The sequence below is a fragment of the Bacillus sp. NEAU-242-2 genome, from assembly GCF_027853835.1.
Taxonomy (GTDB): domain Bacteria; phylum Bacillota; class Bacilli; order Bacillales; family Bacillaceae; genus Bacillus; species Bacillus velezensis.
On the sequence record NZ_JAPNNY010000004.1, the window covers coordinates 282,817 to 336,259 of the forward strand.

General features: G+C 49.1%; 39 protein-coding genes and 1 pseudogene (1 of these 40 cut by a window edge). 10 read left to right on the top strand and 30 right to left on the bottom strand.

Annotated features, from left to right (window positions below; translation table 11 throughout):
- From xerD to OWN49_RS14845, 10 genes are all read right to left on the bottom strand, one after another.
- Window positions 1-40, bottom strand: partial view of a site-specific tyrosine recombinase XerD gene (xerD, locus tag OWN49_RS14800; RefSeq protein ID WP_012117897.1) — the beginning only. Its footprint begins 851 nt before the window's first position; the window shows 40 of its 891 coding nt (coding positions 1-40); the start codon lies at window positions 38-40; its stop codon lies off the left edge, out of view.
- A 7-nt stretch (window positions 41-47) separates the two neighbouring features.
- On the bottom strand, window positions 48-275 hold the full coding sequence (locus OWN49_RS14805) for a YqzK family protein (RefSeq protein ID WP_003153331.1): 228 nt from the start codon (window positions 273-275) through the stop codon (window positions 48-50).
- Between the two features lie 114 nt (window positions 276-389).
- The gene (gene fur / locus OWN49_RS14810; RefSeq protein ID WP_003153330.1) at window positions 390-839 is read right to left on the bottom strand and encodes a ferric iron uptake transcriptional regulator; all 450 of its coding nucleotides are present in this window, start codon (window positions 837-839) and stop codon (window positions 390-392) included.
- 112 nt (window positions 840-951) lie between these two features.
- The gene (gene spoIIM, locus OWN49_RS14815) at window positions 952-1,596 is read right to left on the bottom strand and encodes a stage II sporulation protein M (RefSeq protein WP_077722547.1); all 645 of its coding nucleotides are present in this window, start codon (window positions 1,594-1,596) and stop codon (window positions 952-954) included.
- Between the two features lie 76 nt (window positions 1,597-1,672).
- Window positions 1,673-1,900: a hypothetical protein gene (locus tag OWN49_RS14820; protein WP_003153326.1), complete on the bottom strand. Its 228-nt coding sequence runs from the start codon at window positions 1,898-1,900 to the stop codon at window positions 1,673-1,675.
- A gap of 57 nt (window positions 1,901-1,957) precedes the next feature.
- Window positions 1,958-2,248 carry a hypothetical protein gene (locus OWN49_RS14825; protein ID WP_003153325.1) on the bottom strand — a complete coding sequence of 97 codons (291 nt, stop codon included), beginning with the start codon at window positions 2,246-2,248 and terminating at the stop codon, window positions 1,958-1,960.
- Window positions 2,249-2,360: 112 nt separating this feature from the next.
- Window positions 2,361-3,674: an NAD-dependent malic enzyme gene (locus OWN49_RS14830; protein WP_176283408.1), complete on the bottom strand. Its 1,314-nt coding sequence runs from the start codon at window positions 3,672-3,674 to the stop codon at window positions 2,361-2,363.
- Between the two features lie 12 nt (window positions 3,675-3,686).
- Entirely contained in the window at window positions 3,687-5,093 is a 1,407-nt protein-coding gene (gene nhaC / locus OWN49_RS14835; protein ID WP_077722549.1) for a Na+/H+ antiporter NhaC, read from the bottom strand.
- Between the two features lie 141 nt (window positions 5,094-5,234).
- The gene (gene aspA, locus OWN49_RS14840) at window positions 5,235-6,662 is read right to left on the bottom strand and encodes an aspartate ammonia-lyase (RefSeq protein ID WP_003153322.1); all 1,428 of its coding nucleotides are present in this window, start codon (window positions 6,660-6,662) and stop codon (window positions 5,235-5,237) included.
- Window positions 6,663-6,699: 37 nt separating this feature from the next.
- Entirely contained in the window at window positions 6,700-7,689 is a 990-nt protein-coding gene (locus OWN49_RS14845) for a type I asparaginase (protein ID WP_003153321.1), read from the bottom strand.
- A 176-nt stretch (window positions 7,690-7,865) separates the two neighbouring features.
- Here OWN49_RS14845 and OWN49_RS14850 point away from each other — a divergent pair, with 176 nt between their 5' ends.
- Window positions 7,866-8,219, top strand: coding sequence for a helix-turn-helix domain-containing protein (locus tag OWN49_RS14850; RefSeq protein WP_003153320.1), 354 nt, complete (start codon window positions 7,866-7,868; stop codon window positions 8,217-8,219).
- A gap of 10 nt (window positions 8,220-8,229) precedes the next feature.
- Here the strand turns inward: OWN49_RS14850 and OWN49_RS14855 are convergent, their stop codons facing one another.
- Window positions 8,230-9,393 carry a TIGR00375 family protein gene (locus OWN49_RS14855; RefSeq protein WP_017418076.1) on the bottom strand — a complete coding sequence of 388 codons (1,164 nt, stop codon included), beginning with the start codon at window positions 9,391-9,393 and terminating at the stop codon, window positions 8,230-8,232.
- Window positions 9,393-9,947 (bottom strand): NUDIX hydrolase, encoded by a 555-nt coding sequence (locus tag OWN49_RS14860; protein WP_003153317.1) that lies wholly within the window; start codon window positions 9,945-9,947, stop codon window positions 9,393-9,395. The genes OWN49_RS14855 and OWN49_RS14860 overlap by 1 nt, the downstream gene beginning before the upstream one ends.
- Before the next feature lie 78 nt (window positions 9,948-10,025).
- Here OWN49_RS14860 and mciZ point away from each other — a divergent pair, with 78 nt between their 5' ends.
- Both mciZ and OWN49_RS14870 read left to right on the top strand, forming a co-directional pair.
- Complete coding sequence (gene mciZ / locus OWN49_RS14865; protein ID WP_003153315.1) at window positions 10,026-10,148, top strand: Z-ring formation inhibitor MciZ; 123 nt, start codon at window positions 10,026-10,028, stop codon at window positions 10,146-10,148.
- 62 nt (window positions 10,149-10,210) lie between these two features.
- The gene (locus OWN49_RS14870; RefSeq protein WP_077722550.1) at window positions 10,211-11,131 is read left to right on the top strand and encodes an aldo/keto reductase; all 921 of its coding nucleotides are present in this window, start codon (window positions 10,211-10,213) and stop codon (window positions 11,129-11,131) included.
- Between the two features lie 32 nt (window positions 11,132-11,163).
- Here OWN49_RS14870 and OWN49_RS14875 read toward each other — a convergent pair whose 3' ends face one another.
- Complete coding sequence (locus tag OWN49_RS14875; RefSeq protein WP_070082061.1) at window positions 11,164-11,388, bottom strand: YqkE family protein; 225 nt, start codon at window positions 11,386-11,388, stop codon at window positions 11,164-11,166.
- A gap of 122 nt (window positions 11,389-11,510) precedes the next feature.
- On the opposite strand from OWN49_RS14875, the gene OWN49_RS14880 reads away from it, so the two are divergent.
- Window positions 11,511-12,425, top strand: a complete 915-nt coding sequence (locus OWN49_RS14880) for an alpha/beta hydrolase (RefSeq protein ID WP_025649815.1) — start codon at window positions 11,511-11,513, stop codon at window positions 12,423-12,425.
- 39 nt (window positions 12,426-12,464) lie between these two features.
- On the opposite strand, the gene OWN49_RS14885 is transcribed toward OWN49_RS14880, so the two are convergent.
- From OWN49_RS14885 to OWN49_RS14905, 5 genes are all read right to left on the bottom strand, one after another.
- Window positions 12,465-12,704 carry a DUF2552 family protein gene (locus OWN49_RS14885; RefSeq protein WP_003153307.1) on the bottom strand — a complete coding sequence of 80 codons (240 nt, stop codon included), beginning with the start codon at window positions 12,702-12,704 and terminating at the stop codon, window positions 12,465-12,467.
- Window positions 12,679-13,041 carry an iron-sulfur cluster biosynthesis family protein gene (locus OWN49_RS14890; RefSeq protein WP_014305346.1) on the bottom strand — a complete coding sequence of 121 codons (363 nt, stop codon included), beginning with the start codon at window positions 13,039-13,041 and terminating at the stop codon, window positions 12,679-12,681. Before OWN49_RS14890 ends, OWN49_RS14885 begins: the two co-directional genes overlap by 26 nt.
- A gap of 72 nt (window positions 13,042-13,113) precedes the next feature.
- Complete coding sequence (locus OWN49_RS14895) at window positions 13,114-14,082, bottom strand: GNAT family N-acetyltransferase (RefSeq protein WP_077722551.1); 969 nt, start codon at window positions 14,080-14,082, stop codon at window positions 13,114-13,116.
- Window positions 14,079-14,423 carry an antibiotic biosynthesis monooxygenase family protein gene (locus OWN49_RS14900; protein ID WP_003153298.1) on the bottom strand — a complete coding sequence of 115 codons (345 nt, stop codon included), beginning with the start codon at window positions 14,421-14,423 and terminating at the stop codon, window positions 14,079-14,081. The genes OWN49_RS14895 and OWN49_RS14900 overlap by 4 nt, the downstream gene beginning before the upstream one ends.
- A gap of 12 nt (window positions 14,424-14,435) precedes the next feature.
- Window positions 14,436-14,906 carry a GNAT family N-acetyltransferase gene (locus OWN49_RS14905; protein ID WP_003153297.1) on the bottom strand — a complete coding sequence of 157 codons (471 nt, stop codon included), beginning with the start codon at window positions 14,904-14,906 and terminating at the stop codon, window positions 14,436-14,438.
- 215 nt (window positions 14,907-15,121) lie between these two features.
- Between OWN49_RS14905 and OWN49_RS14910 the strand changes: the two genes are divergently transcribed.
- The 5 genes and pseudogenes from OWN49_RS14910 (at window position 15,122) to OWN49_RS14930 (ending at window position 18,415) form a co-directional block, all read left to right on the top strand.
- Window positions 15,122-16,348, top strand: a complete 1,227-nt coding sequence (locus OWN49_RS14910; protein WP_077722552.1) for a DNA polymerase IV — start codon at window positions 15,122-15,124, stop codon at window positions 16,346-16,348.
- A gap of 14 nt (window positions 16,349-16,362) precedes the next feature.
- Window positions 16,363-16,707 carry a YolD-like family protein gene (locus OWN49_RS14915; protein WP_071391657.1) on the top strand — a complete coding sequence of 115 codons (345 nt, stop codon included), beginning with the start codon at window positions 16,363-16,365 and terminating at the stop codon, window positions 16,705-16,707.
- Between the two features lie 99 nt (window positions 16,708-16,806).
- Window positions 16,807-17,013 carry a YqzH family protein gene (locus OWN49_RS14920; protein WP_003153294.1) on the top strand — a complete coding sequence of 69 codons (207 nt, stop codon included), beginning with the start codon at window positions 16,807-16,809 and terminating at the stop codon, window positions 17,011-17,013.
- Between the two features lie 73 nt (window positions 17,014-17,086).
- Window positions 17,087-18,156, top strand: a pseudogene (locus tag OWN49_RS14925) (AI-2E family transporter).
- Between the two features lie 91 nt (window positions 18,157-18,247).
- Window positions 18,248-18,415 carry a DUF4083 family protein gene (locus OWN49_RS14930; RefSeq protein ID WP_024085556.1) on the top strand — a complete coding sequence of 56 codons (168 nt, stop codon included), beginning with the start codon at window positions 18,248-18,250 and terminating at the stop codon, window positions 18,413-18,415.
- Window position 18,416: 1 nt separating this feature from the next.
- On the opposite strand, the gene OWN49_RS14935 is transcribed toward OWN49_RS14930, so the two are convergent.
- The 5 genes from OWN49_RS14935 to OWN49_RS14955 all read right to left on the bottom strand — a co-directional run bounded on the left by OWN49_RS14935 (window position 18,417) and on the right by OWN49_RS14955 (window position 22,973).
- On the bottom strand, window positions 18,417-18,806 hold the full coding sequence (locus OWN49_RS14935; protein ID WP_025852786.1) for a VOC family protein: 390 nt from the start codon (window positions 18,804-18,806) through the stop codon (window positions 18,417-18,419).
- Between the two features lie 24 nt (window positions 18,807-18,830).
- A complete protein-coding gene (gene coaA / locus OWN49_RS14940; protein WP_003153290.1) occupies window positions 18,831-19,790 on the bottom strand; it encodes a type I pantothenate kinase in 960 nt (319 codons plus the stop codon).
- A gap of 75 nt (window positions 19,791-19,865) precedes the next feature.
- The gene (gene dsdA, locus OWN49_RS14945; RefSeq protein ID WP_176283409.1) at window positions 19,866-21,215 is read right to left on the bottom strand and encodes a D-serine ammonia-lyase; all 1,350 of its coding nucleotides are present in this window, start codon (window positions 21,213-21,215) and stop codon (window positions 19,866-19,868) included.
- A gap of 16 nt (window positions 21,216-21,231) precedes the next feature.
- Entirely contained in the window at window positions 21,232-22,008 is a 777-nt protein-coding gene (locus OWN49_RS14950; RefSeq protein WP_017418085.1) for an SDR family NAD(P)-dependent oxidoreductase, read from the bottom strand.
- Window positions 22,009-22,013: 5 nt separating this feature from the next.
- Window positions 22,014-22,973 (bottom strand): MBL fold metallo-hydrolase, encoded by a 960-nt coding sequence (locus OWN49_RS14955; RefSeq protein WP_077722556.1) that lies wholly within the window; start codon window positions 22,971-22,973, stop codon window positions 22,014-22,016.
- A 395-nt stretch (window positions 22,974-23,368) separates the two neighbouring features.
- Between OWN49_RS14955 and proC the strand changes: the two genes are divergently transcribed.
- Window positions 23,369-24,211, top strand: a complete 843-nt coding sequence (proC, locus tag OWN49_RS14960; RefSeq protein ID WP_003153282.1) for a pyrroline-5-carboxylate reductase — start codon at window positions 23,369-23,371, stop codon at window positions 24,209-24,211.
- Window positions 24,212-24,244: 33 nt separating this feature from the next.
- Here the strand turns inward: proC and OWN49_RS14965 are convergent, their stop codons facing one another.
- From OWN49_RS14965 to OWN49_RS14995, 7 genes are all read right to left on the bottom strand, one after another.
- Entirely contained in the window at window positions 24,245-24,991 is a 747-nt protein-coding gene (locus OWN49_RS14965; protein ID WP_077722557.1) for a polyketide synthase, read from the bottom strand.
- 49 nt (window positions 24,992-25,040) lie between these two features.
- Entirely contained in the window at window positions 25,041-26,288 is a 1,248-nt protein-coding gene (locus OWN49_RS14970) for a hydroxymethylglutaryl-CoA synthase family protein (RefSeq protein WP_077722558.1), read from the bottom strand.
- A gap of 56 nt (window positions 26,289-26,344) precedes the next feature.
- Window positions 26,345-27,499 carry a cytochrome P450 gene (locus OWN49_RS14975; RefSeq protein WP_077722559.1) on the bottom strand — a complete coding sequence of 385 codons (1,155 nt, stop codon included), beginning with the start codon at window positions 27,497-27,499 and terminating at the stop codon, window positions 26,345-26,347.
- A gap of 81 nt (window positions 27,500-27,580) precedes the next feature.
- Window positions 27,581-33,796, bottom strand: coding sequence for a beta-ketoacyl synthase N-terminal-like domain-containing protein (locus tag OWN49_RS14980; RefSeq protein WP_077722560.1), 6,216 nt, complete (start codon window positions 33,794-33,796; stop codon window positions 27,581-27,583).
- On the bottom strand, window positions 33,793-39,948 hold the full coding sequence (locus OWN49_RS14985; RefSeq protein ID WP_077722561.1) for a type I polyketide synthase: 6,156 nt from the start codon (window positions 39,946-39,948) through the stop codon (window positions 33,793-33,795). The genes OWN49_RS14980 and OWN49_RS14985 overlap by 4 nt, the downstream gene beginning before the upstream one ends.
- A 22-nt stretch (window positions 39,949-39,970) precedes the next feature.
- Window positions 39,971-47,689: an SDR family NAD(P)-dependent oxidoreductase gene (locus OWN49_RS14990; protein WP_176283410.1), complete on the bottom strand. Its 7,719-nt coding sequence runs from the start codon at window positions 47,687-47,689 to the stop codon at window positions 39,971-39,973.
- Window positions 47,690-47,693: 4 nt separating this feature from the next.
- Window positions 47,694-53,443: beta-ketoacyl synthase N-terminal-like domain-containing protein (locus OWN49_RS14995; RefSeq protein WP_232213475.1), on the bottom strand; the 5,750-nt coding region annotated here is incomplete at its 5' end.

Genomic DNA, 53,443 nt, shown 5'->3' on the forward strand with positions numbered 1-53,443 from the left:
CCCTCACATAATGGATGAAATCCTTAATTTGATCCTTCACTCTTGATCTACTCCCCGTTTTGGTAAAAAAAGATCAATCGGCCGAACCAGCCGTCTTTCTCCTCATGTTCCGTTTTGGCCACTTTGACGGCGGAGCCTTCCGGTTTATCGTACCGATGATAGTTTTCATACTCTGAATTCACCCATATCATAGCATAATAGAACAGCGCGGTAAAACCTGTGAACAGAATAAACACTTTGATCGTATCCGCGGCTGTTTTCAGGAATCTGCCCATCTTTCGATCGACCCTTTCTTTGGCGGCTGTTAGTACACCTTATGCCAATTTCAAAGGCTTTTATACATAAAAACAGCAAAAAACCCTTTCCTGGCAGAAAAGGTTCATAGGCTTTTACTCTGTTTCATCCCCGCGGCAGCGGTGGCAGATTCCGTGAAAAGTCAATCTATGATCTTTAATTTTAAATTTCCAATCACGTTCAATCACTTCTTCAACGTCTTCAAGCAGATCTTCTTCAATTTCATCGACGGCTCCGCACTCCATGCACACCAAATGGTGATGAAAGTGAGCCGCGCCTTCTTTGCGAAGGTCGTAGCGGGATACGCCGTCCCCGAAGTTAATTTTATCAACGACTTTTAATTCTGTTAATAATTCTAATGTACGATATACTGTAGCGAGACCAATTTCAGGAGATTTCTCTTTTACGAGGAGGTATACATCTTCTGCGCTTAAATGGTCTTCTTCGTTTTCAAGCAGCACTCTTACCGTTGCTTCCCGCTGTGGCGTAAGCTTGTAGCTTGACGAGTGCAGCTGCTTTTTAATTCGATCAATACGGTTTTCCATGTCTTTCCCTCCTACGCCGCATTCCATGACTCATTATAACAAAATACGCGCAGAGTTCCAACTATAATTATTATAAACTGATAAATAAAAGTATTATTTTGTGATAATTATTCTAAAATATGCGTGAAGACAGCTTTTCCATAAACATCGGAGACACGTACGCTTCGAGCAGTGAAGCGATGACCGAGAAGAAAACGATGAGAATCAGTACGAAGGCGTAGCGTCCGAACCATTGGATCGGCGCGTCATGAAGGCTGCGTTTGACAAACAGCTGCCGGATCAGCTTCAGTGAAAAAGCGATGGAGCATGTCCCCATGATAAGATATGCCGGAATGAGAACGATGTTTTGCGGCAGAACCGAAATAAATGACAGGAAAAACCCGTTCATCCCCATTTGATTCACTAAAAAACCGACCGTGAAGCCGACGACGATTCCTTTTAAAAACACCATAATGAAAATAACCGGAAGACCGATCACGGAAATACCGAGAATCCACATCAGCCCCAAATATTTTACATCATGAAAGACGGCCTGCCAAAACATTTCTGAAGCGCCGGCATGTTTTCCGTCAGACAGCTGTCCGAAAAACTTGCTTAAATAGTAATACAAATCTTCTTTCTGCGTGATGGTCATGCTGTTGACGATGATCGCCCCGAAAATGACCCCCATCAAAAACAAGACGAACACAAATATATAAAGTGACAGATGATCCTTTACATGGCGAAAAAACAGTTCTTTGTACGATTGTTTTCTCATACCGCTTTCCTCCCGCTAATCTATTGACTTGATTTAGTAGATTGTATGAAAGAAAAGAGAAAACATGACAGAGAAATCATAGAAAGGCGCGAGATTCGGGCATAAAAAAAGAACCCCCGTCATCACTCCGGTGATCATAGGGGTTCCTTTTTTTATGCTTTATTCTTTCAAGCCTGTCTTTTTTGGTTTTCGTCACTCTTTCATGGGTGCTGAAAGACGGCGCCGTCCCCCTTGACAAGACTGCGTCACGCATCCCGTTTCTTCTGAGATGCTCCCGCATTTTTTTCGTTTTGCTCTTCGCCACGTGCCAATCGCTCCTTTTTTTGCCTCTTTTTATCATAACAAAAAAATCCCGATGTCTTCAAGAATACGGCTCATGTTTCGACCGGTAAGCGCGCAGAGACGTTTTGGCAGATGAATAGCTCCCCATAGCGGCGTATCCGTAAAAAAACCCCATGAAAATCCCCGCATACACGTGTTCATGGTGACCGAAAACGATAGACACAACATTTCCGGCAGCAAGGGCAATCGTGGGAACGAATATGCCCGGAACCCGGCAGAACACTTTGATCAGCTGTGTAACGCATAAGACGACCGGCACGCCGATCACAGCATCCCAAATATTTGTATGGATCAGCGGAAAATAATCCACATTGACACCTCTTTATTCCGTCTTTTGCTATCTGTTAGCCTGCCTAAGAATTCCGCTTCCTATTCATGATAAAAAAACAGCACCGGCACATGTCCGGTACTGTAAGAGTTGTTTATTTTCCTGCCGCGGCCCGTTCTACGGCTGCTGATACGGCCTGATGCACGTCCGCATCCAAAGGCTGAGGCACGAGATCGCCGTGTTTTGTGCAAGAGGCGATGGCTTCTGCGGCCGCCACAAGCATTTCATGGTCGATTTTCTTGCTTTTGGCGTTCAGCGCGCCGCGGAAAATCCCCGGGAAGCCGAGAACATTATTGACCGAGCGGCCGTCGGCTGCATAAGCGGCTCCGGCTTGTAATGCGTCTTCCGGTTCAATCTCCGGCTTCGGATTAGATAAGGCCAGAATGACATGTCCTTTTCTGACATCCTCTTTTTTAATGAGACCCGGAACTCCGGTGGTGCTGATCACAATGTCACACGTGTCCATTAAATCTTTGATGCTTCCAAGCGGCTGACCTCCGTACTGAGCGAGGCGGTTCATTGCGTCTTCTGACTTGTCCGTTCCGCAGACCGCTTTGACTCCGTATGCCATAAACATGCGGCAGATGGCGACGCCTGCCGCGCCGAGACCGATCTGTCCGACCTTCGCTTCTTTTAAATCAAGAGCGGCGCTTTTACAAGCGGAAATGGCGGCGGCGAGCGTGACGACCGCCGTGCCGTGCTGGTCATCGTGCATAACCGGAATATCCAGTTCTTCTTTCAGGCGGTCTTCAATATCAAAGCAGTGAGGCGAACCGATATCTTCAAGCAGTATTCCGCTGAACCCCGGAGAAATGTGTTTTACCGTGCGAATAATTTCTTCCGGATCAGAGGTATCAAGCAAAATCGGAATTCCGCTGATACCCGCCAGCTGGTCAAAAAGCGCGGCTTTCCCTTCCATTACAGGCATTCCGGCGACAGAACCGATATTGCCGAGGCCTAGAATCGCCGTGCCGTCGGTGACAATGGCGACAGAATTGCTGATTGTCGTATAGATGGACGCTTTTTCAGGCTCGTTTTCAATCAGTCGGCACACATCGGCGACGCCCGGTGTATAAACACGGCCAAGCTCAGCCAATGTCCGGATCGGCATTTTGCTTTTCATTTGAATTTTGCCGCCTTCATGAGCAGAGAGCACTTCATCTGAAACTGTATGAAGCCGGATGCCTTCCCCGAGAGCTTCAATGGCTTGAATGATTTCCTGCAGCTGCTCTTCATTTTCGGCCTGCACCGTGATGTTGCGCATTGTGTAGTTCGGGCCGACTTTAACGGTTTCAACTTCCCCGATATCTCCGCCCATCACTCCGATGGCGGTTGCCACTTTTCCGAGATTTCCGGGAACAGTCGGCGTTTCAATCATTAACGTCCGAATCATATGCTTTGTAATCATGAAATGAACCTCCTAACCCAATTTTTGAGATTGCAAGGATTTTTCTTTCGTGTACCAAATGAATTTCCCCGTGTATCCGTACAATATTGCCAGTCCGATAGATACAAAACTGAGCCACATGAACGGCAGATATGAAAATGTGGATACGCCGAGAATGCCGGCCATATAGATGCCGTTATCAGACCACGGCACCATCCCTGAAGTAAGCGTTCCGCCCACCTCTGCGTTCCGGGATAAAACTCTTCTGTCAAGTTTCAGTTTATCATAACTGTTCTCCATGATTTTCGGCGTCAGGATCAATGACACGTACATCGCACAGCCGAAAATGTTTCCTAAAAGGGCGACGATCAATGTCGAAAGCGTCACATTTCCCGGTGTGGTCAGCTTTTTCTCAAAAGTTGAGACAATCACTTTTAATACGCCGAGCTTCTCAAGAATTCCCCCAAAACCGAGACCGAACAGAATAACGACTAACGTATCCAGCATACCGGTAATGCCTCCGCGGTTTAACAGGCCGTTTAAAAATTCGACGTCCGTTTTAATAGAAAAACCATTATAAGCAGTCGCAATGGCATCGGCAAAATTCATTCCCTGAAAGACGGAAGCCCAGATTGCGCCAAGCAAAGCACCGATGACGATAACGGGCATAGACGGCTTTTTCAAAATCAGAAGGACAACGACGACAACAGCCGGAATGAGCATCCATATATGAATATCAAACGTTTTCTGCAATGAAGACTTTAAAAATTCCACTTTGTCGAGATCAATATTTTTTCCGCCGTATATAAATCCCGTTACGGTAAATAGAATGGCCGTAATAATATAGGACGGAATTGACAGATACATCATCGCTCTGACGTGCGACAGCACATCCACCTTAGAAAGCGTGGAGGCAAGCACCGTACTGTCAGACAGCGGTGAAAGCTTGTCTCCGAAGTAAGCGCCGGACAAAACGGCTCCCGCTACGATCGGAAGCGGTATACCCATTCCCTCTCCGATGGCAATCATGGCGATCCCCGCGGTTCCCACGGTTCCCCACGACGTTCCGGTCGCAACGGACATAACGGAACAGATAACCAGTGTAGCCAGAAGGAAAATATGAGGATTAATAAACTCTAAACCATAATAAATTAACGTCGGCACAACGCCGCCGGCAATCCATGTCCCGATGAGCGCACCGACCGAAACAAGAATCAACACCGCTTCAAGACCGTTTGATATCCCGGTGACAATCGAATCCTGCAAGTCTTTATATGAATATCCCAGCCTGACTCCGAGAATAATAGCGAAAAACCAAGATATTAATAGAGCTAGCTGGATCGGCAGGTCTAAAAACACTGTGAACGATAAGACAAGTGCTAAAAACCCGAATAATAAGATAATAATTTCCAATAAATTTGGCAATCTGACCTCTTTCACAAGAAAATCCCCCTAGAAGAAAAAAGCTAAAACGCTTTCATCAAATGATATAACAAATTATACTATACTGCCTCATCCCTTTGTATGGCAACCGCCTATTCACTGAAAAACGTGAAAAGGCGGCTGTTGTTACTTTAAAATTTATTTTTCTAATAGATCTTTTCCGGCAATCCCCGGTTTTGTCATTTCATACGGATTCAAAATGATATCCAATTCTTCTTCTGTCAGTACATCATTTTGAAGGCAAAGATCTCTTACAGATTGCCCCGTCATGATGGCTTCACGGGCAATTCGCGCAGCCGCTTCATACCCGAGGTGCGGATTGACCGCTGTAATGACGCCGACGCTCTTTTCCACGTATTGCTTCAGACGTTTTTCGTTGGCTTCAATTCCCGCCAGACAATGATCGGTAAATGAACGGAACCCGTTATTCATGATGCTGATGGATTGAAGCAGGTTAAATACGAGTACCGGCTCCATTACGTTAAGCTCCAGCTGGCCCGCTTCTGAAGCGAGGCAGATCGTATTGTCATTCCCGATGACCTGGAAGGCGATTTGGTTGATCAGCTCTGCCATTACAGGGTTGACCTTCCCAGGCATAATGGATGATCCCGGCTGACGGGCGGGCAGTGAAATTTCCGCAAGTCCCGCGCGCGGACCTGAAGCCATTAAGCGCAGATCGTTGGCGATTTTAGACATGTTCATCATGCATACTTTCAATGCGGCTGAAACTTCCGTATACGCATCAGTGTTTTGTGTGGCGTCAACCAAATGGCCGGCACCGACAAGCGGCAGTCCGCTGATGTCAGCCAGGTGCTTTACAACCTGTTCTATGTAGCGCGGATCGGCGTTAAGTCCCGTACCTACGGCCGTTGCCCCCATGTTGACTTCATACAGATGCTGGCGGGATTGTTTAATTCGCTTTATGTCACGCTCGAGCACGCGGCTGTATGCTTCAAATTCCTGTCCGAGACGGATCGGCACAGCGTCCTGAAGGTGTGTGCGCCCCATTTTAATGACAGAATCAAATTGTTTCGCTTTATCCTTAAAGACACTCAGCATATGCGCCATCGTATCAAGGAGCTTATCCAAAAGTTTTAAGGTGGAAATATGGATTGCCGTCGGGAACACGTCGTTCGTCGATTGTGACATGTTGACGTGTGTGTTCGGGCTGAGGTGAATGTATTCACCTTTTTTATGGCCCATGATTTCAAGGGCCCTGTTGCCGATTACTTCGTTGGCATTCATGTTCATGGACGTTCCGGCTCCCCCTTGGATCGGATCGACGATGAATTGGTCATGCCATTTCCCCTCGAGAATTTCATCTGCGGCCTGGACAATCGCATTTCCGATTCCTTCATACAGCCGTTTTACATCCATATTGGCAAGCGCCGCCGCTTTTTTGACGATGGCGAGCGCATTAATCATTTCTTCGTGGATGCGGTATCCGGTAATCGGAAAGTTTTCTTTCGCGCGCAGCGTTTGTATTCCGTAATACACATCAGCTTCAATTTGTTTTTCTCCGAGGAAATCTTTTTCCTGACGATATTCTTTTTGCGCGTTTGTCATGCTAAAACCCTACTTTCTCTTTGTGGTAGTCATGTTTTTACAGTACAACGTCGTCTGCGATCGGTGTCTCCATAATGTTTTTGACTTCAGCCAAGTTGTGAGACTGGCCGAGCGCCCACATTAATTTCGGCACGATGGCTTCCGTGTTCATATTTCTGGAGCGGATAATGAGATCTTGATTGACTCTTCGGCCGACTTCATAGACGCTCATGTCCTCTCCTTCTTCAAGACATTGTGTCGTAATGACGACGACAATGCCGCTTTCAATCATTTCATTGACTTTGGCGAGAATGTCTCTTCCTTCAAACGGCACGCCGCCGCTGCCGTAGCTTTCAATGACGATTCCTTTGTACATGCCCTTTAATGCGTCAAACATTTCCGGTTTCAGCCCCGGGTGGAGCTTGAGCAGGCACACGTCCGTGCAAAGTGATGTATTGACCGTAAAGGCATCGTCTTTTGGCATGTGCACTTGTTTGTTGTATTCAATTCCGTTTTCGGTAATAAACGCGATATACGGATAGTTAATGCTCTCAAATGCATCATAGCTTTTCGTTCTTAATTTAATGGCGCGTGTGCCTTGAATGACTCTGCCGTCAAATACGACGTATACGCCGCCCACCCCTTCACATGCGAAGCGGATCGCGTCCGTGATATTTTTTTTGGCATCGGTTTTTTGAAATGTAATCGGGATTTGCGAACCCGTAATGACGATCGGTTTATCAGCATGCTGAAGCATATAAGACAGTGCCGCTGATGTATACGCCATTGTGTCTGTCCCGTGCGTAATGACGAACCCGTCATATGCGTCATATTTTTCTTTGACAGCATTTGCGATTTCGGCCCAGTATTCAGGCTGCATATTTGTGCTGTCGATGTTCATTAACGAATGGGTTTCCATCGTGTAATCGTTATCAAGTTTTGATACGTAGGTTAACAATTCGTCTGCTTTCACCCCGGGTGCAAGCCCGTTTTCTCCTTCGACTGAGGCGATTGTTCCTCCGGTTGTTAACAGCAATAATTTTTTCATACCCTGCACCTCTTCATCCATTTCTCAAGATGTGTTAAGCATTCGCTTTTCGCATACTTTTAATCAAATTATAGACAGACGATTGAAATTAATCAAGTGATTATTATTCAATTCGCGTACACTTTTGCATATCGATATGATATAATTTGCTCAAGTGAAAAGGAGCGGTTTTGAATATGAATTTAGATCGTTTAACTGAACTGAGAAAAAAGAAAAATTGGTCTCTTCAATATACGGCTGACCGTCTCGGCATCGCCAAAAGCACGTACGCCGGGTATGAATCAGGATACCGGCGTCCGTCATTCGAGGCGCTGGGCACGCTTGCCGATCTGTTTGACACGACGTGCGACGATTTACTGGGGCGCACTGAAAAAAAGGCGGAGCCGTTTACCCAGACCATCGAATTAACAAACGCCGCACAAGGCCGCGGCACACTGACCGTTGACGGACAGCCGCTGAATCAGGATGAAATCATCGAATTGATTGCGTTTGTCCGCACGAAAAAGAAGGTGCAGGAGGAGCTCCGCTAAAATCCGGCTTTTACGGCTTGATTCTGCCGTACGTCCCTCCGCCCCCGGCCTCAAGGACGAGCTGCCCGGTGCGCGCTTTATGAATGACAGCCGCTATTTTAGGCTGGACGACACGCGCCAATTCCTCTTCTTGCGCCTGATGAAGAATCGCCATCTCCGTCCCGAAAGCCCGCTTCAGTTTGTCTAACGTTTTCGGCCCGACCCCCGGAATGAACTGCAGCGGGATTTGATGAATATACGGCGGCCGCGGCACGCGGCTTTTTTTCGGTCCGCTCAGTTCCTCCAGCCGTTCACTGACCCCTTTTGTCATTGTTTTCCCCCCGCACTCCGGACAGGCGGAAGCTCCTTTTTCCACTGGGCCGCCGCAGCGGTCGCAAGCCGTCCGGTAATACTTCCCGAGCTTCGGGTTCAGCCCGTAATTCGCCGTGATTTTTCTTCCGTCCTTCCCTTTTAAAGCCAGCGAAAATTCCGTGAAATTCGCTTCTTTAAGAAGCATTTCATTATATTCTCTGCCGATTTTTCCTAAGGAATGCGCATCAGAATTTGTTAAAAATGTATACGGATCAAGTTCCGTTACCCGCGAAGCCATGTCGGTGTCACAGCTTAACCCGAGTTCCGCCGCGTCAATGAGCGCCGGGTCGAAAACTTCTGTCAAAGAAGATATGACCCCTTTTCCGTACAGGCTTTTATGCGGGGTGAACATATGGGCGGGAATAAACAGCCCGCCCAATTCCTTTGTTTTCCTTTGAAGATTCAAACCGGTTTCATAAATACGCTGGGAACTGAGATGGATATTTTTAAGCCTTTTTGCGAGCCACTCAGAAAACATCTTCATTTCGGCAAGAGACGGCATAAAGACGAGAACGTGAATCGGCCCGCGGCATGTGTGATCATAGATTTCAAGCTCACTGCCCAACAGAAGCGTCGTATTCCGATACCGGATGCCGCCTTCTTTCAGCTCACGGTATCTGCCTTCATCAATTCCGCGCTCGATTTCTTCTATGACTTCCGGGGAATGGCAGTCGATGATGCCCAATAGTTCAATTCCCTTCCCCTCACTGGCCTCTTCTAAAATCCGATGCAGCGTCAACGTTTTGGCCCCGGTGATTTTGACCGGTTTTCCCGTATAGGTGCGGCCGATATGAATATGCAGATCCGCATAGATGGTTTTCATCATTTTTCCTTCAGCGCTTCTTTCAGCTGGAGATACTGAATCGCGTACGCCGTTTTTGCGTCATACACCCTGCGGGATTCAATCAGCTTCACGGCCTCTTCAAGCGTGACCTGCATGACTTCGACAAATTCATCCTCATCCAGTTCGCGCTTTTCTTCCAGCGGCGAAAGCCCTTCCGCAAGAAAGAGATGCACGATTTCATCAGCAAACCCGGGTGATGTATAAAAAGCGGTGATTTTCGTCAAGGTTTCCGCCGTATATCCCGTTTCTTCCTCGAGCTCTCTTAACGCCGTATGTTCCGGCTCTTCCCCCTTTTCAAGCTTACCGGCCGGAATTTCAACGATTGTCCGTTCCAGCGGCTTTCTGAACTGGTTCACCAAAATGATTTTTCCTTCCTCGGTCACCGCAAGTACGGCCACCGCTCCCGGATGTTTGACGATTTCCCGCTTGCTTGTTTTTCCGTTCGGGAGCTCTACATCCTCTAAGTAAAGATCTATGACTTTCCCGTCATACAGCTTTTTTTTCGCAAGTGTTTTTTCTTCTAAATGTTTCATCATGTCATCTCCCGTTCTGTCTCTCTATTATGCCTCATATATTTTATCATACATGCATGAGAGGGAGGTGCTTTTCGATTGAAGGTGTATCGGAAGGATAAAAGTATCGTATTGGTCGGAAAGGCGTGGGAAGTGCGGGCTAAACTGAAAGAATACGGACGGACATTCCGCTATGTCGGAGATTGGATCACCGGGCCTTAACAGTTGAAAACTTCGCGCCTTTATATTACGGTCAATAAAAGACTATAAAAAGGAGCGAAACGATGAGAAAACGCACACTGGGACATTCTGATTTAGAAATAAGCGAAATCGGGCTCGGCTGTATGTCGCTGGGCACAGATAAAGCTGAAGCGCTGTCTATTTTGGATGAAGCGATCGAGCTTGGAATCAATTATTTAGATACCGCTGATCTTTATGATTTCGGCAGAAATGAGGAAATTGTCGGGGAGGCCGTCAAAAACCGCAGGCACGACATCATTTTAGCCACGAAAGCCGGAAACCGCTGGAATGATGATAAAGACGGCTGGCATTGGGATGCTTCCAAAGGATACATAAAAGAAGCGGTCAAAAACAGTCTGCGCCGGCTGAAAACGGACTATATCGACCTTTATCAGCTGCATGGCGGCACGATGGAAGATCATATTGACAAAACGATCGAAGCGTTTGAGGACTTAAAACAGGAAGGCGTCATCCGGTATTACGGCATTTCCTCGATTCGTCCGAATGTCATTAAAGAATATGTGAAAAAATCAAATATCACCAGCGTTATGATGCAATACAGCCTGCTGGACCGGCGTCCCGAGGAGTGGCTTCCCCTTTTAGAGGAGAACGGAATCAGCGTTGTCGCCAGAGGGCCTGTCGCTAAAGGGCTTCTTACGAAAAAACCGCTTGATCAAGCAGCCGCAAGCGTAAAAGAGAACGGCTATTTAACATATTCTTTTGCGGAACTGGAAGAAACCAAAAAAGCGATCAGCGCTGCCGCACCTGACTTGAGCATGACGGAGCTTTCCCTTCAATACTTACTGTCACAGCCGGCCGTCGCTTCTGTCATCACCGGAGCCAGCTCACTTGAGCAGCTGAGAGAAAACTGTTCGGCTGCAGAGGCCCGGCGTTTAAGCAGCCAGGAAATCAAAGCCCTGCAATACCATACAAAACGGGACGTATACGAAGCCCATCGTTCTTAAACAATAAAACCGGCACCTTGTCAGATGCCGGTTTATTTATATTTGTGCCAATCGAGACTGCTTTCATTCAGCAGCTCTTCAAAGCTTTTATTTTTTTCTTTTTCTTTTCGTTTTCTGATTTGTTCCGCTTTTTGCTGCGCCTGTTTTTTCTCGTCTTCTTCCTTCAGCTCACTTTTCATTTGCAAAAGCCTGGCCTTCAGATCTTCCCCCAGATCGTCTTTTAAGCTGTGTTTTTCTTTAGGCAGCTGCTTTTTCATCATTACGCCCCCCGTATCTGAATATGGTGAAGCAAGTGTACCACGGAGCGCCGGAGGCCGGCAACGTTCACGGTCCTGAAAAGCCGGAGGAAGGATTTTTCATATGAAAGGAGGGTGCCTGTGTGAAAAAATGGCTGGCGGTGTTCGGTTCGGCTTGCGCAGTCTTTTTGGCTGCCGGATTCGCTTTTACGAATCTGATTATGTTTATGAAGAAAAAGACGGATGAAGATATCATGAAAAAAGAAACGGCCGACGGGCATGATAGATTTGATTCCTTTCAGGCCATGGAAAAAGAAGAGGCCGTCATCCTGTCACGCCACGGGTATGAGATCAAAGGCTTTTACGTCGCCCCGCATCATACGGCAAACACCATGATTATTTGTCACGGCGTTACCGTAAATTCGTTCAATTCATTGAAATACATGGATTTATTTTTAGATTTAGGCTGGAATGTGCTCGTATATGACCACCGCGGGCACGGAAAAAGCGGCGGCAGAACGACGAGCTACGGCTATTTTGAAAAAGATGATTTGGAAGAAGCGGTGAATTGGGTGAGACACAAAACGGGAGACGGCGGTCAAATCGGCATCCACGGGGAATCGATGGGAGCGGTGACGGCCTTATTATACGCGGGCGGGCATCAGGATGAAAACGGCGCTGATTTTTATATTGCGGACTGTCCGTTCGCAAGCTTTCGCGATCAGCTCGCCTACAGGCTGAAGCGGGAGTTCCGGCTGCCTCCGTGGCCGCTTCTGCCTTTGGCTGATTTCTTTTTGCGGATGAGAGAAGGATACCGTATCCGTGATGTATCGCCTTTATCGGTTATCAGCCGAATCCGGCAGCCCGTGCTGTTTATTCACAGTAAGGAAGATGATTATATACCTCCCGCTTCTTCCGAATTGCTGCACCGCAGAAAACGCGGCCCGAAGATGCTCTATCTGGCCGAATCGGGCGGGCATGCCATGTCGTACACCAAAAATCCGGAGAGCTACCGCAAAGCCGTTCAAACCTTTTTAGATACCATGACGCAAACGTAAAAAAGCGAAAGAACGTATGCTGGTTCTTTCGCTTTCCCGTCATAAAACGTCGGTAATCCCGTCCATATTTTCTCCGATCCAGTCAATGGCGAGGTCGATTGTCGTAAACTCCTGCGCTTTGAAGGTCATCTCATCCTGAAGCAGCCAGACATCCTTCTGAACGGATTCAGCGCCTCCGATGGACCAGTGCAGCAGACTGTACGGGTGGTTGTTGTTCAGAAAGGATACCCACGTTTTATGCTGTGCCGTCTGTTTAATGGCTTTCAGCTTTTGATTCACTTTCCGTTTCTCCCTGCTTTACTAATATGCTCATTCTCGGGCTCAGCATCTCTGCCGGGCTTTTTAAGACGAGCGTTTTTGCCTTTTCATTGTAATCGATTGTCATTTCCTCGTCAAAAAACACTTTTTGTGAGGTCTGGATGTAAAGCGGAAGTCCGTTGGTTTCAATGGCCTCGCATTGTCCCGTTAATTCGTCCGCCAGCCAGATGGTCGGCACGCCGCTCACCGCGCACCCGCAGCCTTCTGCGTCATAGCGGAGCTGCGCTTTTTTTCCCGGGTTGGCGTCCATCGCCTGCTGAAGTGTGTGTTTCGCCGCATCCGTCACATGTATTTGCATAGATGATCCTCCGTTTTTCATTTTCGCCATTGTAGCATACCGGAGCCGCTGTATGCATTGTTTCTGCTTTCTTTACAGCAGCCTGCTCTCCCAGTCCTTTGCCTCTTGTTCAGCCGCCTTGATCCAGTCATTTTTCCCTTCACTATACTTTTCCATATCGTATGGGTATGCCTTTGCGAGCCGCCGTTTCAGTTCCATGTATTGAACCGCTTTTTCAGGCTTTGCAGTGAGGTAATCCCGGAACAGCAGATGACGCTTCACATCCGGATGGCCTGTTTCGTATATGTGGATGTGGTGTGTGCGCTTGCTGCCGCCTTTTTGAAAGAAACGCCGGCCCTCTATCCCGTTTTCTCCTTTCGCCTCATAGCCGAGTGCTTCCAGCTGCGGACTGAATCGGTCAGCGTCCGAAATATCTTTAACCTCCGCCAGTATATCAATGACGGGTTTTGCGGCCATTCCCGGGATGGAGGTGCTGCCGATATGGCTGACAGAATGAAGAGCGGGGCCGAAGATTCGGATCAAGTCCGCCTTCTCTCTTTCAAACATCTCTTTCCATTCCGGCTTGTACGGAACAACTTCCGCTTTCCTCTTCGGATAAAGATGAAAAAACGAGAGGGTCAGCCCTTCCGGCGTCTCTGTCTGTCCGGCTTCTGTGAACCCGGTTTTTAAATAGAGAGAGACTGCCGGAACGTTTTGACTGGCGGTAGCCGCCTCTATTTTTTGGGCGTCCCGGTTTTGATCTATCACAAATTGAATAAGTGCCCGTCCGATTCCTTTCCGAAAGGCGGACGGGTGCACCGTCAGCCTGCATATGACAAGGTCATACCCCTTTTTTTCATACGAAATGACGCCTGCAAGCCGATCTTTTTCCTTGAAACCGGCAAACGTCTCCCGTGACCTCTGTATGTCACCGGGTGTTTCATGCAGGGCTGGAATGCCGAAAAAGCCGATCAGCTCGGCTTCTTTTTGATAAGAGCAACGTTGAACCGCCGCAATTTCCCGCGCCGTCTGTTCTTGTGTATGCCGTAAAAATGTAATCAATCTTCCGCCCCTTTTGACGCAAACATTCGCTGTGACTCCGTCTTCGTAATGCGGACCGCGTACGCTTCATACCAGGCGCTTTTTCCTTTTTGTTTTGCCGCCCGGTGGTCAGTATGGTCTTTCCACCTTTTAATCGCCTCCAGGCTGTCCCAGTAGGAAACCGTGATGCCGCAGCCGTTTTCCTCCCGAACGCTTTCCGCGCCTAAAAAGCCCGGCTGTCCGCCTGCCAAATTCATCATGCGCTCTGCCGTATGCTCATATTCCTCATCATATTTTCCCTTTATTGATGAAAAAATGACCGCATAATAGGGCGGTTTGGGCGTGTCAGCTAAAAAACCCATATTCATCCCCCTCTACATATATTTCACAAACAGAATCCGGTCTTCTCCCGGACCGTCATAATTCGCAAAAACAGGGATTCCGTTTACGGTTTTGGTTCCTTTTTCAACTTCAAAGCCTAATTTTGTATGATAAGCGATTGATACTTTATTGACAGGCGCCGTCACGCAATTGACTTTTGTGCAGCCCCTTTTTTTCACCGTCTCCATAAATCGATCGTAGAGCTGTTTTCCAATTTGCATTTTTCTGAAATCCGGATGCACACCGGAAAAATGAATGTAGGCTGTCTCAGGGTCTGATTGTGACTGAAAACCGATTAAAAAACCGGTCATTCCCTCCGGCCCGTACGTGATAAAGCTTGTGTCCTGAAAATGTTCAAAAAACAAGCGCGGCAGTTTGTCTTTCATCTGCCTGCCGCCCCACCATTCATTCAAAACAGACGTAACCATTTCATAGTCTTCAGAGGTAATTGTTCGAATATCCATTATCGATTGACTCTCCTTTTCGTCCGGCAAAATGAATGTCAGCTCTTCTCATTGGAATATAAAAAATTATATGTGGGTTGTTTGCAATTGTAAATGATTTCTTTTCAAGCAAACGAATCAGCACGTCTTCCAGCCGGGGAATGATTTACCAGTATAAACGTGATCATTGTTCGGGTACAATGAAAAAAAGAACAAATGTTCCCGGAGGTTTTTTTATGGCTGATATTCTTCTTGTTGATATGCAATCGTTTTATGCGTCTGTAGAAAAAGCGGAAGCGCCTCATCTCAAAAGCCGGCCCGTGATTGTCTCGGGAGATCCCGAAAGACGCAGCGGCGTCGTGCTTGCGGCTTGTCCGCTCGCCAAACGATACGGCGTAAAAAATGCCGAACGGCTGTGGGAAGCGCAGGCCAAATGTCCCGACGCCGTTATTGTCCGTCCGCGGATGCAGCGGTATATTGATGTATCCGTCATGATTACCGAACTGTTTGAACGATATACCGATCTTGTAGAACCCTACTCCATCGATGAGCAGTTTCTCGACGTGACCGGAAGCAGGCGGCTGTTCGGTGATCCTTTTACAATTGCCGAAAGCATTCAGCAAGCGATTTTGCGTGAATTCGGAATTTATGCCCGTGTCGGCATCGGACCGAATAAGGCGCTCGCGAAAATGGCTTGCGACCATTTTGCCAAAAAAAACGCATCCGGCATCTACAGATTGGATATGTCAAATATCAGGGAGGATCTGTGGCCGCTGCCGGTCGGAAAATTATTCGGCATCGGAAAACGGATGGAGCATCATTTAAGACGGATGGGCATCAGCACAATCGGCGGGCTTGCCGGGCACCCCGCCGAACTGCTGAAAAAACGCTGGGGCATTAACGGCGAATTGCTTCAGCGGACAGCCCGCGGCATCGATCCCTCTCCGGTCACCGTCAACACGCACAGCCGGCAAAAAGCGATCGGCCATAACATGACCCTCCCGAGAGACTACAGCCGCTTTGAGGATATCAAAGTCGTGCTGCTGGAGTTAAGCGAAGAAGTGGCCCGCCGCGCCCGTTTCAAACAATACATCGGCCATACGGTTTCGGTCAGCATCAGAGGCGCTGATTTTGAATTCCCTTCAGGTTTTCACAGACAGAGAAAGCTGGTCTCTCCGACTAATTTCGGAATGGATATTTTTAAAGCGGCGGTCAAGCTCTTCAAAGAGCATTGGAACGGTGAGCCCGTCCGCAGCGCCGGCGTCTCCCTTTCCCAGCTGGAGCCCTGTGATTATGTTCAGCTGAGCCTGTTTGATGCTCAGGAAAAAAAGATCAGTCTCGGCAAAGTATTGGATGATATTCATGAGCGGTACGGTCCTGCGTCGCTCCTCCATGCCGCTTCACTGACAGAGGCCGGCCAAGCCTTTCACCGGGCTGAAAAAATCGGCGGGCATTACAAATAATTGAGGTGATATACATGAATCCGAACAAATTAACACCCGGGTATAATGTCATGTGGGAATCAAGCCGGATGATGCTGCCCGAACATCGGGAGCAGCTGCTTGCAAAAAAACGAAAAGAACGGGAATTCCGGCCTCCGGAACTGAGCGAAGAGCAACTGAACGACATGAACCGCATCATTGCGGCGTCGATTGAAGAAGACAGAGCCATCTCGGTCACCTATGCTTCAGCACACGGCCCCCGCCGCTTTTGGGGATGGGTAAAACAAGTGAGGCATGACGAAAAACGTTTAAAAATCATAAACGATGAAGATGCGTTAACGCTGCCGTTTCATCTTATTCTCTCGGCTGAACTGGAATAAGAGCCTAAATCGTCCTGACAGAAAATATGATAGAAGAGTGGGAGGATCACATGATATTTAGTAGAATAAAGATGAATGACAAGAATAGGAGAATATATGATGGATCAATTTATAGAAAAAATGCTGGGACAAGCCCTCCGCCAGTATGGACGGAATGTGTCGACAGATCCGCTGAGCCCCTATGAAAAACAGAGTTTAAAAAAAGCTTTAGAAGAAAGAAGGAATGAAGAACCCGATGAGGATCTCCATGCCCATGTAGAAGATATTATCTACGATTACGTCACCAATCAGGGGCAGTTTTCCTGACACGGACGTTTATGCACTGGGCGATAAGGGAAACGTCCGAGAGTAAACCCTTAAAGATTGCGTGGTGCAGGATATGCCTGTCGGGCCTTATTTCAAGATCGGTTATGCCGTTCTTCTGTTATTTCTCATCATTTATCTCGGAACATTAATAGACTTTTTGTTCCAGCCTGTTGTGATTACGGTTAAAACCTTGTTTCCGCCCATTGTATTATCGGGCGTCCTTTACTATTTGTGCCGCCCGCTCGTCAGAGTGCTGCATGCGAAATTAAAGCTGCCCGAAGGAATCGCGATTTTAGCGATTTATGCGGGAACAGCCGGCCTTCTTGTCCTCTTCCTTTATACGGCGGGCCCTGCCGTTCAAAAACAGTTTACAGCCTTCACAGAACATATTCCGGAGCTTTCCGCAAAAGCTGAAAATTGGATCGGGCATCTTCAGGACAGCAAATGGTTTTCCCGGCTTCAGCATGGGGATTCCTTTAAAAAATTAGCGGACAAAGCCGCAAATTATTCCGGTTCAATCACTGATTCTCTCAGCAGCCTGGCCGGTACGGCTGCCAATGCCGCCATCACCGCAGCCATTATTCCGTTTGCGCTGTATTACATGTTAAAAGAAGGAAATAAAGCCCCCGGCGACTGCTGCGGCTTCTTCCGGAAAAACATCAAAAAGAAGGAAAACAAATCCTTCGGGACATGGATGAAGCTCTCAGTTCATACATACAAGGACAGCTGCTCGTCAGTTTCTGTGTCGGCGTTCTCGTCACAATCGGCTATTTTATCATCGGGCTCGATTATCCGCTCGTTCTGGGCGCGTTCGCCATGGTGACAAATCTGATTCCGTTTATCGGGCCTTGGATCGGCACATTTCCCGGAGTCATTGTCGGATTGTTCGATTCACCGACCGAGGCGGTGCTGGTGATTACGGTCGTCGTCATTGTCCAGCAGCTTGAAAGCCAGCTGATTTCCCCGCAAATTATGGGACGGAAGCTGGACATTCACCCGCTGACCATTATTTTTCTTCTGCTTGCCGCCGGCAAATTCTCAGGAATTGCCGGGATGCTGCTGGCCATTCCGGGATATGCGGCCGCAAAAGTGGTCATAAGCCATATGCAGAAACTATTCATTCTCAGAAAAAAACAAAGCTAGGAGAGAAATGATTCATCCCCCATGTCTTCACATCGGTTAAAATGAAAAAACGGCGGGCTGAAGAAGCCCGCCGCACACGGAGGTAAAAAAGATGAACATCGGTGATGTCATTTTTCAATTGATCTCATTTATTGCAGCCGCATTTTTCCTGTTTGCCGTGATATACGTATTCAGAAGCTTGAAGCAGCGCCGCATACAATTGGACAGAATCGAAAAGAAACTCGACGCGCTGCGCGAAGAAAAAAACGAGAAGTTATAGTTCATTCAGAGGCAGGCGCAGCCAGCTCCACCTTTATCCGATCCGGGTCCTCCGTGTATACGGCGTAATGCGTGCTTCCGCCTGCATATGGATGGCGGTCCCTGTAAAGCACGGGGCATCCTCTGGCAAGCAGCTTTTCCGTCATCTCGTCAACCTGCTCTCTTGATGCAGCATGAAAAGCCAGATGGTTCAGCCCGACCCGGCATCTGTGGTACTCCGGTGTTAAAAAACGCTCCTCTGTCTGTACAAGCACAACATAAAATCCTGCGTTTTTCCAGCTGATGCCGGAGTCCCAATTTTGAAACTCCCTATAACCGAGCTCACCTAAAAACCATCCCCAAAACCGGGCGGAGGCTTTCAAGTCAGATACATACAATTCAATATGATGCATCATAATATTCGCTTCCTCCTCATATCACACCCGCCTTACCAGCACCTCTTCAACTTTATGGCCGTCACCTTTTCTCAAAATCAAATCCGATCTGAATTTTGTCGGCAGGATATTTTCATACAGATTCGGACGGTTGACGCTCTCCCAAATGGAGGCGGCCATGGTATCCGCTTCTGCATCAGACAAATCCTTAAATTTATGAAAATAAGAAGCCGGATCCTGAAAAGCGGTTTCTCTTAAGAGGCGGAAACGCTCCAAATACCACGTGAAAATCCGGCTTTCTTCGGCATCCACATAGATCGAAAAATCAAAGAAATCCGATACAAAAATCCGCGGATCTTCCCTGTCGTCCTCTAAGGTCGGCGACTGCAGGACATTGATTCCTTCGATAATAACGATATCCGCACCTTCGACAACCTCGACGGCGCCCTCTTCCCTGTCATAGGTAAGATGGGAGTATACCGGCGCCTCCACTCTCTCTTTCCCTGACTTTATATCGTTCAGAAACTCAAGCAGCGCTTTCACGTCGTAACTTTCCGGGAATCCCTTTCTGGACAGAAGGTTTTTCCTTTTTAATTCCGCCGTCGGATACAAGAAACCGTCGGTTGTCACCAGGCTCACCTTCGGCCTGTCCGGCAGACGGGAAAGAAGCTTTTGCAAAATTCTCGCCGTCGTGCTTTTGCCGACGGCGACGCTGCCCGCGATTCCGATGATAAACGGGATTTTCGCTGAATGCGGATGTTTCAGAAACACGTTGACATGCTGATTCCGTCTTGCGGCAGACGTGACATGAAGATGGAGCAGGCGCACAAGCGGAATGTAAATCGTTTCTACTTCTTCCACCGATAGGTAGTCATTCAGCCCCTCTACGGCCTTGGCTTCTTCCTCTGAAACGGCAATGGAAAGATGGCCGCCGAATCCGGCCCACGACTCGCGGCTGTGCTGCGTATACAATGTATGTAAGTTCAATTCTTTACTTTTCACAATTCACACCAATCTCTCTGTATGGCTTTCCGATTAAAAAACAAACGCTTACAAAGATTGTAACGGAAAACCGCCTCACTGTCTGCCCATTTTTTTCACAAATGAGGAACCGATCCGGCTGTACTCTTCCATTTCCTCCTTGGGAACCATGCTTCCGCCGGTGCTCCACACAAGGTGCACGGCATTTTTCATCTCAAGCCCCCGCTCTTTTATATAACGGTTACCGGCTTCGGTCTGAACGAACTTGACGGCTCCGGCCATACCGGCGAGTGCAGAGGGTTCAAGGCTCTTATTCTCGGCCGCTCTTAATTGATAAAGCAGCGAAAAAAGCGTGCCGTCATCAGCGGTATAACAGCCGCTGAGTATAGGCTCCATCAGAGGGCCGGCCAGTCCGGACGGCCTTCCTACCGCAAGTCCGTCGGCGGCTGTTTGATTATCAAGGCCGATATCCTGCACGCTGATTCCGTCATGCAAGCCGGAAAACAGTCCTAACAGCATACACGGTGAATGCGTCGGCTCACCGAAAAAAATATGGACATGCCCGCCATAGATCAGCTTTAGCGCAAGCGCGACGCCGCCCGGGCCTCCTCCGACCCCGCACGGCAAATAAACGAAAAGCGGTTCATCTGCACCAGGCTTTATGTTCATTTGATCGAGCTGCTTTTTCACACGGCTTCCCGCAACGGCATACCCCAAAAACAGATCCCGGGAATGCTCATCATCAATAAAATAACAATAAGGGTCCTGCTTCGCCTGCATGCGCCCCTCTTTGACAGCCAGACTGTAGTCTGCTTCATATTCGATGACGCGAACCCCCTTTTCCCGGAGCAGCTCCTTTTTCCACTGCTTTGCGTCACTGGACATATGAACGGTCACACAAAAGCCGAGCTTCGCGCCGATTATGCCGATACTCAGACCTAAATTGCCCGTAGAACCGACGGCTATAGAGTATTTTGAGAAAAAAGCGGTAAACCGTTCCTCAGTCAATATGCTGTAATCATCGTCTGTTGAGAGCATTCCCGCTTTTACCGCGAGGTCTTCGGCATGCTTCAGCACTTCGTAAATCCCGCCGCGCGCTTTAATGGAACCGGAAATCGGAAGTTCGTCGTCGCATTTCAAAAGCAGACGCCCGGGGAAAGCCTGAGCAGCGCTTTGTTCCAGACGCTTTTTCATTTCATTGATGAAGACAAGCGGAGACTCAATGAGGCCTCCCGCCGCTTCCGTCTCCGGAAAAGCCGACGCGATATAAGGCGCAAACCGGCGCAGCCTTTCTTCCGCTTCGGCAATCTCCTTTTTCCATTCAGCGCCATTCTTTACTGGATCATCGGTTTTATGCGGGTTGATCCAAAATACTTCACGCGCCTCCGCCATTTGCCTGACTAAAGGCTCTGCCATCAATGCCTTGTGTATATCCCGGTCGGACATTCCTTTCTCCCCCTTGTTACTTTTTCTTTAATGCGCGGCCGGCCAGTTTTTCTGTAAACGAAGGGAAAAGCTGATACAGCTTCGTCCCGAGGCTCATCCATCGCGGAAGATTCATTTCCCGTTTATCCGTCAGAATTACGGATGTAATACGCTCTGCCACATGGTCGGCATCAAGCATCCATCTGCCGACGCTTTTCACATAACCGCCCTCTTTATCTGCAATTGTAAAGAAGTCTGTTTTGATCGGACCGGGATTAACCGTTGTCACAGCTACACCCGTACCGGCCAGTTCAAGCCGCAGCGCATTGGAATACCCTAAAACGGCGTGTTTCGTTGCGGAATAAAGGCTTGATTTCGGCGTCGCCAATTTGCCGGCCTGTGAGGCGATATTGATAATATGGCCGCTTTTCGCATGAAGCATCACCGGAAGACAGGCCTTCGTACAGGCGATTAATCCGAAGACGTTGACTTCAAACATTGCCTTCATATCATCCAAAGATGAATCAGCGGCCGTTTCAAAAATGCCGAAGCCGGCGTTGTTGATTAATACGTCAACATGACCGATCAAACGCCTTACGTTTTCAGCCTCTTCTGCATGCCGGACGTCAAACGGAATGACATCACACTGTCCGCCGCGCGCGGTAATCGTTTTTTTCACTTCCTGCAAGCGGTCCTCCCGCCTGGCGGATAAAAAAACATGAGCCCCTTCTGCCGCGCAGGAATATGCAAGCCGTTCTCCGAGTCCGCCGGATGCTCCGGTGATCCAAATCCGCTTATCCGTTAATCTGCCCATTTCCTTCACCCCTTCACAGCTTTAAACATCAGAGTGCTTCCCGACTGAAAGGATTCGGCCTTCCCTTTTGCAGCCAGTACGTCAAGATGGCCGATCGTTTCTGACATCGTTAAAAATAATTCATTTTCGTACACAGCCGGAAACAGCCGCCGGCATACCTGGAAAGCCGTCAGCGTTTCCTCTGACAACAGGCGCAGCACATATTCCGACCGATTTCTCTGTTTTTCAAGCCGCCTGTCAAAAGCAGGCTTTACGTCTGTCAGCAGATCGCCGTGTCCCGGATATAAAAAGGACGGGTTTACGTCATACAGCCGCTTCATTGAGTTCAAGTAGTCGAGCATCGGGGCCGCGCGCACGCCCCCCTTTTCCGGAGCTTCCAGAATCGGATTGGTGGAGCTGTTGGACAAAAGCAGATCGCCGCTGAACATTTCACCGCTTTTTTCATGGTAGAGCGCAATGTGAGAAGCGGCATGACCCGGGATTTCGAGCACCGTCCAGCCGTTAAGCCCGTCGATTTTCCCGCCTTCTTCCACTGTTTTCGTTAACGGACGGTTTGCTGAAAATAAGTATGACAGCTTAACTGTTTTATGTATGTCTTCAGGCGTCAGGGGAACGCCCATTTCAGTCATAAGCGACAGAAAAAAGTCCTCCTGCCGGGCGATATACGACTGATCCTGAGTAATGTACCTGTCATTCAGCGGATGCCCGATCACTTCCGTATCCTCGGAAAAAAGGTGCAGCAGACCTGAATGATCTGCGTGATGATGAGTGAGCACCACCTGTTCTATATCCGCCGCAGAAACGCCGTGTTCCTTAAGCTGAAATGAGAGCGATTCAGCCGCTTCCTTTGTATTCGGTCCGCAATCAATAAGGGTTAAGGCTTCATCTTTTATTAAATAAACGATAACGTCGCCGACTGCAAACGGAGTCGGCACACGTATCGGAATGATCTTTCTCGCTGCCATGTTTACGCTCCTTCGTTCTTTTCATTCCTGAATAATCATATTTTAGCGTTTTCTTTTCACTGTGTCATTATTGCCGCATATCGGAAAAAAAGATTGACATCCCGCTCTTTCGCATAGCATAATGAACAACAAACTAGAAAACACGGAACGCGATGACGAGGAACTAGTATATAAACAACGGCAGCAGAGAGCAATGTCCCCGGCTGAAAGACATTGCGGCCCTCTTGTTTACAGAACCTGCCCTCAGAGCGGTTAGGAAAACCTAAACGTATCCCCTCGTTACGGGATTTGAGCTGAGCACGGCTGATTCGTGCTAATGTAAGGTGGTACCGCGAAACCTTTTCGTCCTTTTTGACGGGAAGGTTTTTTTGTGTTTTAGAAGAAGGAGGATTTATATGAAGAAAATCGGTTTTATCGGGGCCGGATCAATGGCGGAAGCAATGGTGAACGGACTGCTGCAAAGCGGAATGACAGCCCCCGGACATATATATATGACAAACCGGTCAAATGACAGCCGGCTTGAAGAGCTCCAAAAAACGTACGGAGTGAAACCGTGCCGGGATAAAGAAGAGTTTTTCAGCAATACCGACATTATTGTTCTCGCCTTTAAACCGAAAGATGCGGCAGAAAGCATTGAGAACATTCGCGAATACGTGAAAGATCAGCTTGTGATTTCTGTCATCGCGGGGCTGACGATTCACACGATTCAGCAATATTTCGGCAGAAAGCTCACCATCATCCGGGCGATGCCGAATACATCCGCGGCCATTCAGCAATCGGCGACCGGTTTTTCCGCAAGCTCCGAGGCGAGTGAAGCTGAAATCCGGACGGCAAAAGAGCTTCTGGAAACAATCGGAGAAGCGACGCTCTTTGAAGAAAAACACCTTGATGCCGTCACAGCCATTGCCGGAAGCGGTCCCGCCTATGTGTACCGGTATGTCGAAGCGATGGAAAAGGCCGCCCTTCAAGCCGGCCTGCCGGAAGAAACGGCAAAAGAGCTGATTTTACAAACCATGGCCGGGGCGACGGAAATGCTCAGAACAAGCAGCAAACGGCCTGAACGCCTGCGCAAGGAAATCACAAGCCCCGGCGGCACGACTGAAGCAGGCCTTCGCGCATTAGACGAGCGCCGCTTTGAAGAAGCCATCATGCACTGCATCGCAGAAACCGCAGCCCGGAGCGCCGAAATTAAAGAACAATTCGCAGGCTCCGTTCTGCAAAAGACAGACCAGTCATAAAGCATGGGGCATCCCATGCTTTTTTCATTCTGTTTAACTGCCGTATAAACGGCTGATTCTCTCTTTTACTTCAGGAAGATGGAATGTGGCTTCGTGCATGTTTACCTCTTCCTCAACCGCTTTTGCCAGCTCTCTTTTGATCCGTGCGGTCACATTGGTTTTCAGCGCAACCAGTGAGGCTCTCGGTTTATCCGCCAGCAGCCGGGCCAATTCGCGGCCTCTTTGAAGGACGTCTTTTTTCGGCAGCACTTCAAACGGAACACCCCGTTTTTCCAGAGCGGCGCCGCTGAAGTTCGCGGCCGTAAACAGCATTTCTTCCCCGAGGACAATTCCCAGTTTTTCAGGCACAATATACGTCGCGCCCATTCCCGGTGTAAATCCGTACTTCATATAATTACAAGAATAAAAACTCTCTCTGCTTAAAATCACGAAATCCGAGCTCAGACCGATCGTAAAGCCGGCTCCGATCGCATGCCCCTGCATGACGGAAATCACAGGGATCCTGCAATCCAATAAAAGACTGTGAAGCTTTAAATCTGTAAATTGAAGCTTTCCGCTCTGAATGGTCAAAAGCCCCTCCTGCGTTCCTCCCGTGCAGAAATAATTTCCGTAACCCGTCAGAAGAACGGTTTTATAGGACGGATGGGCATTGATGTCTTGGAATACCCGGTGCAGCTCTCTTACAAACTCTTCTGACAGCCCGTTTTTCCCGGCCGTATCCTGCATTGTGACCTGCACAATGCCCGGTTCTGTTTCCTGTACATCAATCATTGGATTCATGTTTATTCTCCGTTTCTTTAAAAATACTCAAGTCTTTCCGGCTCTTATACTAGGTCGTCCATTCATACTTTCTGTGAAACTCTTTTATTTCAGTCAGCACTAATCGCGTTTTTCCTTGATGCGCATTCGGGATGTCTGCTGCGGGCGCGGCATTTCTTGTGCCGAATTTTACGATGCCGCTGTCTTGGAGCAGCCGGTCATAATCAGCCATCGATAAACGGACGCGTTCATCCAAATGCCGGCTGATCTGAAATTGATTCTGCCGGGCACGGCTTTGCGGCATAACGACACCGCTGTAAAATTCAGAGCAGCAGCCCGAACCGTATGAAAAACAGCCGACGCGTTTCGGCGTTTCAAAAGAGCCGTTATCAATCGTGCTGGCAAGAGATAAAAATACGGTGGCCCCCATGATGTTGCCGACGCGCTGACAGTATTGAATCCCAGGCAGCACGCGTTGCTGAAAATCCGCTTCAATGTCCTGCGGCTTAGCCTTTGCCAATTTTCTCATCATCGTCCGATGCGCTCCTTTTACCATTCCGCCAAACGGAGTATGAAAAGAAAGGTATTGAAATGTATTCTTATAATCCGCCCCGCTCACACGCTTTCGGTATTCCTGAAATGAATGTTCACAGCAATCCAAATAAGACATGAGCGACAGATCAGCATCCCCCGCTTCACTATCCGGAATCGGGCGGCAGGTATCCATGACTTCATACCCGTAATACCCGCTTGCGCCTTGATCAAGCAAAAAGACATGAGGGGTGCTGCTGACTAAAAGCGCGACAGCTCCCGCCCCCGCACTCGGTTCGGCATAGGACCATTCCTCCGTCAACGCATCACCGCCTTCAGCCACTAAAAAGCGGGAAATATCCGTTCCGATGATGAGCGCTTTCGCTCCCGGCGATGTTTGCGACAAGATGAAATTCACGCCCATTTGGAACCCGGCCGTTAAGGAATAGCAAGCCTGTTTCACTTCAAATAACCGGCAATTCCGCTTCAGCTGCAAATAATCATGGACATATGTACTGATGGATTTGCCAAAATCAATCCCGGATTCCGTACAGGTGATCACCATTTCAATCTGATTCCGTTCTTCTTCTGACAGAGAATCGATAATCGGTTTTGCGGCATTTACGGCGAACGTAATCGGATCTTCAAACGGAAGCGCCACCACTTTTTCTTTCATCAGCAGGTTCTCAAACCTTTTTTTATCCAGGTTCCGATGTTCCGCAAGCTCCATGACGTCTACATACGCGGTTCCGCCAAACACGTTCATTGCTTCGATTCCTACATTCATTTCTCCAAGCCCCCAGAGTAAAGAGGCTTCCCGTGAAGCCTCTTTTATTTTTTCGTTCAAAACTCAACAAGCAGCCGGTCAACGCCGTGAAATACAGGGCTCGGAACCAGATTCGGCTCTTGATCCTCAGTAAAACGCCATGCGGGCATCTGTTCAAAAAAGTGGGAAAGCGCGATTTTCGCTTCAAGCCGGGCCAGCGGCGCTCCTAAGCAATAATGGCTGCCCTGACCGAATGACAGATGCTGATTCGGCTTTCGTCCCAAGTCAATCTGATCGGCATTTTCAAACTTCTTTTCATCTCTGTTCGCCGATCCAATCCACGCATATACTTTTTCTCCGGCCGGAATCGTTTTTCCGCCAATCTCGCTCTCAACCGCGGTGTAGCGGGTTACCCGCTGAATGGAAGGTCTGAGGCGGATGACTTCCTCAATAAAGTCAGGAAGGAGCGCCTTATTTTCAAGCAGCCGGGGCAGAATATGCGGAAACTCCTTGAGACTGAGAAATGAATTTCCGATCACATTTTCCGTCGTTACGTGCCCCGCGACGATCAACAAGCCGCAAAAACCGATTAATTGCTTGTCTGACAGCGGCTCTCCGTCTAAATCAGCTGCAATTAAATGGCTGATTAAATCATTTTGCGGCTGTTTTCTCCGCTGTAAAATAAACTGCATGAAGTATCCGATCATCTGCTTTTGCACTTCATTCATTTTCTTTTCATCTTTTACATTCTGGCTTTGGTCGACCCAGCTTTTAAAGATATCCCTGTCTTTCGGAGGAAATCCTAAAAGCTCTGCGATCACGATAATCGGAAGCGGAAATGCGTAATCTTCGATAATGTCCATCCTGCCTTTTGAACGGACGGCCTGAAGCAGGTCATCAGCGATAGCGGCTATACGCGGTGCAAGAGACTCAACCGATTTCGGCATGAAAGGCTGATTGACCAATTTTCTGAAGACGGTGTGTTCAGGCGGGTCCATTTTCAAAAGGCTGTCTTTGTTAATATGCCGGATCATTTTTTCCTGCTTGTCCGCACTTAAGTATTTATGATCGGAAGAAAAATGACTGTAGTCAGAAATCACCCGCTTCACTTCATCATAGGTGAAGATTTCCCAGCAATCTTCCTTTTCATTGTAATGAACGGGAGAGGTTTCTCTCATCGTTTGGTACCATTTGTACGGCTGCTGCTGTCTGATTTTTGTTAAACTGGTCATTTTCATTCCTCCAAGATGTGTTCAAGATTTGAAATGACCCGCCAAAGCTTACGAGTAAACCCGGCGGGCGGATATGTGAATTTACGGTCTTGTTTTGGCGGGCTGCTTCAGCATCTCACCATGCACATTCAGTATCTTTTCCTGCAGCTGCAGAAAGCTGTGTTCTGTCATTCCGTCTGCCGAATATAAAACGCCGCAAAATTCAGAAATCGTTTCGGCTGCGCTGTCTTCAGCCAATAACGTCATATGGTTGGATACCGCCACATCCATGATGGCGATGTTTGTCATATGCTCTTGCCACTGGCTCCAGTAGTTGACGAAATCAGCGGATAAAATATCGGCCCTGATCGTAAAATACGGATCAAGCTCACCCAAGAAAATACCGTTTTTATTTCGGAAATAATAGCATGTCACCCCGTTCGGATCCGGAAGCGGCAGGAGTTCGTAATCAGTGATTTCGTAAGCGTCCTGAACGTTTATATTCTGCCTGATCAGATTTTTCACCAACGCGTCCGTCTTCGTTAACCCCCGCTGTTTGGCTTTTGCTATTAATTGCTCTAAAAATATGTCTTCATGAAGATCGGCATCTAGTTCATCACGGTGAATCAAGGTTTCAGAAATGCGTTCCGGATGTTGATAGATTGGTGCAAATAAAGCCATGTTCACCGTCTGCAGCATCATATTTTTATCAAATAATTCATCAGGAATGTTTATTTCCCGCGCACCCGCCGAGTCAAAGGAGTCGAGCATGACGATTGACTCAACGGTTTCTCCAGCCAGCTGCAATTGCCGGGTGACTTCATAAGCGAGCATGCCCCCTAATGAATAGCCGCCTACATCGTAAGGACCCCGGGGCTGCACGGTACGTATGAGCTTAACGTAATATTCCGCCATGTTTTTAATGCCGCGGATCGGTTCCCGGTCTGTCATCCATCCTCTTGCCTGAATTCCGTAAAAAGGACGCCCAGTCCGTTCGGCAACAGGCTGGTACAGCTCCACTGCCCCCAGCGCGGAATGAAACCAGAAAATCGGTCTTCCCTTTCCCCCCGGGTTAAGACAGATCAGTTCGGGCGGTTCTTGATCATCTGTCTCTTCTGATATATCGTTTTGTTTCGTATGTTCCTCATGTACTTCCTCAGTGTCTTTTTGGACAGAACCGGTCAGATACCCGGCTAATTTTGCGATTGTCGGATATTCATAGACCAGATTTGCCGTAATAGACGCTTGATACGTTTTATTAATGGACTGAACCCATTCCACACCGATAATAGAATCCAGCCCCATGTCAATGAATGCCTCATGCTCATCAATATCTTCCGGCTTCAGAAACAGGATGTCCGCAAGGCTTTCTTTGAGCTCTTTGCGCAAAGTGCCGTCAGAGATGCCGGCAAGGGGAGTTTCTGCTTCCGGGATTTGCGGACGTACCGCTGTTTCCTCCGCTTCAGCATACTCGGGTTTCGTTATTTGCCCCGCTATATATTCCGCAAGCTCCTCAAGCGTCGGGTGTTCATACACCTTATTGGCAGTAATCTCAGTGTGGTACGTTTTATTTACTGTTTGTATCCATTCAACCCCGATAATGGAGTCAAGCCCCATGTCGATGAAAGGCTCATCAGCATCAATATCTTCCGGTGACAAAAATAAAATATCTGCCAGGCTTATCCTCAATTCTTCAAGCAATGTTCTATTGTCTTCGGAAACTGCGTTTTCCGGCTGATGGACAGAAACAGTACAATCCAAAGGCTGTAACACGATCGGTTTTTGCAATGTCTCCGATTCAAACGCTGTCATTTCGATCTCAGTTAAAGGACTCAGAGAAATCAGACCTTCATGTTCAGGCTGCGGCGAAGACGGGGGAACGGTTTGCGTTTCAGACTTTTTCATGGCTTGGCCTGGTAAAGAACTGTTTACATCAGCCGCCCAATACCTTTCTTTTAAAAACGGGTAGGCAGGCAGCGGCGTTTTATAATATTGCCCTGCGTCAAAAAGCCGTGTGAAAGGAAGATCATATCCTCTGCAAAAAAGGTCAGCGATATGTGCCAGGCTTTCTCTGTACTGCGCGGGCGAAGCCGCCGAGCGGCACTGTTCAATGCATTCCATTCCGAATGTTTTCATTCCGGCTTCGTCTGCCGGCTTCTGATCCTTCAAATTGGACACAAACACACCCGGAAGCTCTCTTTTTACAAGCCACTCCGATAATACCCGCTTCAGTTCGTCCGCACTGCTTACGATACAGGCAAACCGGTGATGCAGATGCTTTCTGCCGAGCAGGAGCGTATAACTTATATTTCCCAGATCGCTGTCTTTGTTCTTGCTGAGTGAATCCAGCAGGCGTTCTGCCTGAATTTCCAGCTGACGCTCCGTCCGCGCAGATAAAGGAATGAGGCAGGCCGGTTTTGCCGGTGACCGGCGCACGGTTTGCGGCGCCTCTTCAATCACAAGATGGGCATTTGTTCCGCTGAATCCGAATGAACTGATGGCGGCTCTGCGCGGTGCATCCGAATTCCGTTCCCACGGTATCAGCTTTTCATTCACAAAAAACGGGCTGTCCGCAAATTGAATATGCTGATTGGCTTGATGAAAATGCAGGGAAGCCGGAATCTGCCGATGCTTCAGCGACAGCAGGATTTTAAACAGTCCGGCCATCCCCGCGGCCGCAGCGGCATGTCCGAGATTGGTTTTCACAGAGCCGATGGCGCAATATCCTTTTTTATCCGTATAACGGCGGAAAGCGCGCGTTAAGGCGCTGAATTCGATCGGGTCGCCCAGTGCAGTGCCCGTTCCGTGAGCTTCCACCATTTGAATGGTTTCCGGATTAATGTGAAAAGTATCATAGACATGCCGTTCCAATCGTTCTTGAGAAAGCGCGCTTGGAGCGGTTATTCCGTTTGTAGCGCCGTCCTGATTCATTGCAGAGCCTTTTATGACGCCGTACACATGATCTCCGTCACTGACGGCGTCGCTAAGACGTTTCAGCACCACGGCTCCCACGCCTTCACCCGGCACGAAGCCGTCCGCGCTTTGATCAAACGTATGGCAGCGCCCGGTCGGCGACAGCATATTCGCCTTATTTGACGACTGATAAAAAGCGGGAGTGGATTGAATGAAAACCCCGCCCGCCACCGCCATTTCCGTTTCTTTCGTCCAGAGCCCCTGACATGCCAAATGAATGGCTGTCAGCGAACTGGAACATGCTGTATCAACAGTGATCGCCGGACCTTGTAAATTAAGGTGATAGGCGATCCTTGCCGGAGTGACGGAATTATGATTGCCCCAAAAAGCCTGCGCGGGCCCCTGCTGTTTAAAAATAGCCTGGTAATCTCCGCCGCAGGAGCCGGCATACACGCCGCATTCCCGGCCTCTTACCGAGTCTCCCGCATATCCCGCATCTTCAAGCGCTTTCCATGATTCTTCCAAAAACAGCCTCTGCTGCGGGTCCATATAGGTCGCTTCACGTCCTGATATATGAAAGAAAACGGGGTCAAAACATTCAATGCCCTCTATAAAACTGCCATACTGGCATTGGCTGTCAGAGACATCCCATCTGTCTGCTTTTTTAATCAGATCCCGTCCGGCGGCTAAGTTTTCCCAAAACTCATGGACATTCTCCGATTCAGCAAACCGCCCGCTCATCCCGATAATCGCGATCGGTTCTTTTTCAGGTAACACAGCTGCTGATTTTACCGTTTCGGCCGGATCCTTTTGTTCGGGGCGGTACGTCATTTGATACGGCTCAGAAACGCTGATGACGATTTTCCCGATATTTCCGCGGTCATCCAGACAGTGATACGCTTCTTTTATGTCTTCAAAGGAAAAGATTTTTGAGATGACAGGCTGAATGACTCCCTCTTCCGCCAGCCGCTGCAGTTCCAATTGATAGTCCTTGACCTGATCCGGATTTTGAAGAGACAGCTTCCGCAAATCCACGCTGTGAAACGATTGATTGTTATGAAGGACGGACAAGTCGACTGATTTAGCGGATTTCAGCGCAGTCATGGCAATTTCGATATATCTTCCGCCCGGCGCCAGGCAATTCATTCCTTTTTGCATGGCATCACCGGCCAGGGTATTAATGACAACATCCACCCCACGGCCGCCGGTCATTCGCATGATTTCCGTTTCAAAATCTTCTTCCAAATAGCAAATGGTATTGTGGATCCCGAGCGAATGCAGATACTCAATTTTTTTCTGTGATCCGGCCGTTGCATATATTTCCGCGCCGATATGCCGGGCCATTTGCACCGCGATCAGCCCCGTTCCTCCCGTCGCGGTCTGAATTAATATTTTTTCGCCTTTTTTAAGTCCGGCTTTCCGGAAGGCGTCTATCATTGTCACCGCCACGGTAGGAAGAGCGCATGCTTCTTCAAAGGTCAGCCGGGCCGGTTTATGATAGACTTGATGTTCTTTACATGTGATGAGATTCGCCTGAGAGCCAAAATCCTCTCCCATGCCGACAATCACTTCATCACCCGGAATGACGGATGTTACATGCCTCCCCGTCTTGATCACGACGCCGCTTGCTTCGAATCCCGGAGTGAACGGATAAGGCGGCATTGTCGGATACAGCCCTCTGACACAAAGCAAGTCTCCGAAGTTTAAAGAAAAGGCGCGGACGGCTATTTGAACTTCGTCATCTTTTGTCTCGGGCACTTCACTGCGGGCAATCGTCAGATCTTCAATGCCGCCCGGACGGTCAATCACAACCCGGAATATTCCCGAGTCATCGGACTTTGCGAAAGAAGACGGCATACGTTCTTGTTTCGGTTTCTGATAACCGTTTTCCTTTCTTTCCGTCTGCAAAGGTTTTTCAGCAGGCCGTTCTTCCTGAAGCGCCGGGCGGATTTTCGCTCTTTCGGTCTCCAGAGATGAGGCTATGATGGTTTCGTATTCTTCCGAGATATAACCGGTCAGCAGTTTCACATGATAGTAATCAAATAAAATCGTTGTCTGCAGTGTAAGATTCAATCGCTTATTAATCTCGTTAATCACATTGACGGCCAAAATGGAATCAATGCCGTATTCAGAGAAATTCAGTTCTTCCTGAATATCCTCTTCTTTCATTTTTAATACATCGGCAATACTTGTTTTGATGACAGAGCGGACATGGGAAGCGACCGATTCCCCATCAGCCTTAACAGCTTGATGCTCCTCTGGCGCGCGGCTGCGGGAAACAGGCTGTGCGGGCTTTCGGAAAACTTCGGCCGGCGCGGCGTATGGCTTTCTGCCGTCTCTGATTCCTTGGATCCGGACGAGTCCGTCACTCTCAGCTGCGATAATCTGCTGACCTAAATCATGAGCCGTTTCAGCAGGGAAACAAACCGATCTGTATCCTTCCGAATGCAGCACACGCTCCCACGATTTTGGATATAAGCCGGGACTTCCCGGAATCCGAAGCTCAGCATCCTCATAGGACCACCAGCCGTCAAGCAGCCCGAAGGTTAAATGGGTAAAAACAGAACGATCGCTGATTTCATTTATCAGAATCATTCCGTTGTATTTCAGGAGCGCTTTCAGACGGCGCAGTGTCAAACCGATATTTTTTGTGGCGTGAAGCACATTGGCGGCGATGACAATATCGTAAACACCCGTTTTGATATTTTGTGATTCGCAAGGCTCCTCCGCATTAAACAAGGCTGTTGTCAAATACGGCACATCAGGTCCGTATTCCTGTTCGGCATGCATTAAAAAAGCTTTAGAAACATCCGTATAACAATATTCCGCAATCTGTTTTGCGAATGGTTTCAGTTTTGTAAACAGCATGGCGCTCGTTCCGCCCGTCCCGGCCCCTACTTCTATCAGCCTGATACGGGCATCGGGATGTTCTGTAAGATAGGCTTTCAGGTAAGCGGCCGCGGAATCTGCTAACACTTCATTAAAATAATCCGCAACGGGATTATGCTTATAAACACCTTCAACGAGCCGCATTGATGAATCGGGAAATACGATATCCGTAGCCGGACGTTCTCCTTTTAAAATTGAAGGCATCGCTTTTATCGTCGCCTCGGCCAATTCAGCTTGCGCAAGCTCCCCCTTGGGAAGCAGGCGTTTATGGGCATTCCACTCATTCCAGACTGTGCGGCCGTCCGGGCGCTGATCCGCGAGAAGAGTGATCGTGTATCCGTCATACGCGATATATCCGTTTTCTTTTAATAGATTCAGGCTTTCTTCCAGCCATCTGCCGTATGTGCCGATCACGCCGGCGCTCCCCATGGATGCTGCAGGTGTGGTGACAGGCTCGCTGAAAAACCCGATTGACTGTAATTGGTAAAAGAGCAGTTTGCAAAGAAGGCTGTTCATATGCGCAACTCCATTTCTCGTTTTAAAGTCTCAAGCCGTTCATTCCGATCCGGATTTTGCCGCTTGACGCTTTCCATAAATGAAGGCTCCGGGCCGGATACAACCGATATTGCATCTTGATCCGTCAGTGCGGCTAAGCCGTGCGGAGCAGCTTTGATGAATGCCGCTTGGCTGAACGGTTCTGATAGTAAGACTTCCAGCGCCTCCATTGCTTCATCGGGTTCAATAGAACCGATCCCTGACGCCTCCATCCGTTTTCTGTAAGACGGGTCTGATACAACGCCCAGACTGCCCCAATATCCCCAATTCATGACTTTCACTTCACAATCAAGCAAGGAAGCGATATGGCGGGCAAAGGCGTCTTGAAATGTACACCCTGCCGCATAGTTGCTTTGCCCGGCATTTTTTGTGAAAGAATTAACGGATGAGAAAAACAGCACAAAATCAAGCGGCTCTCCCTTAAAAGCTTCGATCATTCGGACGCTCGTATTCACCTTAGCTGAAAAAGCGTTTCTGAAAGAAGCTTCATCCATATTCGCCATACTTTTGTCGGCAAGCGTTATCGCGGAATGGATGACTCCCGTTATATTGCCGTATTGCTCTTTTACGGAACGGACGGCCGCTTTAAGCGCTGCGGCATCTTGAGCATCAGCCTGTATATAATGCGGCGCGGGGCCTGATAGCGCCAGCCTGTCTATTTTGCTCTGAATCTCCTGATCCTTCGGCCGCCTGCCGATCCATATCATCCGTGCCTTGTAACGGGTGATCATGTATTTGCTCCATGCTTCTCCGATGCCGCCCGCTCCGCCGATGACAGCATAAACGCCGCCTTCTCTGTACGACATACGCGGAGCGGAACTTGTCAGCACCCGGACTGTTTTTTGCTTATGCCAAGCTCCGTTACGGTACGCGGCAGCATTTCCGTCCGGATCTGGAGGAAGGCGCCAGATGTTTTTCATCTCAGACGAATCACTGCCTTCTTCTGCATCAATCAGCCTGATGTCCCAGTTCGGATATTCTTTTGCCAATGAGCCGATCAAACCGTGTACGCCTGCATGCTCAGGCTGCGGCAGATCACCCGGATACACGGACTGTGTCTGCCGGGTGACCGCTGTAAAGCTGATGTTTCGGTTTCCATACCCGAGTGACAGCAGCGCTTTGATGAAACGGAAACATTGAATCACCCCATTCTCCTGCTCATCAAGCATTTCCTGACTGACGGATGCGGGTGCGAAACGATCCGGCGCAATCCATAAGAAATGGCGGATATCTTGATACCCGGCTGTCAATTCACGTAATGTTTGCTCGCTTGAATGATCCGGCGTCTCCGCCAGATGGGCGCGGGGCCACATTTTTGCCGCGGCCTTTATGGTATTTCCCGGCTTTCCGATGATCAGCAATTGTTCCTGATCAACCGCTCGATTTTCTTCCAGGGAAAAGAAAGTTTTGTCCCAAACAGGGGCTAGCATCGCCGTCTGAACTTCCTGCCGTTTGCTTTCGGTTTGGTTTGTCTGCCGGACAGCCCGGCAGGAGAACCCTGTCAATCTCATACAAACAGCGCCGTTTTCATCACATAAATCAATATCCAGCGTCAGCGCTCCGTTATCTGACCGATCGCTCTGTTTGCGGACAAGCGCCCACATCGTTTTCTGAGTCGGCTGAAATATTTCTGCCTGCCGCAGGGAAAACGGCAGCATCGGAGTGTCTCCGGCAGTATCTGAACCGGCCCCCAGTGACGCCTGAAACGCGGCATCCAGAAGGCTCGGATGGATGACAAACTGATCGGCGGTACTGTCTGCCGTTTCCGGCAGCGACAGCCGGGCTGCAGCCCCCCTCTCTCCGGTCATCAGCTGATCAATGCCTTGATGGCTCGGCCCGTAGATCATACCCGCATGCCGGAAAACCTGATAAACCTCATCAGACGTCATAACCGATTGGCTGCAGCCGGACAGCCAGCCCTCTAAATGAACAGACGGAGCCGCTGCTATCTCTCCCGATACCGCGGTGCCTTTACTGTATAAAATCCGTTCTCCCCCAGGTTCTTCCGATAGACTGTAAATCGTAAATTCAATGTCTTCATTTTCCTTAAGAATAAGGCTGATATGGACTTCTACATCCGTCCCTTTATGAATGACAGGCCTCATCCATATGATATCTTTCAAATACATTCCTTTACGTCCGTCCGGCACAGCGTATGCGGCACGCTCAACGGCCGCTCTGGCCATTTCGATCACGGCGGCTCCCGGGAGCACCTTCTGTCCATTGACTGAGTGATCAGTGAAAAAGAATTCCCGTCCGGTAAAAACAGAGGTGAATTTCAGCTCCCAAAGATCGGATGTGTTTTCATGGAGCAGCGGATGGATCACCGTTTTGCCGTCATCCCTTTTTGAAACCGCCTCGGCTTCATCTTGAATCCAGCATCTGACTTTTGCAAACGGATAGGCGGGAAGACTGATTCTCCGGGGTTTTTGTCCCGAATATAACAAGTTCCAGTCCACATCGACTCCCTGCACCCACATTTTCAGCAAATGACCGTACTTTCTCTTTTTCAGCCATTTAACCATGGCTTCCTGCAGATCTTCATCAGATTCAAACACAGCCACTGTCTCATGATTTCGCTTCGCCCGTCCCCTGTAAAGATGCGGTGCGTTTTCATTTTCCAAGTACGATCTGAGCTTGTCCTCCAGCTCCTTAAGGGAGCCCGCAATAAGAGCCAGCCGCTCATCCATCGCTTCCCGCCCCGCTTGTAAAGTGTACGCGACATCAAATAAGTCCGGCTTATCAATATGCTTCTTTTGAAGAAAAGCAAGAAGGCGCTCCGCATATTCTGTCAGACGCTCCCCATTTTTTGCAGACAGCAGAATGACCGCCGGCTCTTGGCTGCTGATTGCTTGTTTGACAGGAGCCTCATATTCTTCAATAATGATATGCGCGTTAGAACCGCCCGCACCAAAGCTGCTGATCCCCGCCCTGAGCGGCTGTTCTTCTCCGTCTGCTGAAATCCGTTTCCAATCTGTTAATTCACGGCAGACGGAAAACGGCCCTTCATCAAATTGGATATTCGGATTTAAAACATCTGCATGCAAGGATGGGGCGATTTGTCTGTGCTTCATCTGCAGCAGCACTTTTGTGACAGCGGCGATGCCTGCTGCCGATTCCCCATGTCCGATATTTGATTTGACAGACCCGACAAGACATGTTTCAGAAACATCACCGAATGCCTCGGTTAAAGCCCGGATTTCAATCGGATCGCCTAATTTCGTCCCCGTCCCGTGCGCTTCCACATAGCTGATCTGGCCCGGAGATACCCCCGCTTCCTGTAAAGCTTGAGAAATGACTTCGCTTTGCGCCTTGGGGTTCGGTACGGTGTAACCGCTCGCTCTCCCGCCGTGATTAATGGCAGCTCCTTTAATGACGCCGTAAATCCGATCTCCGTCTTGTACGGCGTCTTCTAAACGTTTAAGAAGCAGCACCCCGACCCCTTCTGCCGGAATATAGCCGTCACCCCCGGCGCCGAAACTCCCGCAGTGTCCTTTAGATGAGATGAACTGCCCCTGGCTCAGCATGAAGTACTTGTTAGGATGAACGGTGAGATTCACTCCGCCGGCAAGCGCCGCGCGAATCCGATGATCCCGCAGATCCCGGCACGCCATGTACAATGAAGTCAGCGAACCCGAACACATCGTATCGACCGAAATGCTCGGCCCTTGAAAGTCACAAAAATAGGAGACACGGTTAGCAATGGATGAAATCCCGCCGGGGAGCCCGATATGCCGTCCTTTCACTCCCGCTTCAGCCGCGAATAGCGGGTATTCCTGATACATGACACCGGCATACACGCCTACCTGACGGCCCAGTTCAGGTGATGTCCTCGTATATCCCGCATCCTCCATGGCCATCCAAGCATGCATTAAAAACAGCCGCTCCTGGGGATCAAGGTGTTCCGCTTCCCGGGGGGAAATCTTAAAAAACTCAGGATCAAAATCGGCGATCCCGTCAATGAATCCGCCCCATTTGCTGTAGATCGCTCCCGGCGCCGTACGGTCCTCGGAAAAGTAATGTTCCCATTTCCAGCGGTCTTTCGGAATTTCGGTAATACAATCCTTTCCTTGTTTGAGATTATCCCAAAACGCATCGATATCATCGGCCTGCGGATACTTGCCGGAAATCCCGACAACGGCAATATCCAGCGGTTTTCCTTTCGTTTTCTGACGGCTTTGATTCCCGGACGGGGCAAAAGACGCATTTTCAAGCCGATTTGGCTGAAAGACTTCTTTCACAGACGCATTTTTCAATTCCGCCAGCTGTTCCCCGGTATGACTGAGGACTGCGGCATCAAATGAGAGAAACCCGTCTTTTTTATGTTTGATTGTATTCACCACATAGACGGTATCAGACATGACAGGTCCGTAAAGCGTCAGCCTCTCAATCATGAGCGGGACGTGAATCCGCTTTTTCAGCTGCAATTCTTCTTCACCGAGCGACATATAACATGAATTCAATATAAGCGGGTCAAATGCAAAGTGATGCAGATCGCCTTTTTCTTTTTTTCCTGATAAGTCCAGCTGCAATAAAAAGGAACTCTCACTCATTTTGTATCCCGCCGTTACCGTTTTCAGCATCGGGCCTATCGTGAAGTCGGCAACCGAATCGTACAGACGGGAAATGACATCCGGCCCCACCTTTTGTGCATGCGACTTTATTTGTTCAACGTCATATGATTTTTTTATGGGTGCCTCTGTATATCTGCTTATTTCTCCTTCGGCACATGTCTTTCGGCTTTCTTTACCGGAGACAGTCCAGCTTGCGGTAAAGCGTTCGGCACTCTTTTCTGCCGCAAATGAAATGTCAATCTGTGCGGCCTCTCCCGGCTCCAGCGTGACGGGCCCGCCCGTAAAGCGGATATCTTTCAGCTCGGCGGGATACGTGCCGGAACGAGATGCTCCGGATGCTTCAAGCACCAGACACGGATACACTACACCCATCAGTGCCGGTTTGCCGAAAACCAGATGATCCTGAAGGAATGCTTCATGTTCATAGAAAGTAAATGTCTGACTGCCTGATTGCGTTTCAGAGACCGGTGCTGCATCCGCGACAAGGCCGGAAGATTCATCTGTTCCTTTTGTTTTTATGTCTTCAAGCAGTTCGGATATGCTGCTGCACTCAAATAAAAGAGTCGGATTCAGACGCAGATCAAACGCCCCTTCGATGTCTTTAATAATGGCCAGAAGCTGTGACGATTCAAGACCTAATTCAAAAAACACGGTGTGCGCATCATTTCTTGTGACAGGACGGCCTACGTATGTCGAGAAAATGCGGTATAAGGTTTCCTCCATCTGCTGAACGCCTGGTATCAGCTGCTGATCTGTCCGCACCTTTTTGGCTGTCAGGCCGAGCAGTGAAGCAATATGCGCACCGCTGAGGTTGTAAAAGTCAATATCCATTTTCACCATTTCAGAAGGCGTGCCGGACTTTTTCGAAATCACCGTGTAACAGCGCTCCGTAACAGTCTCAGCGGCAATAAACGACTCATAATAAATCGGTAAAAATAACTCGGCGCCTGCAGCTGTCTGCAATACGCCGGAGGCCATGGCGGCACCGTCCATCAGCGCGGGATGAAAGAGCGCGCCGGGGAGATTTTCCCGGCATGAATCAGACTGCCGAATATCAAGGAAACATTCCTCTTCATAAGCATAGATCTCTCCCTCCGGCTTCATCAGCCCGTCATGCGACAGTCCGCGGCTTCTCGCGTCTTCGTAAACCGCATGCAAGGAGACTGATGGAAGTGCGGCTTGTTGTTTTTTCTCCCCTGCGTCAAGACGCCTGTCTGATGAGAAGACTCCTTCATGCATCTCCGCGGATAAGAAAACCGTCCCGGAATCCGCCCCGCAAATCGAGGCAGTCCAGAACTCCTTTTCTTTACTGAATATGACACTCACATCAAGCCGCTCTGACCGCTTCACTGATAAAGGATGATAAATGGTCACCCGTTTCAGACAGATGGAACGGAATGAAAGATCAAGGCTTTGCTTTGCCAGCTGATACAGCATATCAATATAGGCCAGACCGGGCATGACAGATTCTCCGTGAACAAGATGGTTTTTCATAATGGGATGTTCTGCCGTCAGGCGCAGATTCACTGTTTTTTTCATGGTTAGTCCCCTTTTAAAAACGTCACGTTGTCACCTGCCAAAACGAGTCTGCAGGTGCAGTGCTTGTCTCTGCTTTTTTCTCATATTTCTTTAAAAGATCCGCAATGTCCGTTTTTTCATTACTTGTTTTTTCCGGTTCACTTTCCGTGCTGTTCCAGCCGCCCAAAAGCGGGTAGTGTTTTTTTCTGAATTCCGGCGGCTGAGGCGACCGGTGATGTTCCCGCTGCCTTGCACCTCTGTATTCTTCAACGAGGATATGAGCATTTGTCCCGCCGTCAGGAAATGAACTCTGAGCTGCGACGCGGGGTTTCTTCTCTGAATGCCAATCAACGGGTTCACGATTAAAATGAATACGCGACGCTTCAAAGTCATAATGTTCAAATGGCTCACGCGCTGATAAGAAAGGCGGAATCCGCTTATGATAGACGCTCAGCACACATCGGATGAAGCCCGCAAGACCTGAAGACAGAAGCAAATGCCCTACATTCGGTTTCACTGATCCGATCCGGCAGGGCAGAAGCGTTTTCCGGTTCAGCTGATAGACATCTGAGAGCGCCTTGATTTCCACCGAATCAACGATTGGGGAACCGCCTCCGTTCACTTCTATATATCCGATGTCTTCGGGCGACTTTTCCGCCATATTAAGCGCAGTTTGAATGACGTCTCTCTGCGCCCTTATATTCGGTGAACCGGGACCGAGCGTCCGGCCGTCATTGTTTACCGAGACGGCTTTTATGACGCCGTAAATACGGTCTCCGTCCCGCACCGCATCGCTCAATCGCTTGATAAAAACCGCCCCCGCTCCTTCTCCGAGCACTTCTCCCGCTGATTCACGGTCGAATATATGAAACACACCGTTCTCATTCAAAATATGGCGCGCTCCGAATAACCGGTGCGCGGATGGAGATAAGAGCAGACTCACCGAACCGACTAAGGCCGCGTCAATCCTTCCGGCCAAAAGGGCGTCTTTTGCAAAGGACAGCCCGATCAGCCCTGAGGAACATGCTGTATCCACGACAAGGCTCGGCCCTGTGACATTCAAAAATCGTGAAATGTTGGCCGCCAAATAGTTTTGCCCCGCCCCCAAAATCGGATTAGGCGCCTGCAGGATATGTTCCATACCGGCTGAAGGCTGCGCCCTGCCGCCGATGTATACGCCGACTTTCCGGCCCGACAAATCCTTTTGTCCGTACCCGGCATCATAAACGGAATGAACCGCTTCTTCTAATATGATCCGCGCCTGCGGGTCCATAATTGCCGCGTCTTTTTCAGAGATGCCGAAAAAGCCCGCATCAAACATGTCGATATCATCAATCCACCCCGCATAATCCTTTGCATGTGCTGTTGCATGCCAGCGCGATGCGGGGACAGGCCGGATGGCGGTGTTCCCTTTCATCAGCAGCTCCCAAAAAGCATCCGTTCCGCCCGCCCCCGGAAAACGGCAGGACATGCCGACGACGGCAATATCGTCTTCGGTATCCGCTTTCGGCTTCATGGATGTTCTCTCTTCAGCGGCGGCGGTTACATCAGGCTGGACGTCCATGTCTTGAACGAAACCATTTTCTTTTGTCATAAAATCGGTTTCATGATGCGCTGCGAAATAGTCAACCATTTCTGTAATCGTTTGATATTGAAGCATTAAGGACGGTGTTAACTTTATGCTGATCCGTTTTTGCAATGATTGAACCAATTCCGCAAAGAGTATTGAGTCAATCCCGTATTCATCAAACGGCATATCATCTTTTATCTGCTCATCCGTCATTTTCAGTTCTTCGCTGAAAACGGTGCGCACCCATTGACGAATCATATCCTTCACCTTTTGGTCACCGGCACTGCTTTTTTTCATGGGAGCTTCAGTTTTCTTCACCTTCAGAAGATCACCAAAATCAGCCTTACTGTCTTCGGGAACACAAGGAATTCCGCAGCTTTGTCCGTTTAATATGATGTAATCTAAAAACTTCAGTCCGTCTTCGGCAGACAGCCTGGAAAGTCCTGATTTTTGATAAGCAGGTGTTTCCGGCAGGCCTTCAGCCATGCCGGTTTCTTTCCAGACGGGCCATTGAACGGCTTTAACAAACACGTTTCCTTTACCTGCCTGATGATTTGCAAAAGAGTCCATAAATGAATTAGCCATCGCGTAGTCACTTTGCCCCGCAGCAAGCGAAGGGATCAGACCAGAAACGGATGAGAACAAAATAAAAAACGACAGCGGCTCATTCTGAACGGCTTCATAGAGACCGCCAAGCCCTGTTACTTTCGGCGTGCAAACGCTTTCGATCTCAGTTTCGGTTTTGTTATAAAAAGCGGGGTGTTCTCCCATTGCACCCGCGCAATGAAAAACGCCGGTAATCGGTCCCAACGTGCCGCGGATGCTGTCCGTCATGTTCCGGAGCCCCTTTTGATCCGTAAAGGAAACGCTGTAATAACGGATCTCCGCGCCCCGCTCGGCTAACCTCTGCATCCGCTCGGCTTTTTCCGGGAGAATGCCGTCCTTTTTCATGTCTGCCCACTCTGAGGAATCGGGAAGCGGCTCCCGCCCCATGATGACCAGTTTCCTGCATCCGCGTGAAACGGCATGATCCGCCGCAATTGCGCCGATCCCGCGCGATCCGCCCGTTATTAACAGCACATCATCAGACGAATAGGAAAGCTCAGGCGCCGCCGAAACATGCATACCCTGCTTCAGAAACGGCACATAACGGCGATTCAGCCTGTAGCAGCATTCACTGCCGCTTTTGGCCCGCGGCTGTAAAAATTCAGTCTCAATCTGTCTGCTTAATTCTTCTGTATGCTCAATCGCACAATCGCTATCTATTGTAAAAGAATGAATGTTGGCATACTCAGCGCCCAGCATCCGGTACAGCCCCGCCGTTTTCGCCCCCTGCATCAGAGGTTTACTTTCCTTGAAAGGCTGGAGGCGGTGTGTCACTTGGCTGAACACAGCGCCGCTATGACGGAATGATTCCAGAGCCTGCTGTAAAAAGGCAAGCTTTCCGTATTCTATCTCTTCCCGCCGTTCATATTCCGCATCATATGCGGTTATGTCGACGACCCCGAGTATCTGTTTGTTTTGAAGAGACTCCCGCACTCTGCCGTAAAGGTTTCGCCCCGATGCGGCAGCGTAATAATCGGCGCCGTCTTTTGCCTGATGGATGAAACAGATCGTTTCAATATGGTCGTTTCCTTTAAATAGAGCATCGGCCAATCGGCTCGTCTTATCAGTTGCAAGTATCATTACTGTTCCTGATAATGCTTCAGACTCCGCCGGATCTTGCTGCTTCCAGTCTTTTTGAAGAATGATCTTTTGGTTTTCCGCCGGTTCGTCTGTCTGTTTCCGGATATCCGCAGGCACAGGCACCCAATACCGCTCCTTCGCGAACGGATATACAGGAAGGCTGACCCGTTTCGGCTTCTCTCCTTCGTATAACAGGCTCCAGTCAACGGCGGCTCCTTTTGCCCACTCCGTGAGCAATCTGGAATATTGCTTGTTTTTCAAAAGTTCGGCCATTCCCCTTGATGAAATATCATCTTGAGCACGTCCGCGGAAACACCCTTCAATTTCCGTTTTCCGTTCAAGCACATCCTTCAGTTTCGCTTGCAGGCCGCAAACGGATGTAACGATCAATGCCAGCCGTTCAGGCATCGCTTCTCTGCCAGCTTGAAGCGTGTAGGCCAGGTCTTTAAGGTTGACTTCTTTTTCCCGTAAAAAGCGGGCATACCGTTTGACATATTCCAATAGCCGTTCTTCATTTTTTGCCGAAAGCAGAAACAGAACCGGCTCGTCTTCCCGTATATTCACCGATTTCTTTTCAGCCTGCGGCGGCAGATATTCTTCTATGACAAAATGGGCATTGCTCCCGCTGGCGCCAAAAGAACTTAAACCCGCTCTTCTCGGCTGGTCAGGATGTGACGGCCGTTCCCATTCTTCCAGCCGGTCCGCCACATAAAACGGCGTATCCGGAAATGGAATATGGGGATTCAGCGTGTCCGCGTGCAATGACGGAAAGATTTCTCCATGCTTCAGCTGCAAAAGCACCTTTGTTAATCCGGCGATTCCGGCGGCTCCTTCTAAATGGCCGATATTTGATTTGGCAGAGCCGATGGCGCAAAACCGCTTCTTGTTTGTCCATTTGCGGAAAGCGCGGCTCAGCCCTTCAATTTCAATCGGATCACCCAGAGACGTACCCGTTCCGTGAGCTTCAATATAACTCAATGTCTCCGGATCAATGCCGGCACTCTGAAAGGAATCTGTAATGACTTCCGCCTGTGATGCCGGATCAGGCACGGTCAAACCGGATGTTTTTCCGACATGGTTTAAAGCGGAGCCTTTTATGACGCCATATATCGGACAGCCCATCTTTTCCGCTTCTTGAACGGTTGTCAGCAACACCGCGCCGACGCCTTCTCCCGGCACATAGCCGTCACCGCCGTCGGCGAAGCTTTTGCAGACGCCTTCTGAAGACAGAAATCCGGCATTCGCCAAAAACGCATATTTATGCGGATGTGTGACCGCATTAACACCGCCGGCAATGGCGAATTCGCACTCCCCCCTTTTAATGCTTTCACATGCCAAATGTATGGATGTGAGCGAAGAAGAGCACATCGTATCAACAGCCATTGACGGCCCTGTAAAGTTCAGGCAGTGAGACACGATATTCGGAACAGAGGCAGGCGTCACGCCCATAGACAGCAGTGTGCCCCGCTGTGTGATTTCAGCGCCGAACAGCTCATAATGGCTCCAAAACACACCTGCGAATACCCCGACGCGTTTTCTTTTTTGTGAAGATGGCCCGCGCGCCGTTCTGTCCTGATAAAAACCGGCATCTTCACAAGCTTCCCAAGCCGTCTCTAAAAACAGCCGCGCCTGCGGGTCCATCATTTCAGCCTGGCGCGGAGTCAGATTGAAAAACAGCGGATCAAAGCTGTCTATGCGATCTAAAAATCCTCCGTAACGGTAGAACTGATCTGCTTCATATGAGAAAGGATAACCTTTCCATCTGTCTTTCGGCATTGTTGTGATGCAGTCTTTACCTGAGCGCAGATTTTGGTAAAATTCATCGATGCTTCCCGACTGCGGATATCTTCCCGCCAATCCGATTACCGCAATATCGTGCTCTTCTGTGTGTCTCTCTTGTTTTCGGCTTCTTCTCTTGACAGCTGCATGGGATAATGAAGAGCGGTTCTTGTCTGCCATCGGAACCAATCGGGCCATGCTTTCAGTTACAGCAGGCTCCTTCCCGTATAAAATAACGGATTGCAGCTTGCCGAGACGCAGCATATATTCAAGTGAAGCCATCCCTTCCCCGGCCGGAAGCGGGCTGGTGCCGGTTGCATCATTCATGATCTCTTTCATCAAGCTGTCAACCTGCATGCCGCCATCTTCCCAAAGCGGCCAGTTGATCGTCATAGAAGCCCCTGTCCGTTCGCCTTTTTCCGCTTTGCAATCGCGATATTTCATATATTCATCCATAAAAGCGTTCGCTGCGGCATAATCTGTCTGGCCCGCATTTCCGGTCAGCGCCGAGAATGAGGAAAATGCGGCGAAAAATTCAAGCGGTTCATGCCGTGAAGCTTCGTCCGCATGAATCAGGCCGCTGATTTTCGGCAGGAACACCCGCTTCAAGTCAGAACTGTCTTTTTGGATGATAAATTGATCTTTTAAAACACCGGCGCAATGAAAAATGCCCGTCAGCCGGCCGAAAGTTTCTGTAATCTGAGCAAATGCCCGCTCTGTTTCGGCTTTGCTGCCGATGTCCGCTTGAACATAAAGAACTTCTGCTCCCAATGCTTTCAGTCTGCTGATCTTCTCAGACTGTTCCGGCGAACGGCCGATGAGTGCGAGCTTCACCTTTTCTTTTTCTGCAAGGTGACGGGCAAGCAGAAATCCAAGACCGCCGAGGCCTCCTGTAATGACATATACGCCGTTTTGTTTCCAAGGAGACTGTGTCTGTCCGTCCGGTTTCTCAATACGTTCGAACAATCTGATCTGCCGCATATCGTCTTTATACCGAATGTCTGTGCAGCCTGCACGAGAGCAGTCTGCTTCTGTTCTAATGATTGCGGCCGTCTCACTTAGCAATCTCTCATTCTTGTCACAAAAGGTGATCACCTGAGTGTGAAGAGCCGGATTTTCCAGATGGGCCGTTTTCAGCATAGCCCCGAGAGCGGAAGACAATGCCGCTCCATTCTCAACGGCGCATACAAGCTGAATCAATGTATGTTCTTTCGGATGGTCTGTCAGTTCCCGTTTGAGCATACAAAATATGCGCTCGGCATCTGCTCCAAACTGCTCATCTGCAACCTCATGCTCCCTTTTCAGTTCTATCACTTCCGCTTCCGGGCAATATGTGCCGAGTTCACCGGTGAGACGGGCTCCTGCATCGGCAGCGATAATGAGATGACGGGTGTGTTTTTGCCCGTTCTGCACCGCCGTTTCCAGCGGATGATCTTTCCAGGCGGGTTCAAAAAACAGAACCTCATCAGCAATGTCAGCGTCTGATGTATGCCGTTCTTCGGCCGAATCTTTCAGCACACAGCCCGCTTCATTGATAAGGTAATCCGCAAGGCGGCGGACAGATGAATATTCAAATAGCAGTGTCGGATAAAACTGCTGCTGAAAAGTCTGCTCTAATATCTTTACAAGCTTCAGCAAATGCGCCGAGTCAAGCCCCATATCATAAAAGCCTTTCCGCACATCAATAGCCTGTGCCGGACGATTGATCAGCCTGGCGATTTCCGACTTTATGTAAGTCACCATGTTTTGTTCCGGCGTTTGCTGTTCAGACACGTCTTCTGCGGCCACAGGACTTTCGGGCTCTCCACGGCCGCTTCTGTTCTGCTGAGGCGGCTTCTCTTTGTCTATCAGATGGGTAATCATATTCGCTTGTCTGACCCTTTTTACTGTCAGTTTCTCACATTCGGCCAATACGTTCCCCGCCCTGTCGTAAATCGTGAAGTCGGCCGAATAAAAATCAGGTTCGCTATCTGATGCGCCGCTTTCAGTGCGGCTGTTTTTCGCAGAATAAGTGTAAATCGTTTTCGGAAACGGCTGATATATGCAAAAACGATTAATCATAAAAGGAATATAAGGTGTGTCATTCTGCTTTTGGGCCGACAATGCAAAGGAAGAGCCGGCAAGGGTGGACGCATCTAAAAAAGCCGGATGCGCCTTAAATTTCTCCCGGAATCCTTCAGCCAAATCACTCAGAGTGAGCTCCATTAATTCTTCTTTATCCTGAAGCTGATAAACAGCCCCTTCATTTTTCATAAACTCGCCATGCTCAATATGGCTTCTTCTTGCAATTCCGTAAATGTCATGCATGTCCCATTTTCGGCTTGCGTTTTTCATGAATGCTTCAATATTCAGTTCTTTTGCCCGGGGCGTGTCTTTTTGCAAATAAAGCTGACATTCCATATTCTCATCCCGTTTTCCGCCAAGCGGTGTGCCGTTTTTTGCTTTTTCGCTTGTGATCTCAACTTTCCAGCTGTCACTCGCCGGCGTAAAGGTGACATACAGGTGTTTATCAAACTCTTCAGATGTTACAACAGGCTGCTTAAAAATAATCTGTCTTAATTCTATAGGCCTTTCACCGAGATACCCGGCGGCGAGCCGATACAGCATATCTATTAAAGTCACGCCCGGGAGGACGCGGATTTGATGAACGCGATGATCCCGGACGATATAATTCGAATGGCTGATTTTCTGCAGGAACGTTTTGACTTGATCGGTGGCAACTGCCAATCTATCACACCTCGCTTATTTCAAACATTGCTTCTGTGCCCGCCTCATTTTCTTCCGCTTCGGACAACTGTGCTTTTTCAGGCCAATACCGCTGTTTTCGGTATACTGTCTGACCGCCTTTCGGTTCCATGGTCGCTTTTCGTTCTTTCGGAATTCCTTCGTTGCTGACAATGATATGGGCGTTATTCCCGCCCAAACCGAACGCGCTGACCCCGGCCCTGAGTATCTCTTTTTTTCCGTCCCACCGCTTCAGCTCAAGCACAGGATAAAGCGGCGAATCATGAAATTGAAAGCGGGGGTTCGGTTTATGGCAATGCAAAGTCGGCGGGAGTTCTTCATTGGCAATCGCCAGCAAAACTTTGATGATTCCCGCCGCGCCCGCCGCACTCAGCAAGTGGCCGATATTGCTTTTGACGCTCCCTACACCGCAAAATTGTTTTTCATCGGAATAAGCAGACAAGACATTGGTTAATCCTTTTAATTCAATCGGGTCGCCGATCAAAGTACCGGTTCCGTGAGTCTCTACGTATGTCATGGTGTCCGGCTCGATTTCCGCTGATTGAACCGCCTGCTCAATCAAGTCCTGCTGCGCCCGGGGATTCGGCGTCGTCACCCCCATTGTGCTGCCGTCATTATTTATCGCAGAGCCGTCAATAACGCCGTATATTTTATCTTCGTCTTCTATCGCTTTTTCGAGCGGCTTCAGCATCAGCACACCGCAGCCCTCTCCGATTCCTGTTCCGTCCGCATCGGCATCGAAAGATTTTGAACGGCCATTTGGCGATAAGATTCTCGCCGCGCTCATTGTGAGAAAAGGTTTTTCATCAAGCAAAATGTCAACCCCGCCCGCAAAGGCCGCCTCCGCTTCTCCATTTTGAATAGCCTGCACAGCCAAATGAATTGCCGTAAGCGAACTGGAGCAGGCCGTATCCACGACCAGGTTGGGCCCTGTAAAGTTATAAATGTGCGCCATATGTGCGGTAATAAAATTTTGCCCCGCGCCAATAATCGCGTCTTTTTGCAAATATTGAAATTTCTGATGAAACGCACCTGCCCTTGCACCGGCAAAAACGCCGATACGGCGGCCCCAGAGATCCTCTTTTTGATAACCCGCATCGGCCAAAGCTTCCGCGCTCACTTCGAGCCACTGCCTTTGCAGCGGGTCTATCATCGGTGCCAGCGTTTCTGAAATATTAAAATACTCCGGGTCAAAATGATCAATATCGTGAATAAAACCGCCCCATTTACTGATGCTTTTTCCTTCTTGATATTCACCCGGCTGATAGTGTTCTCCGGCGTTCCATCTGTCCGGCGGAACTTCAGTGACGGCATCCGTTCCGCTGCGGAGATTCTTCCAAAATTCTTTTATATCCCCCGCTTTCGGAAAATGACAGGCCATGCCGATGATCGCAACCTTTCCCCGTTTCCCGGGCTTATCTGCCGTTTTTTTGCTCTGTTTCGGCGTCTTCTGCAAAGGGATCTTCTCCGCGGGAACCGCTGCATCTGCCGAAAAAGCTTCCGGACAATGTGCGGCTAAATAATCCGCGAGCTGTTCTATGGTAGGGTGTTCCAGAAGGACAGTCGGATCAATTGAAACGGACGGCAGTTTTTGATCGATCTTTGTCAGCACCTGCGCCAGAAAGATAGAATCCATTCCGTATTCCTGAAAAGGCACATCGATATCCATATGCGTTTCATCGATACTCAGCTCTTTTGCCAAAAGCGACTTCAGCCAAGATTGAATATCAGTCCGGTTATGGACCCGTTTTTTTGTTTCAGGAGGTTTGGAAGCTGTTCTCATTCCTTTATGGGCGGCTGGCTTGGCGTTTTCAAGCGCTTTGATGTCCCAATCATGTTTCACTTGTGCCGGCAGCACGACGGTTCCGGGTCTTTCTCTTAAAATGTAATCAAGCATCTTGAGACCTTCCGCGTCAGAGTGACGCAGCAATCCCGTTTGCTGATACATCCCGCTTTTTGTATCCCTGCTCATGCCCGTCTCATCCCATGCCGGCCATTGTATGCTCATGATGCCGCTCTCATTGTTTTCTGCAAAATAGTCCATATAAGAATTAGCCATCGCATAATCGCTCTGTCCCGCCGCAAGAATCGGGACGGCTGCCGAGACAGATGAAAACAGGACGAAAAATGCCGGCGCATCATCCTTTACACTCTCATACAGACTGTGAAGGCCGTCTGCTTTCGGGGCGAGCACCCGCGCGATACTGTCTTTGGATTTGCGGAGAAAAGCAGGGTTTTCACGGTCCGCAATTCCCGCGCAATGCAGAATGCCTCCGACAGGTCCGAGCGTTGTGGTTACCTCTTTTATAAGCCGTCCGACAGCCTGCTTATCCGTCAGATCAACTGTAGAGACGCACACTTTTACGCCTTGTGATTCCAGCTTTCGGATAAGCTGTATTTTTTCCGAAACGACAGGGTCTGTTTGCTCAAGATCCCACTCGGTTTTCGGCGGCAGCTCCTTTCTGCCTGTCAGAAGCAGTTTCTTCACACCGTATGCGGAAACGAAATGCTTGGCGCATAAAGCGCCGAGTCCGCGCGTTCCTCCGGTTATCATCAGGACGGCGTCTTTTGGAAACACAGTCCGGTCTGTTTGCACGGCTTCTGGTTCAATCTGATCAGTCTGCCGAAGAACATAGCTGAAGCGCATGCCGTCCCTGTAGCAAACAGCAGATTCCGTTAAGTCTGATTCAATTTCTTGTTTAATAAAAGCGGCTGTCTGCTCCAGCGGCTCTTCAGGATCAATATCGGCGTGACAGGTGAGAATATGGCTGTATTCATGCCGCAGCATGCGATAAAGCCCCGCTTTTTCAATACCATGCATAGCGGCCGCCTTATTTTTGAAGGATTCAAGGCCTTTTGTAAGATAAAGCATTTTCATGTTTTCTTGTCCGCGGCCGTATTCAATCAGCTGCTGCAGCGATGCCACCCAGCTGATGTCCTGCCGCTTTTGCCGGGAACCGCAGCCGGTGAAGTCAATAAACCCGAAATAGATGGCCGCATTCGGATCCTGTAAGAAAGAGATGAGCTGATTTTCCTGCACAATGTCAGCATCATTTAGCTGTTTTTTCACCTCGGCGGCAAGGTCTTTTGTATCCTCGGAGACGATGAGCGCTATTTTGCTGAATGGCTCGGATGAAGACACTGCCTCGCAAGGCTCCCATGTTTTCTGCAATACTACTGTTTTTTGATTCGAAAGCGGCAGCTGCTCCCGTTTCGGCACCCAATAGCGGTCGGCTCTGAACGGATAGGAGGGCAGGCTGATGCGGCGCGGCTTACTGTCCGTATACAGCTGCTCCCAATCTGTGTCAAATCCGTTTACCCAGAGCCGCAGCACTTTCTTGTATTTCTTTTTCTCAATCCAGGCGCTGACGAGGTCAGCAGCGTCTTCATCGTCTGAGAACATGGAGGTCGTGTTATTCTCGCGTTTTTTGCGCCCGCTGATGATATCTTCGCTGTTTTTTCCCATCAGAAACGCGTTCAGTTTTTCAGTCAGTTCCTCTGCGGAGCCTGCAATGATTCCCAGCCTCGCTTCCATTGCGTCCCGTCCGGTCTGCAGTGTGTATGCAACATCTGCAAGATCGATATGGCGGGATGATCCGTTTTGGATAAAATCCCGAAGGAGACGCGCTCTTTCTTTCAGCCGCTCTTCATTTTTAGCCGACAAAACAAAAAGAGATGACGCTTTCTCACGGGTTTCCGGCTGTTCCGTTTCACTTTTGCCCATGTATTCTTCAATAACGATATGCGCATTGACGCCTCCGAAACCGAATGAGCTTACACCCGCCCGGCGGGGCAGGACCCGGCCGTTTTCATCACGCAGCGCTTCCCACTCCTTTGTTTCTGTCACAATGTAAAACGGGCTGTCCTTCAATTTGATATGGGGATTGATGTTCTCGCAATGCAGACTTTTGGCGAGCGTCCGATGTTTCAGCTGCATCAATACTTTGATAACGCCCGCAATGCCTGCTGCGAGCTCCAAATGTCCGATATTTGTCTTCACTGAGCCTATCCCGCAATATCCGCCCGGAGCCCCGTCTGTTTGGAAAGCTTTTTTCAATGCATTGATTTCAATCGGATCTCCGAGCGCCGTACCTGTTCCGTGCGCTTCTATATAAGTAATCGTTGACGGGTGAATACCGGCTTTTTGATAAGCGCTTTTCAGCACATCCGTCTGAGCCTGCGGATTCGGCGCGGTAAGTGACGCTGAGCGTCCGCCGTGATTTTCCGCTGTACCGCGGATGAGGCCGTAGATGTGATCCCTGTCATGCTCAGCCTCTGAAAGCTTTTTCAAGACAATCATGCCGGCACCCTCTCCTCTGACATAACCGTCAGCCTGATCAGAAAATGTTTTGCAGCGTCCGTCTTCACTGAGCATGCCTGCTTTTTGAAAACCGATATGGCCTTCAGGCGTGACGATCGTGTTGACGCCCCCTGCGACCGCCATATCACAATCTCCCGTTTCAATGGCTTTTACCGCGCGGTGAATGGCGACTAAAGAGCTTGAACAAGCGGTTTCTACCGGCTCGCTCGGCCCGTGGATATCAAGAAAATAACTCATCCGGTTCGGTCCGACGGACGGCACGATTCCGGTCATCGTATACCCCTCGACAGGAAGACCCGCCTTATTGATTAAGGTTTGATATCCGCTTCCCAATGTGCCGGTGAAAATGCCGGTTTTTGTTCCGGCAATCCGTTTTGCTGAGTACCCCGCGTCTTCAATGGCTTTCCACACATACATCATTAATAGACGCTGCTGAGGATCCATCATTTCAGCTTCTTTCGGAGATATCCCGAAAAACAGCGGGTCAAACCCGGCGATTCCATCTATAAAACCGCCCCATTTAATTGACGTTTTATTTGCAGCCGCTGCCGGATCGCCGTAATATTCGCGCCAATCCCAGCGATCCCGGGGAATTTCTGTGATGCAATGCTCTCCTTTTGATAAACGTGTCCAGAATTCATCTATGTCTTTCGCTTGCGGAAAAATACCGCTGATTCCGATAATGGCTATCGGTTCGGTTTTTTCTTCTGATTTTCCTTTTACGGATACGGGCGTTTCCCGTTTGACATGAACGGCCGCCGGAGTTTCAGCTTTTCTTTTTCCGGCTTTTGGAGCGGTTTTAAAACGCTCTCTTTCTAAGCCGCTGAATGCTTCTTTCCATTCAGATATCAAATGGCCGCTCAGTTTGCGCAATGTCGGAAATTCAAAGAAGATAGTCGGGCTGAGCTCAAGCTGATAAGACCGATTTAATAGATTTGTAAATTCAGTGAAGATGATCGAATCAAATCCGTATTCCGTCAGTTCGCTGTCAGCCTCAATATCTTTCATGCTTACCTTTAAAAGATCTGATACATGCCTCTTTAGTTTCTCTTGAACCCGATCTTTCAGATCTGTTGCATCTGTCTCTGCCGGAGCTTGTCCGGCGGCGCTTTGTTCTTCGCCCAGATCGAAAATATGGCTGCGAATCCGTTTCTCGTCGCCTTCTGCCACCATGACCTGGTGTGCTCCGGAGGCAAAAGCGGCATAAAGCGCCTGGATGCCTGATGCCGATCGCATGGCTTTCATTCCGGTCTGTTCATACATCAGCCGTTCGGTCTCTTTGTCCACACGCATACCGCCTTCTTCCCAAAGCGGCCAGTTGACGGACAGGGTCTGCCCGCTCCGCTTGTTGTCCCGCACGAGACGATTTCGGCGGGCTGCATAAACATCCATAAATGCGTTGGCTGCCGCATAAC

Bases quoted from the DNA above. Each gene is read 5' to 3' on its own strand.
- OWN49_RS14805 (WP_003153331.1), bottom strand. From the start codon at position 275: ATGGGCAGATTCCTGAAAACAGCCGCGGATACGATCAAAGTGTTTATT.
- fur (WP_003153330.1), bottom strand. From the start codon at position 839: ATGGAAAACCGTATTGATCGAATTAAAAAGCAGCTGCACTCGTCAAGC.
- spoIIM (WP_077722547.1), bottom strand. From the start codon at position 1,596: ATGAGAAAACAATCGTACAAAGAACTGTTTTTTCGCCATGTAAAGGAT.
- OWN49_RS14830 (WP_176283408.1), bottom strand. From the start codon at position 3,674: ATGATTACAAAGCATATGATTCGGACGTTAATGATTGAAACGCCGACT.
- aspA (WP_003153322.1), bottom strand. From the start codon at position 6,662: ATGACAAACGCGCAAAAAGAATATCGTCAGGAAAAAGATTTCCTCGGA.
- OWN49_RS14845 (WP_003153321.1), bottom strand. From the start codon at position 7,689: ATGAAAAAATTATTGCTGTTAACAACCGGAGGAACAATCGCCTCAGTC.
- OWN49_RS14850 (WP_003153320.1), top strand. From the start codon at position 7,866: ATGAATTTAGATCGTTTAACTGAACTGAGAAAAAAGAAAAATTGGTCT.
- OWN49_RS14855 (WP_017418076.1), bottom strand. From the start codon at position 9,393: ATGAAAACCATCTATGCGGATCTGCATATTCATATCGGCCGCACCTAT.
- OWN49_RS14860 (WP_003153317.1), bottom strand. From the start codon at position 9,947: ATGAAACATTTAGAAGAAAAAACACTTGCGAAAAAAAAGCTGTATGAC.
- OWN49_RS14870 (WP_077722550.1), top strand. From the start codon at position 10,211: ATGAGAAAACGCACACTGGGACATTCTGATTTAGAAATAAGCGAAATC.
- OWN49_RS14875 (WP_070082061.1), bottom strand. From the start codon at position 11,388: ATGAAAAAGCAGCTGCCTAAAGAAAAACACAGCTTAAAAGACGATCTG.
- OWN49_RS14890 (WP_014305346.1), bottom strand. From the start codon at position 13,041: ATGCAAATACATGTGACGGATGCGGCGAAACACACACTTCAGCAGGCG.
- OWN49_RS14900 (WP_003153298.1), bottom strand. From the start codon at position 14,423: ATGGGTTTTTTAGCTGACACGCCCAAACCGCCCTATTATGCGGTCATT.
- OWN49_RS14905 (WP_003153297.1), bottom strand. From the start codon at position 14,906: ATGGATATTCGAACAATTACCTCTGAAGACTATGAAATGGTTACGTCT.
- OWN49_RS14910 (WP_077722552.1), top strand. From the start codon at position 15,122: ATGGCTGATATTCTTCTTGTTGATATGCAATCGTTTTATGCGTCTGTA.
- OWN49_RS14915 (WP_071391657.1), top strand. From the start codon at position 16,363: ATGAATCCGAACAAATTAACACCCGGGTATAATGTCATGTGGGAATCA.
- OWN49_RS14920 (WP_003153294.1), top strand. From the start codon at position 16,807: ATGGATCAATTTATAGAAAAAATGCTGGGACAAGCCCTCCGCCAGTAT.
- OWN49_RS14930 (WP_024085556.1), top strand. From the start codon at position 18,248: ATGAACATCGGTGATGTCATTTTTCAATTGATCTCATTTATTGCAGCC.
- OWN49_RS14935 (WP_025852786.1), bottom strand. From the start codon at position 18,806: ATGCATCATATTGAATTGTATGTATCTGACTTGAAAGCCTCCGCCCGG.
- dsdA (WP_176283409.1), bottom strand. From the start codon at position 21,215: ATGTCCGACCGGGATATACACAAGGCATTGATGGCAGAGCCTTTAGTC.
- OWN49_RS14950 (WP_017418085.1), bottom strand. From the start codon at position 22,008: ATGGGCAGATTAACGGATAAGCGGATTTGGATCACCGGAGCATCCGGC.
- OWN49_RS14955 (WP_077722556.1), bottom strand. From the start codon at position 22,973: ATGGCAGCGAGAAAGATCATTCCGATACGTGTGCCGACTCCGTTTGCA.
- proC (WP_003153282.1), top strand. From the start codon at position 23,369: ATGAAGAAAATCGGTTTTATCGGGGCCGGATCAATGGCGGAAGCAATG.
- OWN49_RS14965 (WP_077722557.1), bottom strand. From the start codon at position 24,991: ATGAATCCAATGATTGATGTACAGGAAACAGAACCGGGCATTGTGCAG.
- OWN49_RS14970 (WP_077722558.1), bottom strand. From the start codon at position 26,288: ATGAATGTAGGAATCGAAGCAATGAACGTGTTTGGCGGAACCGCGTAT.
- OWN49_RS14975 (WP_077722559.1), bottom strand. From the start codon at position 27,499: ATGACCAGTTTAACAAAAATCAGACAGCAGCAGCCGTACAAATGGTAC.
- OWN49_RS14980 (WP_077722560.1), bottom strand. From the start codon at position 33,796: ATGAACAGCCTTCTTTGCAAACTGCTCTTTTACCAATTACAGTCAATC.
- OWN49_RS14985 (WP_077722561.1), bottom strand. From the start codon at position 39,948: ATGAAAAAAACAGTGAATCTGCGCCTGACGGCAGAACATCCCATTATG.